The organism is Agrococcus jejuensis (assembly GCF_007679035.1).
Classification (GTDB): domain Bacteria; phylum Actinomycetota; class Actinomycetes; order Actinomycetales; family Microbacteriaceae; genus Agrococcus; species Agrococcus jejuensis_A.
Window position 1 is genome coordinate 341694 of the sequence record NZ_VEFR01000001.1, and the last position, 57671, is coordinate 399364.

A 57671-nucleotide genomic window follows, 5' to 3' on the forward strand; every position below is an offset into this window, starting at 1 on the left:
GTCGCACGCACGCGGTTCTTCTCGAGCGGCCACCCCATGTCGGGTCTCGACCCGAAGGCGCTCGGAGCCGTGTACCGCGGCCGCGCGCAGTTCCGCGACCCCGTCGCAGCAGGCAAGGGCGCGACGAGCTCGCGCGAGGCGCAGCGCCGCCAGTCGATCGCCGAGCGCAAGGCATCCGCCTCGGCAGAGCAGGAGCGGTGATGGCATCCCTCACCCAGTTCGGCAACCGCCTCTACACGGGCGAGACGTCCTTCCCGTTCGTCGCGCGTCGCAAGACGTGGTTCCTCGTCGCACTCGCGGTGCTCGCGCTGTGCATCCTCGGACCCATCCTGCGCGGCGGCTTCGAGTTCGGCATCGAGTTCCGCGGCGGCAGCGAGTTCCGCGTCACGGGCATCGAGCAGGTCGACGAGCAGGCGGCGCAGGACGCCGTGACGGGCGTGCTCGGCGCGTCCCAGGTGCCGAACGTGGCGCAGATCGGCCAGGACGGCCTGCGCGTGCAGACCGAGCAGCTCTCCGACGGCGACACCGTCGAGATCCGCGACGCCCTCGCCGCCGCGCTCGACGTCGACACGAGCGAGATCACCTCGTCGTTCGTCGGCCCGTCATGGGGCCAGGACATCACCCGCCAGGCGATCGTCGGACTCGTCGCGTTCGTGCTGCTCGCGGCCATCATCATGGCGTTCTACTTCCGCACCTGGAAGATGTCGGTCGCGGCGCTCGCCGCGCTGTTCTTCACGCTCGTCGTGACGCTCGGCGTGTACGGCACGGTCGGCTTCGAGATCACGCCGGCCGCCGTCATCGGCTTCCTCACGATCCTGTCGTACTCGCTGTACGACGTCGTCGTGGTGTTCGACAAGATCCGCGAGCAGACCGCGCCAGGCACGTCGGGCTCGTTCCTCGACAACATCAACCTCGCGGTCAACCAGACGCTCGTGCGCTCGATCAACACGTCGGTCATCGCCGCGCTGCCGACCGCGGCGATCCTCTTCATCGGAGCGTTCCTGCTCGGTGCCGGCACGCTGCGGGACATCTCGCTCGCGCTGCTCATCGGCACGCTCGTGGGCGCATGGGCGACGCTCTTCGTCGCAGCGCCGCTCTACGCGCAGATGCGCCAGGGCGACGCGATCGGCGAGGCGAAGGCCAAGCGGCCCTCGGAGCGCGGCGCAGTCGTCTGACGGCACGACCGCGGGAGGAGGATGGACGCATGAGCGAGACGCAGACCACCGGCGCGTTTCGCACCCTGCTGCCCTTCCTGTTCTCGCGGTCGAACCGTGCGGGTGCGATCGATGACCTCATCCGCACGGTCAAGGGCCACCACCCGAAGGCCGACACCGGGCTGATCCAGCGGGCGTACATCGTCGCCGAGCGCGCCCACCAGGGGCAGTTCCGCAAGTCGGGCGAGCCGTACATCACGCATCCCGTCGCCGTCGCGCAGATCCTCGCCGACCTCGGCATCGGCCCGGTCACGATCGCGGCAGCGCTGCTGCACGACACCGTCGAGGACACCGAGTACACGCTCGACCAGTGCCGCGCCGACTTCGGCGACGAGGTCGCGATGCTCGTCGACGGCGTCACGAAGCTCGACAAGCTGCAGTACGGCGACGCCGCGCAGGCCGAGACCATGCGCAAGATGGTCGTGGCGATGGCGAAGGACATCCGCGTCCTCGTCATCAAGCTCGCCGACCGCCTGCACAACGCGCGCACATGGGGCTTCGTCTCGAGCGAGTCGGCGCAGCGCAAGGCGCGCGAGACCATCGAGATCTACGCGCCGCTCGCGCACCGCCTCGGCATCCAGGCGATGAAGACCGAGCTCGAGGACCTCTCGTTCGCCGTGCTCAACCCCAAGGTCTACGTCGAGATCAAGAACCTCGTCGAGGGCCAGGCGCCGGAGCGCGACCGGTACATGGAGGAGGTCGTGCAGGCGCTCGTCGACGACATGCGCGGCGCCCGCATCAAGGGCCGCGTGACCGGTCGACCGAAGCAGTACTACTCGATCTACACGAAGATGCAGGTGCGGGGCCACGAGTTCTCCGACATCTACGACCTCGTCGGCGTGCGCGTCATCGTGCCGAGCGTGCGCGACTGCTACGCGGTGCTCGGTCAGATCCACGCGCGATGGAAGCCCATGCCGGGGCGCATGAAGGACTACATCGCGACCCCGAAGTTCAACCTGTACCAGTCCCTGCACACGACGGTCATCGGCCCCGAGGGTCGCCACGTCGAGATCCAGATCCGCACCGAGGAGATGCATCGCCGCGCCGAGTACGGCGTCGCGGCGCACTGGAAGTACAAGCAGGGCGGCGGCCAGGCCGTCACCGGCGAGGACATGGCGTGGCTCGCCCATCTCAACGACTGGCAGGCCGACACGCAGGACCCGGGCGAGTTCCTCGACTCGCTGCGCTTCGAGATCGGCGCGAAGGAGGTCTACGTCTTCACGCCGAAGGGAAAGGTCGTGGGCCTGCCGAAGGGTGCGACGCCCGTCGACTTCGCCTACGCCGTGCACACCGAGGTCGGCCATCGCACGATGGGCTCGAAGATCAACGGCCGTCTCGTGCCGCTCGACACGGGCCTGCAGACGGGCGACGTCGTCGAGGTCTTCACGTCGAAGAACCCGGACGCGGGGCCGAGCCAGGACTGGCTGTCGTTCGTGCAGAGCGCGCGCGCCCGCAACAAGATCCGCCAGTGGTTCACGCGCGAGCGCCGTGACGAGGCGATCGAGCAGGGCCGCGACGCCATCGCGAAGGCGATGCGCAGGCACAACCTGCCGCTGCAGCAGCTCATGAGCAGGGAGTCGTTCGTCGAGGTCGCCTCGTCGATGGGGTACGACGACGTCAACGGCCTGTACGCCGGCGTCGGCGAGGGCCACGTCTCGACGCAGTCGGTGCTCGAGAAGGTCGTCGCCGGCCTGCAGGGCACGGTCGACGAGGACGAGTTCATCCCCGTGAGCCCGTCGCGCGGCGTGCAGTCGCGCACCTCGTCGTCCGGCGTGCTCGTGCGCGGCGCCGACGACATCCTCGTGAAGCTCTCGAAGTGCTGCACGCCCGTGCCCGGCGACGACATCGTCGGCTTCGTGACGCGCGGCCAGGGCGTGAGCGTGCACCAGCGCACGTGCCCCAACGTGCAGGGGCTGCTCGCCGAGCCCGAGCGCATGATCGAGGTCTCCTGGGCCGACAACGTGAAGAGCGTGTTCCTCGTGCACATCCAGGTCGAGGCGCTCGACCGCTCGGGCCTGCTCTCGGACGTCACGCGGGTGCTGAGCGAGCACCACGTCAACATCCTCTCGGCGTCGGTGCAGACGGGCACGGACCGTCTGGCCATCAGTCGATTCGTCTTCGAGATGGGCGACACCACGCACCTCGACCGCGTGCTGAACGCCGTGCGGCGCATCGACGCCGTCTACGACGTCTACCGCGTCACGGGCGGCTGACGAGGCCGAGCGACTCGAGTCGCGCGAGCGACCGCTCGATGCGGCTGCGTCCCGATCCCGGGATCGCCCAGCGCAGCTCGCGCGGATCGTCGGCGAGCAGCCGGATCGCCGTGCGGGTCACGTCGTCGTCGCGGTCGTCGGCGAGCAGGTCGACGGCGGTGCGCAGCCGCGACGTGACGCGCACGCCGTCGACGTCGAGGCACGTGTGCAGCGCGACGCGCCGGATGAGCGCGCGGCAGCCGGCAGGCACCTCGGCGCGGCGATGGCGCAGGGTGGCGACGTCGATCGTGTCGGGCAGGGGAGCGGCGCCATGCACCCACGCGGCGGCGAGGCCCGAGACGATGTGGGCGGACGTCAGCGGCAGCCTGAGGGACCGGAGGCGGTCGGCGGGGGAGTCGACGCGGTCGACGTGCCGAGCGGAGTGCGCGAGGTCGACGAGATCGCCGTCGAGGCGCATGGCGGAGCGTTCTGCGATGGAGAGCATGCCGGCGAGGGTGCAGCATCGCGACATGCGACGAGGCGCCGACCTCCACGACTGTGGAGAGCGGCGCCTCGGCGTCGGGTTGTGGAGAGCGTCAGCGGGCGGCGGCGACGACCGCGAGCCACTCGCGCTTCGTCTGCAGCTCGGCCTCGAGGCCGGCGACCTTGCGCGCGTCCTTCGACGCCTTCGCGGCCTCGATCGCTGCCTCGAGCTGCTCGATCGACTCCTCGAGCTGGCCCGCGAGACCCTCCGAGCGCGCCTTGCGCTCGGGGTTCGTGCGGTCCCAGTGGTCGTCGTCGAGCTTGCGCACGTGCGCCTCGATGCGGCGCATGCCGTCCTCGACCTCGCGGAGCGCCTCGCGCGGCACGCGGCCGATCTCGTCCCAGCGGCGCTGGAGCGCCGTGAGCGTGTCGCGAGCCTTCGCACGGTCGGTGACCTGCAGCAGCGGCGTCGCCTCCTCGAGGATGGCGCGCTTCGCGGCGAGGTTCTCGCCCTGCTCGCCGTCGACGATCGCGTTGGCCTCGGACTTCGCCTGGAACAGCACGTCGCCCGCAGCCTTGAAGTCGGCCCACAGCGCGTCGTCGACCTTGCGGCCGGCGCGGCCTGCGGCCTTCCACTCGTCGAGCAGCGAACGGTACGCCGGGATGCCGTCGGCGCCCTTGGGCGCGAGCGCCTGCGCGCGCTCGACGAGCGCCTGCTTGCGGCTGCGCGCATCCTTGTGCTGCGAGTCGAGCTCGGAGAAGAAGGCGCGGCGGCCGTGCTCGACGGTCTGACGCGCGTCGCGGAATCGCTTCCACAGGGCGTCGCCCGCCGACTTCGGGATGCGCGGGCCGTCCTTCTGCGCCGTCTGCCAGCGCTGGAAGAGCGCATCGAGCTCTGCGCTCGCCTGCTTCCACTGCACCTGCTTCGGGTCGCGGGCCGCGAGCGCCTCCGCGGCGGCCACGATGGCCTCGCGGTCGGCGACGGCAGCCTGCGACTGCTGCTCGGCCTCCGCCTTCTGCTCCGCGCTCAGCTCCTCGAGCTTGCCCGCGAGGGCGTCGATGCGAGTCAGCAGGGCCTCGAGGTCGCCGACGGCGTTCGCTCCGGTGATCGACTCGCGCAGATGCCTCGCGGCCTTCTGCACGTCGGTCGCCGAGGCACCGGCACGCGACCGCTGCTCGAGCAGGCGCACCTGCCCCTCGAGATCTGCGTACTTGCGCTGGAAGTAGGCGAGCGCCTCATCGGGGCTCGCGTCGGGGTACTGGCCGACCTCACGCCACTGCTCGCCCTCACGGACGGAGACGGTGCCATGCTCGTCGACGCGGCCCCACGGGTTCGCGTCCATGGCCCCAGGCTACTTCACGCGGGCCGCGTCATTCGACGGTCGCGGCATCGATCGTCACCGGGTTCAGCGGAGCGCCGTCCTCGGGAGCGACGCCGGTCGCCGGAACCGGCGTGGTGCCCGCCGAGATGACGTCGCTCACGAGCTGGTCGAGACCGCTCGTGACCGTGCCGATCACCGTGTAGCCGCCTGCGGCATCCGCGGGGATGTCGGTGTCGCCGTAGACGATGAAGAACTGGTGGCCGTTCGAGTTCGGGTCCCCGCCGGCGCGCGCCATGGCGATGGTGCCGGCCGGGTACACGTCGTCGGCCGGAGCGTTCTCGATCGGACCGTACTGGTAGTCGGGGTCGCCGGCGCCCGTGCCGTCGAGCGAGCCGCACTGCAGCACCTCGAAGCGGTCGGCCGTCGTGAGGCGGTGGCACGTCTTGCCGGCGTAGTAGCCGGTCTGGATGTCCTCGATCACGGCCGAGACGGCCTGCGGCGCCGCAGCGCCGTCGAGCTGGATGCCGAGCTCGATGCCGTTGATGGTGAGGGAGCCGGTCCAGTCGCGACCCTCGGCGAGCGACGGGTCGGGCACGGCCTCCGAGGCCGTGGCCTCGTCGGTGGGAGCGGGCGACTCGGAGGCGCTGGCAGCGTCGTCGGTGGGCTGCGAGTCCGCGTACCACCACTGGCCGAGGCCCGCGAGGGTGCCCACGACCACGACCGCGGCGATGGCGATGACGTTGTCGCGCTTGAGCCTGCGCTGCTTGCGCTCGTGCACCGTGCGGCGTGCGCGGTAGTCGCGGACGCGCCGCTGCTGCTCCTTGGTGCTCGTCACCGATCCGTCTCCCGTCTGGATGCTCGCACGAGCGTAACGCCTGCGCCTGTGCCGCACGGACGGGCCCGCGAAGGGCGCGTCGGAGGTCGGCCCTACGATCGAGGCATGGCGAATGCGGGGCTCGGATCGTCGACCGCGCCGCTCGCGGTCCGCATGCGGCCGCGCTCCCTCGACGAGGTCGTGGGGCAGCGGCATCTGCTGCGCGACGGCTCGCCGCTGCGCAGGCTCGCGACCCCCGGAGCCCGCAGCGGGCAGTCGGTCATCCTGTGGGGTCCGCCCGGCACGGGCAAGACCACGATCGCGCAGGCGATCGCCGCCTCGAGCGATCGCCGCTTCGTCGAGCTCAGCGCCGTGACTGCCGGCGTGAAGGACGTGCGGCAGGTGATGGAGGAGGCGCTGTCGACGCGCGACCTCTACGACTCGCAGACCGTGCTGTTCCTCGACGAGATCCACCGCTTCACGAAGGCGCAGCAGGATGCGCTGCTCCCGGGCGTCGAGAACGGCTGGGTGACGCTCATCGCGGCGACGACCGAGAACCCGTCGTTCAGCGTCATCAGCCCGCTGCTGTCCCGGTCGCTGCTGCTGACCCTCGAGCAGCTGCCCGACGACGAGCTCGCCGGCCTGCTCGATCGCGCCGTCGCCGATCCTCGCGGCTTCGGCGGTCGCGTCGTGCTCGACGACGCCGCCCGCGCGTCGATCGTGCGGCTCGCCTCCGGCGACGCGCGTCGTGCGCTGACGATCCTCGAGGCCTCGGGCTCGCACGTGCTCGCGGTGCCGAGCGGTGCGTCGCCGGACGAGGAGGAGGACGACGAGGACGACGACGCCGGTGGCGACGCCGACGCGACCGAGCCCGTCGACGCGACGCCCGTCGACGCGGCGCCCGCCGACGCGACGCCCGTCGTCACCGACGCGATCGTCGCCGAGAGCGTCGACGCCGCGCTGCTGCGCTACGACCGGCAGGGCGACGAGCACTACGACGTCATCAGTGCCTTCATCAAGTCGGTGCGCGGCTCCGACCCCGACGGCGCCCTGCACTGGCTCGCGCGCATGATCGAGGCGGGGGAGGACGCCCGCTTCATCGGGCGCCGCCTCATCATCCTCGCGTCGGAGGACGTCGGCATGGCCGACCCGCAGGGCCTCGTGATCGCGACCGCCGCGGCGCAGGCAGTGCAGCTCATCGGCATGCCCGAGGGGCGCATCCCGCTCGCCGAGGCGACCGTGTACCTCGCGACGGCGCCGAAGTCGAACCGCTCGTACAAGGGAGTCGATGCCGCGATCGCCGACGTGCGCCGCGGCGCCTTCGGCCGCGTCCCGACGCATCTGCGCGACGCGCACTACCCCGGCGCGAAGCGCCTCGGCCACGGCAAGGGCTACCGCTACGCCCACGACGCGCCCCACGGCGTCGCGACGCAGCAGTACCTGCCCGACGAGCTCGCGGGCACCGTCTACTACGACCCCGGCGCGCACGGCTACGAGCGCGAGGTCGCCGCGCGGCTCGAGCGCATCCGGGCCATCCTGCGCGGGGACTGACGCCGCGAGCGACTCGGGGCGACCATCTGGTAGCCTGGACCACGGTCCGCTCGGACCACCCACCCATCCTTTTGCCGGGAGACCGGCTGGCTGCTCGCGCAGCCGCGATGCGAAGGAAGCAACGCATGACCACCAAGACCAGCATCACGCGCAAGTCGCGTGCGCTCGGCGTGGCCCTCACCCCGAAGGCCGCCAAGTACCTCGAGAAGCGTCCGTACGGCCCCGGCCAGCACGGCCGCACCAAGCGCAAGGCCGACAGCGACTACGCCGTCCGCCTCCGCGAGAAGCAGCGTCTGCGCGCCCAGTACGGCATCCGCGAGAAGCAGCTGCGCCTCACGTTCAACGAGGCTCGCCGCCAGGCGGGCCTGACGGGTGAGAACCTCGTCGAGCTGCTCGAGATGCGTCTCGACGCGCTCGTGCTGCGTGCCGGCTTCGCGCGCTCGATGGCGCAGGCGCGCCAGCTCGTCGTGCACCGCCACATCGTCGTCGACGGCCAGCGCGTCGACCGCCCTTCGTTCCGCGTCAAGGAGGGCCAGACCATCGGCGTGCACGAGCGCTCCGAGGGCATGGAGCCGTTCCAGGTCGCAGCCGCCGGCGGTCACGCCCAGGTGCTGCCCCCGGTCCCCGGCTACCTCGAGGTCACGCTCGACCGCCTGCAGGCGGTCCTCGTGCGCCGCCCGAAGCGCGCCGAGGTGCCCATCGTCTGCGACGTGCAGCTCGTCGTCGAGTACTACGCCGCGCGCTGATCGCACGGTGCACGAAGGCCGTCCGGGTTCCCCGGGCGGCCTTCGTGCGTCTGCCGCCAGGTCGAAAAGATAGACTGGCCGTCCACTTCCACGAGGAGACACCTGCCATGAGGACCATCGCCCTGCTCGCCGTCGGCGCCATCGCCGGCGCCGTCGTCGTCACGCGCATGCAGCAGACGCCCAAGGGCAAGGAGATCCTCGACGCGGCGGACGCGCGGGTGCGCGAGTTCACCGACGCCGTCAAGGACGGCTACTCGAGCCGCGACCGCGAGCTGCGCGGCGAGTAGGCGCCACACCTCCCCAGCACGACCCGGCCTCGTGACGAGGCCGCAGCGCCCGCATGGGCATCGAGAGACGTGATCCAGATGCAGACCGCCGAGATCCATGACCGCTTCCTGCGCTTCTTCGAGCGCAAGGACCACACCATCGTGCCGTCGGCGTCGCTCGTCAGCGACGACCCGACGATCATGTTCACGATCGCCGGCATGGTGCCGTTCATCCCGTACCTCACCGGTCAGGAGCCCGCGCCGTACGCGCGCGCGGCCGACGTGCAGAAGTGCATCCGCACGAACGACATCGAGGAGGTCGGGCGCACGCCGCGCCACGGCACCTTCTTCCAGATGACGGGCAACTGGTCGTTCGGCGACTACTTCAAGCGCGGCGCGATCGAGTACGCGTGGGAGTTCCTCACCGGGTCGGAGGACGACGGCAACCTCGGCTTCTCGCCCGACGACCTCTGGGTCACGGTCTTCGAGACCGACGACGAGGCCGTCGCGCTGTGGAAGGAGATCGCGGGCCTGCCCGACGAGCGCATCCAGCGCCTCGGCCGCGACACGAACTACTGGTCGACGGGCCAGCCCGGCCCCGCCGGCCCCTGCTCGGAGATCTTCTTCGACCGCGGTCCCGCGTACGGCATCGACGGCGGCCCCGCCACCGACGACGACCGCTACGTCGAGATCTGGAACCTCGTCTTCATGCAGGACCAGATCGCCGACGTGCGGTCGAAGACCGACTTCCGCATCGTCGGCGACCTGCCCGCGAAGAACATCGACACCGGCATGGGCCTCGAGCGCATCGCGTTCCTCAAGCAGGGCGTCGAGAACATGTACGAGATCGACCAGGTGCGTCCCGTGCTCGACCTCGCGGCGCAGCTCTCGGGCCGCGAGTACGGCGCCGACCACGAGGACGACGTGCGGATGCGCGTCGTCGCCGACCACGTGCGCTCGTCGCTCATGCTGCTCTCCGACGGCGTCACGCCCGGCAACGAGGGCCGCGGCTACATCCTGCGCCGCCTCATGCGTCGCGCGATCCGCGCCATGCGCCTGCTCGGCGTGCACGAGCCCACGTTCCCGACGCTCTTCGCCGCGTCGCGCGACGCCATGCAGGCGTCGTACCCCGAGCTCGGCACCGAGTGGTCGCGACTGTCGCGCTTCGCGTTCGCCGAGGAGGAGACCTTCCTCAAGACGCTCGAGGCCGGCTCGACCGTGCTCGACGGCGCGCTCGAGACGACGAAGGGCGACGGTCGCGTGCAGCTCGCGGGCGATACGGCCTTCCTGCTGCACGACACCTACGGCTTCCCGATCGACCTCACGCTCGAGATCGCCGAGGAGCAGGGCCTCACGGTCGATCGCGCTGCGTTCGACCGCCTCATGGGCGAGCAGCGCTCGCGTGCCAAGGCCGACGCGAAGGCCAAGCGCGGCGCGCTCGCCGACCGCTCGGTGTACGGCGAGTTCCGTGCGGCGGGCGAGACGGCCTTCCTCGGATACGAGGAGCTCGAGGCCGACGGCGCCGTCGTGGGCATCCTCAAGGACGGCGTGAGCGTGCAGCGCGCCGCCGCCGGCGAGACCGTCGAGCTCATGCTCACCGCCACGGCCCTGTACGCCGAGTCGGGCGGCCAGGACTCCGACCAGGGTCGTCTCGTGGGCGACGCGTTCGAGGCGGACGTCGTCGACGTGCAGCGCCCCGTGCCCGGCCTCACGAGCCACACGGTCACGATCGTCTCCGGCGAGGTCGGCATCGGCGATCGTGCCCGCTCGATCGTCGACGTCGCCTACCGTCGCGGTGCGACGCAGGCGCACTCCGCGACCCACGTCATCCACGCCGCGCTGCGCCAGGTGCTCGGCCAGGACGCGCACCAGTCGGGCTCGTACAACAAGGCCGGCTACATGCGCCTCGACTTCTCGTGGTCGAACCCGCTGAGCGCCGACACGCGCTCGGAGCTCGAGGAGATCGCCTCGTCGGCGATCGCCGACGACCTCGCGGTGGAGACGCGCATCATGGGCCTCGACGAGGCGCGCGAGGCGGGCGCGATGGCGCTGTTCGGCGAGAAGTACGGCGACACCGTGCGCATGGTCGACATCGGCGGGCCGTGGTCCCGCGAGCTCTGCGCAGGCACGCACGTCGCGTCGTCGGGACAGATCGGCCTCGTCGCCATCACCGGCGAGTCGAGCGTGGGAGCCACGAACCGCCGCGTCGAGGCGATCGTGGGGCAGGACGCGTTCCGCGAGCTCGCCGCCGAGCGCGCGCTCGTGCAGTCGATCTCGCAGAGCCTCAAGACGCCGAAGGACCAGCTGCCTGCCCGCATCGACGACCTCGTGGCGTCGCTGAAGGTCGCCGAGCGCAAGGTCGCCGAGTTCGAGTCCCAGCGCCTCGCGCTGCGCGTGCCCGAGCTCGCCCAGTCGGCATCGCGCGAGGGTCGCTCGCGACTCGTCGCCGCCGACCTCGGCGCGCTCGGCTCGGCCGACGACGTGCGCTCGCTCGCGCTGCAGGTGCGCGAGCGCCTCGGTGCCGACGCCGCGACGGTCGCGCTCGGCGCGACGGTGGGCGACAAGCCCGTGGTCGTCGTGGCGACGAACCAGGCCGCGCGCGACGCAGGCGTGCAGGCCGGACCCCTCGCCAAGGCCGCCTCGGCCGTGCTCGGCGGCGGCGGTGGCGGCAAGCCCGACATGGCGCAGGGCGGCGGCACCGATGCCGCACGCATGCCCGAAGCGCTGCGTGCGATCGCGGAGGGCCTCGCCTGATGCGGCAGGGCGTCCGCCTGGGCGTCGACGTGGGCAGGGTCCGCGTCGGCGTCGCACGGTCGGACCGCGATGGGCTGCTCGCGACGCCGGTCGAGACGATCCAGCGGGTCGACGTCGACGGCGTCGTGCGCCGCATCGGCGAGCTCGTCGGCGAGCTCGACGTCGTCGAGCTCGTCGTCGGGCTGCCGCTGTCGCTCTCGGGCGGCGACACCGCCAGCACGCAGGACGCGCGCGACGTCGCCGCCGCCCTCGCCTCCGTCGCGCCCGTGCGGCTCGTCGACGAGCGGCTGTCGACCGTGACGGCGCAGTCGGCCATGCGCCAGGCGGGTCGCTCGACGCGTCGTCAGAAGGCCGTCATCGACCAGGCGGCCGCCGTCGTCATCCTGCAGCACGCGCTCGACGCCGAGCGCGCGGGACGCGTTCCCGGCATGATGGTGGACCACGAGGAGGACTGATGGGACGTCGCGGGAGACCGCCGGGCATGCCTGAGCCGGGCAGCGAGCAGCCGTTCGACGACGGCGCGCTGCCGACGGACACGCCTGCCGTGCCACCGACGCCGCCACCGGCGTCGACGCCCGCACCCTCCGCGCCGGAGCCCTCCGAGTCGGCGCCCGAGCCCGCGGAGCAGTCGCCCGTGCGCGATGATCCGCCCACGGTGCAGCAGCCCGTCGCGCCGCCGACGCCCGCTGCCGAGCCCACGTTCGAGGACATCTTCGGCACCCCGACGCCCGACGCGCCCGAGCCGACCCTGCCCAGGCACGAGCCGCCGACGTCGCGCCCGGCAGAGCCCGTCGCCTCGGTGCAGCCCGACGAGGCGCTCGGCATCGAGGCCATCGCCGACGCCGTCGGCGCGTCCACGTCGCAGACGCCGTGGGCGACCGCGACGAGCGCCGCGGCGCCCGAGTCGCCGCGCGCGAGCCGAGCGCCCGCGGCCAAGGCTCCCAAGGCCGCGAAGACGCGGCCTGCGAAGCCGACGAGCGCCAAGTCCAAGCGCCAGCGCAGCGGCCGGCGCGGCGGCATCGTCATCATCGTCGCGCTCGTCGCGATCCTCGCCGCCGTCCTCGGCGGCGGCTGGCTCGCCTTCGGCCCCGCGATCATGGACCGCTTCGCCGAGCCCGAGGACTTCTCGGGCGCGGGCACCGGCGAGGTCGTGGTGCGCATCGAGTCGGGCTGGACCGGCGCGCAGGTCGCGACGATGCTCGAGGAGGAGGGCGTCATCGCCGACCAGGAGACGTTCTACGACCTCCTCGTCGCCGACCCGAGCATCGGCTTCCAGCCGGGCTCCTACCGGCTCGCCCTCGAGATGTCCGCGCAGTCGGCACTCGACGCGCTGCAGGACGAGGCGAGCCGCATCGTGCTGCAGGTCACGATCCCCGAGGGCTTCGTCATCCAGCAGGTGTACGCGCGCCTCGCCGAGCAGACCGGCATCCCCGAGGCCGACATCGTGCAGGCCGCGAGCGACCCGAGCGTCTACGGCGTCACGGGCTCGACGCTCGAGGGCTGGCTGTTCCCCGCGACCTACACGTTCGACGGCAGCGAGACGCCCCAGCAGATCCTGCAGACGATGGTCGACCGCATGCGGCAGGCCATGACCGAGCGCGGCGTGCCCGAGGACCAGTGGCAGACGATCGTCACGTTCGCGTCGCTCGTCGAGCGCGAGGGCGGCCCCGTGGAGAACTTCCCGCAGGTGGCGCGCGTCTTCCAGAACCGCCTCGACATCGGCATGCTCATGCAGTCGGACGCGACGGTGCACTACGGCATCGGCGACTTCGGCGTCATCACGACGACCGACGAGGAGCGCGCCGACGCCGGCAACCCCTACAACACGTACGTGCACGCGGGGCTGCCGATCGGGCCGATCGGGGCACCGGGCGACGCTGCGATCGACGCGGTGCTCGCCCCCGCCGAGGGCGACTGGCTCTACTTCGTGACGATCGACCCCTCGACGGGCGAGACGGTGTTCTCGAACACGCTCGCGGAGCACAACCAGGCGGTGCTGCTGTTCCAGGCGTGGCTGCGCGACAACCCCGAGTACGGCAGCTGATGGGGAGCCGCGCGTGACGCGGCTCGCGGTGCTCGGCGATCCCATCGAGCACTCGCGGTCGCCGCGCATCCACGCGGCCGCGTACGCCGTGCTCGGGCTCGACTGGGCGTACGGACGTCACCGTCTGACGCCCGATGCCCTGCCCGGCTTCGTCGACGCGCTCGGCACCGACTGGCGCGGCCTGTCGGTGACGGCGCCGCTCAAGGAGGCCGCGGCCGCCTGGGCGCGCGACGTCGACCCGCTCGTGACGCGGACGGGCGCGGCCAACACGCTGCGGGTCGACCTGCGCGCAGCGTGGAACACCGACGTCGCGGGCATCGTCGACGCGTTCGCCGAGGCGGGCGTCGACGGCGTCGATCGTGGCGCGATCGTCGGCGGGGGAGCGACGGCCGTCTCGGCCGTGTGCGCGCTCGCCGTCATGGGCGCCGACCGCGTCGACGCCTGGATGCGCACGCCGGCGAAGGGCGAGCGGCTCGTGACGCTGGGCGCCGAGCTCGGCGTCGACGTGCGGCTCGTCGGCCCCGACGCGCCGCCGCTCGTCGGCGACGTCGTCGTGAGCACGCTGCCCGCCGAGGCGGACGCCGTGCCCGCCCTCGCGGGGCCGCGCGCCATCCTCGACGCCGACTACGCCTCCGGTGCCAGCCGCTACGAGGGCGTCGGGCCGCTCGTGCCCGGCCTCGCGATGCTGCTGCACCAGGCGCTGCGCCAGGTGCGCATCTTCGTGCACGGCGATCCCGAGGCCCCCGTCGAGCGCGAGCCCGAGGTGTGGGCGGCGATGGTCGCCGCCGCCTGAGCCGCCGCGGACGCGTGCGTGCGCGGCGACGCCCGCGGGGGATGGAAGGATGGACCTCATGCTTCGATGGCTGACCGCAGGCGAGAGCCATGGCCCCGAGCTCCTCGCGATCCTCGAGGGACTCCCCGCCGACGTGCCCGTGACCGCCGAGGCCATCCAGGCCGATCTGCAGCGGCGCAAGCTCGGCGCAGGACGCGGCGCGCGCATGAAGTTCGAGCAGGACGCGCTGTCGATCTCGGGCGGCGTGCGCCACGGTCGCTCGATGGGCTCGCCCGTCGCCCTGCGCATCGGCAACACCGAGTGGCCGAAGTGGACCGACGTCATGAGCCCCGCGCCGCTCGACGAGGCGCCGTCGGGCGCTCGCGCGGCCGCGCTCACGCGTCCGCGGCCCGGCCACGCCGACCTCGTGGGCATGCAGAAGTACGGCTTCGACGAGGCTCGTCCCGTGCTCGAGCGCGCCTCAGCCCGCGAGACCGCGGCGCGCGTCGCCCTCGGCGCCGTCGCGAAGGCGTTCCTCGGCGAGCTCGGCGTGCGCCTCGTGAGCCACACGCTCGCGATCGGCCCCGTGCGCGTGCCCGAGGGCGCGCCCATCCCGTCGCCCGACGACGTGGATGCGCTCGACGCCGATCCGCTGCGCTGCCACGACCCGGAGACGAGCGCGCGCATGCTCGCCGAGGTCGACGACGCGAAGTCGGCCGGCGACACGCTCGGCGGCGTCGTCGAGGTGTGCGCCTACGGCCTGCCGCCGGGGCTCGGCTCGTACGTGCACTGGGACCGTCGCCTCGACGCGCGCCTCGCCGGTGCGCTCATGGGCATCCAGGCCATCAAGGGCGTCGAGGTCGGCGACGGCTTCGAGACGACGCGTCGGCGCGGCTCGGTCGCGCACGACGAGCTCGTGCCCGGCGCCGACGGCATCGAGCGCCTCACCGACCGCGCAGGCGGCACCGAGGGCGGCATGTCGACGGGCACCGTGCTGCGCGTGCGTGCGGGCATGAAGCCGATCGCGACCGTGCCGCGCGCGCTGCGCACGATCGACACGACCACGGGCGAGGCCGCGCAGGCGCACCACCAGCGCAGCGACGTGTGCGCCGTGCCCGCGTCGGGCGTCGTGGCGGAGGCCATGGTCGCGCTCGTGCTCGCCGACGCGATGATCGAGAAGCTCGGCGGCGACTCGGTGGCCGAGGTGCGCCGCAACCTCGAGGCCTACCTCGCCGCGATCCCCGAGACGCTGGTCACGACCGCGTGAGACCCGTCGCGCTCATCGGGCCGATGGCGGCGGGCAAGTCGAGCGTCGGCCGCAAGCTCGCGAGCCGGCTCGGCGCGACGTTCGTCGACACCGACCGCGAGATCGTGCGCGTGCACGGGCCCATCGGCGACCTCTTCGCGTCGCGGGGCGAGCCCGTGTTCCGCGCCATCGAGGCCGAGGCGGTCGCGGCCGCGCTCGTCGACGACGCCGTCGTGTCGCTCGGCGGGGGAGCACCGCTCGCCGCCGCGACGCAGGCGCGCCTCGCCGACGCGCACGTCGTGCTGCTCATGATCGACGACCGGCAGGCCGAGCGGCGCATCGCCGGCTCCGCCCGCCCCCTGCTCGCCGACGGCGGCATCGACGCCTGGCGTCGCATCCTCGCCGAGCGCGAGCCCACGTACCGCGCGCTCGCCGACCTCGAGGTCGACGCGTCGCGCCGCAAGATGAGCGACATCGTCGCCGAGATCGCCACCTGGCTGGAGGCCAAGCAGTGACCACCGTCATCCCCGTCCGCACCGAGCGCCCCTACGACGTCGTCGTCGGACGGGACATCCTGCTGCCGCAGATCGCCGAGGCCGTCGCGGGCGCCGCGCAGGTGCTCGTCGTGCACCAGCCGGCGATGTCCAGGCAGGCGGATGCGCTGAAGGCCGAGCTCGGAGACCACGTGCTGCTCGCCGAGGTGCCCGATGCCGAGGCGGCGAAGCGCATCGAGGTCGCGCAGTTCCTGTGGCAGATCATGGGCCAGGCCGACTTCACCCGCACCGACATGGTCGTGGGGCTCGGCGGCGGCGCCGTCACTGACCTCGCGGGCTTCGTGGCGGCGACCTGGCTGCGCGGCGTGGGCGTCGTGCTGGCCCCGTCGAGCGTGCTCGGCATGGTCGACGCCGCCGTCGGCGGCAAGACGGGCATCAACACCGAGCAGGGCAAGAACCTCGTCGGCGCCTTCCACCACCCCGCCCGCGTCGTGTGCGACCTGGCGCTGCTCGACACCCTGCCGCGCAACGAGCTGCTCACGGGCTTCGCGGAGATCGTGAAGGCGGGCTTCATCGCCGACCCCGCCATCCTCACCCTGCTCGAGGAGCAGCTCGACGCCGCGACCGACCCGACGACGCCCGAGTTCGCCGACGTCATCGCGCGCTCGATCCGCGTGAAGGCCGACGTCGTCGCCGAGGACTTCACGGAGCAGGGCCTGCGCGAGATCCTCAACTACGGCCACACGCTCGGCCACGCGATCGAGCACACCGAGCGCTACCGGTGGCGCCACGGCGCCGCCGTCGCGATCGGCCTCATGTTCGCCGCCGAGCTCGGCCGCCTCGCCGGACGACTGCCGGAGTCGGTCGTCGACCGCCACCGCGCGATCCTCGAGTCGCTCGAGCTGCCCACGACGTACCCGATCGGTCGCTGGCAGACGCTGCTCGCGACCATGCGCCGCGACAAGAAGGCGCGCGGCGCCATGCTGCGCTTCATCGTGCTCGACGACGTCGCGCGCCCGCGCGTGCTCGAGGGCCCCGACGACTCGATCCTCTTCACGGCGTACCAGTCGCTCGCCGACTGACGCATAGGCTCGTGACCATGCGCATCCTCGTGCTCAACGGTCCCAACCTCGGCAGGCTCGGCTCGCGCGAGCCCGACGTGTACGGCTCCGCGGGGCTCGACGAGGTCGAGCGCGCCGTCGCGTCGATCGGCCCCGAGATCGAGGTCGATCTGCGCCAGACGGACTCCGAGGCCGAGCTCGTGCACTGGATCCACGAGGCGGTCGACGCGCAGACGCCCGTGGTGCTCAACCCGGCGGCGTTCACGCACTACTCGTACGCGTTGCGCGATGCATGCGCCATGGTGACGAAGGCGGGCATCCCGCTCGTCGAGGTGCACATCACGAACCCGCACGCGCGCGAGACGTTCCGCCACACGTCGACGATCTCGGGCGTCGCGACGGGCGTCGTCGCGGGCTTCGGCATCGACGGATACCGGCTCGCGGCCCTCGCGATCCTCGCCCGCGCCGCCTGAGGCTCCCGACCGCACGGCATCCCGTCGGCTAGGATGCTCTGTCGGCCCCCAAAGGGCCGCGACTTTCCACTCTCGAGGGACACATGGCGACGACGAACGACATCAAGAACGGCGCGGTGCTCAGCATCGACGGGCAGCTGTGGAGCGTGATCGAGTTCCAGCACGTGAAGCCCGGCAAGGGCGGTGCGTTCGTGCGCACCAAGCTCCGCAACGTGCGCAGCCTCAAGGTCGTCGACAAGACGTTCAACGCCGGCACGAAGATGGACTTCGCGACGGTCGACCGCCGCGACTACCAGTTCCTCTACAACGACGGCACCGACTACGTGTTCATGGACAACGACACGTACGAGCAGTTCCAGGTGAGCCCCGAGATCGTCGGCGACGCCGCCAAGTTCCTGCTCGACGGCGCCACGGCGCAGATCACGATGCACGAGTCCGAGGCGCTCCAGGTCGAGCTGCCCGGTTCGGTCGTGCTCGAGATCACGTACACGGAGCCCGGCCTGCAGGGCGACCGCTCGAGCGCGGGCACGAAGCCCGCGACGGTCGAGACCGGCGCCGAGATCCAGGTGCCGCTCTTCGTCGAGCAGGGCACGCGCGTGAAGATCAACACCGCCGACGGCTCGTACCTCGGTCGCGTCACCGACTGACGTGGCGCAGCAGGTCTACCCCTCCCGTCGCAAGGCTCGCAAGCACGCGGTCGAGGTCGGCTACAGCGCGATCGTGCGCGACGCCGACGCCCTCGAGCTGCTGCGCGTCACGGCCCTCGACCAGGGCTGGGCGAAGCACCCGTGGTTCGCGTACTGCGAGGAGCTCGTGACGGGCGTCCAGCACCACGCCGACGAGCTCGACGAGCTCGTCGAGCAGTCGAGCGAGCACTGGTCGCTCGACCGCATGGCACGCATCGACCTCGCGATCCTGCGCGTCGGCGCGTGGGAGCTCGCCCACAACCCGGCGGTGCCGCAGGAGGTCGCGATCTCCGAGGCGGTGCAGCTCGCCGGCGAGCTCTCGACCGATCGCTCGGGACCGTTCGTCAACGGCGTGCTCGCGAAGGTCGCCGGCCAGGTCGGCTGACCGCACCACGAGCATCGACGCACGCGGCGTCGCGACGGATCCTCGTCGCGGCGCCGCGTTCGCGTCTGCGCGCCGAGTCGAGCCTGACCCGCGCCGTTCGATAGGGTGGGACCACCGACATCCTTCATCAGCCGTCCTGCGAGGCGGCGAGTGACGCCCAGAGAGGCAGGAAGGGGGTCTGCATGCCTGCGCGCACCGTGCTGCAGGAGGCGGACATCGCCCGCGCGCTCACGCGCATCGCCCACGAGATCCTCGAGGCCAATCGCGGCCCGGAGTCCCTCGTCATCCTCGGGATCCCGACCCGCGGCGCGCTCCTCGCCGAGCGCATCGCCGCCCGGCTCGGCGAGATCACCGGCACCGACTTCGCGGGCCGCACCGGCACGCTCGACGTGACGATGCACCGCGACGACCTCGCCCGCACCGGCACGCGGCCGACGCATCCCACGCGCATCCCCGCCTCCGGCATCGACGGCCAGACGGTCGTGCTCGTCGACGACGTGCTCTACTCGGGTCGCACGATCCGGGCAGCGCTCGACGCGCTCACCGACCTCGGTCGCCCCGCGGCCGTGCGCCTCGCGGTGCTCGTCGACCGCGGCCACCGCCAGCTGCCCATCCGCGCCGACTACGTGGGCAAGAACCTGCCGAGCGCCGCGAGCGAGCACGTGTCGATCCTGCTCGCCGAGGTCGACGGGCAGGACGCCGTGACGATCCAGGAGGGCAGCGCACGATGAGGCATCTGCTGACCGCCGCGCTGACGCGCGACGAGGCGATCGAGCTGCTCGACATCGCCGAGGACATGGACCAGATCCACGAGCGCGACCAGAAGAAGCTGCCCGCGCTGCGCGGCCGCACGGTCGTGAACCTGTTCTTCGAGGACTCGACGCGCACGCGATCGTCGTTCGAGATCGCGGGCAAGTGGCTCTCCGCAGACGTCATCAACGTCTCGGGCAAGGGCTCGAGCGTCTCGAAGGGCGAGGACCTGCGCGACACGGTCACGACCATCTCGGCCATGGGCGTCGACGGCATCGTCATGCGCCACGGCGCGTCGGGCGCGCCGAACGTCGTCGCGTCGTGGATCCCGCAGATCGTCGTCAACGCCGGCGACGGCACCCACGAGCACCCGACGCAGGCGCTGCTGGACGCGTTCGCCCTGCGCCGCCGCATCCACGGCGACGCGTCGCGCGGCAAGGGCCTCGACGGCGTTCGCGTCGCGATCGCCGGCGACGTGCTGCACAGCCGCGTCGCACGCTCGAACGCGCTGCTGCTGCCCGCGCTCGGCGCCGAGGTCACGATCGTCGGCCCGCCGTCGATGCTGCCGCCCGGCATCGGCACGTGGCAGGCCGCCCACACGACGGACTTCGACGAGGTCGTGGACAGCCGACCGGACGCGCTCATGATGCTGCGCGTGCAGCTCGAGCGGCAGACGGGCACGTTCGTGCCGAGCGCCGGCGAGTACATCGGCGGCTGGTCGCTCACGCCCGAGCGCTTCGCGCGCCTCGGCGGCGAGACGCTCGTCATGCACCCCGGCCCGATGAACCGCGGCCTCGAGATCTCGTCGGTCGCCGCCGACGCCGCCGCCTCGCTCGTGCTCGAGCAGGTGCGCGCAGGCGTCTCGGTGCGCATGGCCGTGCTCTACCGACTCCTGGCAGGAAGGACCGACTCGTGACGACCCTCGTCGTGCGCGGCGCGCGCATCCTCGGCGGCGACGCCGCAGACCTCACGATCGTCGACGGCATCATCGTGGGCGTCGGCTCGGCATCTCCGGCCGCCGACGCCACGGTGATCGACGCCGACGGCCTGCTCGCCCTGCCCGGCCTCGTCGACCTGCACACGCATCTGCGCGAGCCGGGCTTCGAGCAGTCCGAGACGGTCGCGACCGGCGTGCGCGCCGCAGCGGCCGGCGGCTACGCCGCCGTCTTCGCCATGGCGAACACGCGCCCCGTCGCCGACACGGTCGCCGTCGTCGAGCAGGTCGCCGAGCTCGGACGCCGCGCCGGCCTCGCGCACGTGCAGCCCATCGGTGCCGTCACCGTCGGCCTCGCGGGGGAGCGGCTCGCCGACCTCGGCATGATGGCCCGCTCGGCTGCCAACGTCCGCGTCTTCTCGGACGACGGCCACTGCGTGCACGACGCGCAGCTCATGCGTCGCGCGCTCGAGTACGTCGCACCGTTCGACGGCGTCATCGCGCAGCACGCGCAGGAGCCGACGCTCACGGTCGGCGCGCAGATGCACGAGTCGCCGCTCGCGGGCGAGCTCGGCCTCGGCGGCTGGCCGTCGGTGGCGGAGTCGTCGATCGTCGCCCGCGACGTGCTGCTCGCCGAGGCGACCGGCGCGCGCCTCCACGTGTGCCACGTCTCGACCGCCGAGACCGTCGACGTGCTGCGCTGGGCGAAGGCCCGCGGCATCCGCGTCACGGCCGAGGTCACGCCCCATCACCTGATCCTCACCGAGGAGGAGGTGCGCGGCTACGACGCGCGCTTCAAGGTCAACCCGCCGCTGCGTGCCGCCGGCGACGTCGATGCGCTGCGCGCCGCCCTCGCCGACGGCACGATCGACGTCGTCGCCACCGACCACGCCCCGCACCCCGTCGAGGCGAAGCAGGCCGCGTGGGCGGATGCGGCCATGGGCATGGTCGGGCTCGAGACGGCCCTCGCGGTCGTGCAGGAGTCGATGGTCGAGACGGGTCTGCTCGACTGGGCGGGCGTCGCTCGCGTCATGGCCTCCACGCCCGCGCGGATCGGACGCCTCGACGGCTTCGGCGGCGCCCTGGAGGTCGGCGCAGCCGCGCACGTCGCGCTCGTCGACCCCGCCGGCCGCACCCCGATCGGCACAGAGCACCTGCACGGCCGCTCGACGAACTCGCCGTTCCTCGGCCGCTCGCTGCCCGGTCGCGTCGTGCACACGATCTACCAGGGCCGCCAGACGGTGTCGGATGGAGTGGTCGCATGAGCTACGAGATGCGCTCGTCGGGCCGCCAGACGGTGTTGGATGGAGTAGTCGCATGAGCTACGAGACCTTCATCCTGCTGAGCGCGGTGCTCGTCGCCGTGCTCCTCGCCGCAGGCGTCCTCGGCTGGCTGTCGCGTCGCCGTCGGCACCGCGACCTCGTCGCCCCGCAGGCGCCCGACGGCTTCCAGGCCGTGCTCGACGCGCCCATCCTCTACGTCGCCACGACGACGGCGGGCGACCCGTACGACCGCGTCGCCGTGCACGGCCTCGGCTTCCGCGCCCGCGGGCGCATCGCCGTCGGCCCCTCGGGCGTCGTCCTCGACCTGCCGGGCATCGCCGTGCTCGTGCCCGTCGCCGACCTCGTGGGCGTCGAGCGCGCCACGTGGACGATCGACCGCGTGGTCGAGCCCGGCGGCCTCATCCGCATCGCGTGGCGCCTCGGCGCGCGCGAGCTCGACACCTACCTTCGCGTCACGGAGCGCGACGAGCCCGTGCTCGCCGCCATCCGCGACATCCAGCCGCATCCGACCGCAGGAGCTGCAGCATGACCATCGCCCACCTCGTGCTGGAGGACGGCACCATCTACCGCGGCCGCGCCTACGGCGCCACCGGCCGCACCCTCGGCGAGGCCGTCTTCGCCACCGGCATGACCGGCTACCAGGAGACCATCACCGACCCGTCGTACGCGGGCCAGATCGTGGTGCAGACCGCACCGCAGATCGGCAACACCGGCGTCAACGACGAGGACCCCGAGTCGCGTCGCATCTGGGTCGCCGGCTACGCCGTGCGCCAGGCGAGCCGCATCGTGTCGAGCTGGCGCGCGACCGAGTCGCTCGAGACGCGCCTCGAGCGCGACGGCATCGTCGGCATCCAGGAGATCGACACGCGTGCGCTCACGCGCCGTCTGCGGGATGCGGGCAGCATGCGCGCCGGCATCTTCTCGGGCGACGCCGTGGGCACCGAGGCCGACATGCTCGAGCAGGTGCTGCAGAGCCCGCAGATGGCCGGTCAGCGCCTCGCCGACGTCGTCTCGACGCCCGAGGCCTACCAGCTGCCGGCCACCGCCGTGCGCATCGGCCACCTCGCCGTGCTCGACCTCGGCGTCAAGGCATCCACGCTGCGCTACCTGCAGGGTCAGGGCTTCGACCTCACGGTGCTGCCGCACTCGGTGACGGCCCAGGAGGTCTTCGCCCTCGGCGTCGACGCCGCCTTCTACTCGAACGGCCCCGGCGACCCCGCCGCGTCCGACCAGTACGTCGAGCTGCTGCGCGAGCTGCTGCATGCGCGCCTGCCGTTCTTCGGCATCTGCTTCGGCAACCAGCTGCTGGGCCGGGCGCTCGGCTTCGGCACGTACAAGCTGCCGTTCGGCCACCGCGGCATCAACCAGCCCGTGCTCGACGTCGCCACCGGCACGGTCGAGATCACGAGCCAGAACCACGGCTTCGCCGTCGACGCGCCCATCGGCGAGATCGTCGAGAGCCCCGCCGGGTTCGGCCGCGTGCAGGTGAGCCACTACTCGCTCAACGACCAGGTCGTCGAGGGCCTTCGCGCGCTCGACCTGCCCGCGTTCAGCGTGCAGTACCACCCCGAGGCCGCCGCAGGCCCCCACGACTCCATGTACCTCTTCGATCGCTTCGCGCAGCTCGTGCGCGAGCGGAAGGACGCCTGATGCCCAAGCGCGACGACATCTCGTCGGTCCTCGTGATCGGCTCCGGCCCCATCGTCATCGGCCAGGCGGCGGAGTTCGACTACTCCGGCACGCAGGCCTGCCGCGTGCTGCGCGAGGACGGCATCCGCGTCATCCTCGTCAACTCGAACCCGGCGACGATCATGACCGACCCGGACTTCGCCGACGCGACCTACATCGAGCCCATCACGCCCGAGGTGCTCGAGACGATCATCGTCAAGGAGCGTCCCGACGCCATCCTGCCGACGCTCGGCGGCCAGACGGCGCTCAACGCCGCCATCGCGCTGCACGAGCAGGGCATCCTCGAGCGCCACGGCGTCGAGCTCATCGGCGCCAAGGTCGACGCGATCCACCGCGCGGAGGACCGCCAGCTGTTCAAGCAGCTCGTGCTCGACGCCGGCGCCGACGTCGCCTCGTCGGTCATCGCGAAGACCGTCGACGAGGCGCTCGCGTTCGCCGACGAGTACGGCTACCCCGTCGTCGTGCGCCCCTCGTTCACGATGGGCGGCCTCGGCTCGGGCTTCGCGCACGACGAGGTCGAGCTGCGCCGCTTCGTCGCCGACGGCCTGCACTCGTCGACGATCGGCGAGGTGCTGCTCGAGGAGTCGATCCTCGGGTGGAAGGAGTACGAGCTCGAGCTCATGCGCGACACGGCCGACAACACGGTCGTGATCTGCTCGATCGAGAACGTCGACCCCGTCGGCGTGCACACGGGCGACTCGATCACGGTCGCGCCGGCGCTCACGCTCACCGACCGCGAGTACCAGGTGCTGCGCGACATCGGCATCCGCATCATCCGCGACGTGGGCGTCGACACCGGCGGCTGCAACGTGCAGTTCGCCGTCGACCCCGCGACGGGTCGCGTCATCGTCATCGAGATGAACCCGCGCGTCTCGCGCTCGAGCGCCCTCGCGTCGAAGGCGACGGGCTTCCCGATCGCGAAGATCGCCGCGAAGCTCGCCATCGGCTACCGCCTCGACGAGATCCCCAACGACATCACGAAGGTGACGCCCGCCTCGTTCGAGCCGACGCTCGACTACGTCGTCGTGAAGGTGCCGCGGTTCACGTTCGAGAAGTTCCCCGCCGCCGACCCCACGCTCACGACCACCATGAAGTCGGTCGGCGAGGCGATGGCGATGGGTCGCACCTACACGCAGGCGCTGCAGAAGGCGCTGCGCTCGCAGGAGCGCCGCGGAGCGACGTTCCACTGGGCCGGCGAGCCCGGCGACAAGCATGCGCTGCTCGAGCAGTCGCGCACGCCGACCGACGGTCGCATCGTGACGCTGCAGCAGGCGATCCGCGCAGGCGCCACGGTCGAGGAGGCCTTCGAGGCCACCGCGATCGACCCGTGGTTCCTCGACCAGATCGTGCTGCTGGAGGAGGTCGCGCAGGAGATCCGCGCCGCCGCCGACCTCGACGAGGACATCCTGCGCCGAGCGAAGGAGCACGGCTTCTCCGACGTGCAGATCGCCGAGCTGCGCGGCCTCGAGGAGCAGGAGGTGCGCGAGGCGCGCTGGGCGCTGGGCCTGCGCCCCGTGTTCAAGACGGTCGACACGTGCGCCGGCGAGTTCCCGGCCGAGACGCCGTACCACTACTCGTCGTACGACCAGGAGACCGAGGTGGCCCCCTCGGACCGCCGCAAGGTCGTCATCCTCGGCTCGGGTCCGAACCGCATCGGCCAGGGCATCGAGTTCGACTACTCGTGCGTGCACGCATCGTTCGCGCTGCGCGACGCCGGGTACGAGACGATCATGGTCAACTGCAACCCCGAGACGGTCTCGACCGACTACGACACGAGCGACCGGCTCTACTTCGAGCCGCTGACGCTCGAGGACGTGCTCGAGGTCATCCACGCCGAGTCGCAGTCGGGCGAGCTCGTGGGCGTCATCGTGCAGCTCGGCGGGCAGACGCCGCTCGGCCTCGCGCGCGGCCTCGAGGCGGCGGGCATCCCGATCCTCGGCACGCAGCCCGACGCGATCGACCGCGCCGAGGAGCGCGGGCTCTTCCAGGAGATCCTCGACGCCGCCGGCCTCGTCGCCCCGCGCAACGCGACGGCGACGACCGAGGAGGCTGCCCTCGAGGCGGCCGAGCGCATCGGCTACCCCGTGCTCGTGCGCCCGTCGTTCGTGCTCGGCGGCCGCGGCATGGAGATCGTCTACGACCGCGAGAGCCTGCACGGCTACTTCGAGCGCATGGCGGACACCGCCATCATCGGCCCCGGCAAGCCGCTGCTCGTCGACCACTTCCTCGACGACGCCGTGGAGATCGACGTCGACGCCGTCTTCGACGGCACCGACCTCTACGTCGGCGGCATCCTCGAGCACATCGAGGAGGCGGGCATCCACTCGGGCGACTCGTCGTGCACGCTGCCGCCGATCGGGCTCGGCCGCTCGCAGATCGACGAGGTGCGGGATGCGACGCTCGCGATCGCACGCGGCCTCGACGTGCGCGGTCCGATCAACGTGCAGTTCGCGATCTCTGCGGGCCGCCTCCACGTCATCGAGGCGAACCCGCGCGCGAGCCGTACGGTGCCGTTCGTCGCGAAGGCCCTCGGCACCCCCATCGCGAAGGCCAACGCCCTCGTGATGGCGGGCCGCACGATCGCCGAGCTGCGCGCCGAGGGCTTCCTGCCCGAGCAGGACGGCTCGCGCCTGCCGCTCGACGCACCCGTGGCGGTGAAGGAGGCCGTGCTGCCCTTCCGCCGCTTCCGCACGCGCGAGGGCGAGCTCGTCGACAGCCTGCTCGGTCCCGAGATGCGCTCGACCGGCGAGGTCATGGGCATCGACCGCGACTTCCCCCGCGCGTTCGCGAAGAGCCAGGTCGCCGCCTACGGCGGGCTGCCGACGTCGGGCACGGTCTTCGTGTCGGTCTCCGACCGCGACAAGCGCCAGGCGGTGCTGCCCATCCACCGCCTGCGGCAGCTCGGCTTCCGCATCCTCGCGACCGAGGGCACGGCGGAGATCCTCGTGCGCAACGGCATCGAGGTCGAGACGATCGCGAAGCACAACGAGGTCGGCGTCGAGGCGTCGATCGTCGGCGCCATCCACCGCGGCGAGGTCGACATCGTCATCAACACGCCCACGGGTCCCGCCGCACGTCTCGACGGCTACGAGATCCGCGCCGCGACCGTCGGTGCCGACAAGGCGCTCTTCACGACGGTGTCGCAGCTCGGCGCGGCCGTCGCGGCGATCGAGGCGGCGCGTGCGCCCTTCGAGGTCACGAGCCTGCAGGAGTACCACGCCAGGAGGACGGCATGACGTTCGGCACCCGCCTCGCCGCGGCGGTCGCCGACCGCGGCCCCGTGTGCGTCGGCATCGACCCGCACGCGCACCTGCTGGATGCGTGGGGCCTGCCCGACACCGCGGCGGGTGCCGAGGCGTTCGGCCTCGAGGTCGTCGAGGCGGCCGTCGGTCGCGTCGCGGTCGTGAAGCCGCAGGTGGCGTTCTACGAGCGACACGGCTCCGCCGGCATCGCGGCGCTCGAGCACGTCATCCGCGTCGCGCGCGAGGAGGGCCTGCTCGTCGTCGCCGACGCGAAGCGCGGCGACCTCGGCACGACGATGGACGCCTACGCGCAGGCGTGGCTCACGCCCGGCGCACCGCTCGAGGTCGACGCAATCACGGCCTCGCCGTACCTCGGCCTCGGCTCGCTCGAGCCCGCGCTGTCGCTCGCCGAGGCGCACGCGAAGGGCGTCTTCGTGCTGTGCGCGACGTCGAACCCCGAGGGCGCCGGCCTGCAGTCGCGGGCCGACGCGGCGGGGGAGTCGGTCGCGGCATCCATCGCACGCGGCGTCGACGCCTGGAACGTCGACCACGCGCCCGACGGCGCGGGCTCCATCGGCCTCGTCGTCGGCGCGACCGTCGCCGCCGCCGACTTCGGCGTCACCCTCACGTCGGCCACGCCGATCCTCGCGCCCGGCTTCGGCCACCAGGGCGCGCGGCTCGCCGACCTGTCCTCGCTGTACCCGGCAGGCACGCTCGTGCTCGCCAACGTCTCGCGCAGCGTGACGGGCTCGCGCGACGGCGTCGCCGCCGCGATCGACGCGGCGACGGCGGAGGCACGATGACGCTCGATCCCGCGCTCGGCGCCGAGGCCGCGCTGCGGGCGCGGCGCGCCCGCGCCGAGGTCAAGCGCGCCGTGCACGCGCGCGAGCGCTCGGCGCTGCAGGTCGCCGAGCACGCGTGGGACCACCCCGACTCCGTCGAGGCGGGCCTGCGCGTCACGGAGCTCGTCGACGCCATCCCCGGCATCGGCAAGCACCGCATGGAGCGCGTGCTCGAGCGGCTCGAGATCTCGCCCCGCAAGCGCGTCGGCGGCCTCGGCTCGCGCCAGCGCACGCGCCTGCGCGAGTGGCTCGACGTCGATCCGGCCCCCGCACGCCTCATCGTGCTCGCCGGCCCGACCGCCGTCGGCAAGGGCACCGTCGCGCAGCACGTGCGCGACCACTACCCGTGGATCCGCCACTCGGTGTCGTGGACGACGAGGGCGCCGCGCCCGGGCGAGATCGACGGCGTGCACTACACGTTCGTCTCCGACGCCGAGTTCGACGAGGGCCTGTCGGAGGACGCGTTCCTCGAGTGGGCCAAGGTGCACAACTCGCACCGCTACGGCACGCCGCGCGCGCAGGTGCAGTCGGTGCTCGACACCGGCGACTCCGTGCTGCTCGAGATCGACCTGCAGGGCGCGCGCCAGATCCGCGATCGCATGCCGGAGGCGCTGCTCGTGTTCCTCGCGCCGCCGTCGTGGGACGAGCTCGTGCGCAGGCTCGTCGGCCGCGGCACGGAGGACGAGGCGGAGCGCTCCCGTCGTCTCGCGACCGCCGAGGTCGAGCTCGCGAGCCAGGACGAGTTCGACGCCGTCGTCATCAATCGCGACGTGGCCGAGGCCGCTGCCGAGGTCGTGGCCCTCATCGGGCGCTAGACTGTTCCACTGCGCCGGTCTCACGCTGGCCGCCTCTCGCGAGGCTCGAGCGCAACCGCTTCGTCCTGAGGAGGACCCATGGCCGACAAGGGCATCATCAACCCGCCGATCGACGACCTGCTCGCGAAGGTGGACTCGAAGTACCAGCTCGTGATCTTCGCGTCGAAGCGCGCGCGTCAGATCAACGACTACTACACGGATCTGCACGAGGGCAGCATGTTCGACAACGTCGGACCCCTCGTCGACGCGACGCTCGAGGACAAGCCGATCTCGGTGGCGCTCCGCGAGATCCAGGAGGACAAGCTCCTCCTCAAGCCCGCGCAGCCCTCCGCGTAGTGCGCGTCGTCGTCGGCGTCGCCGGCGGGATCGCGGCCTACAAGGCCGCGCACGCGATCCGGCGACTCGTCAAGGATGGGCACGACGTGCACGTCGTGCCCACCGCGTCGGCCGTGCGCTTCGTCGGCATCCCGACGTTCGAGGCGCTCAGCCGCAACCCGGTGACGACCGACCTCTTCGACGACGTCGCCGAGGTGCGCCACGTGGCGCTCGGCCAGTCGGCCGACCTGATCGTCGTGCTGCCCGCGACGGCGTCGACGCTCGCGCGCATCGCGCATGGCATCTCCGACGACCTGCTCGGCACGACGATCCTCGCCTCCGAGGCACCGCTCGTCGTCGCCCCCGCGATGCACACCGAGATGTGGCGCAACGCGGCCACGCAGGCGAACGTCGCCCTGCTGCGCGAGCGCGGCGTGACGATCGTCGGCCCCGCCGACGGGCAGCTCACCGGCACCGACTCCGGGCCCGGCCGCATGGTCGAGCCCGACGACGTCGTCGAGGCGGCGTACGCCGTGCTGGCGCCGACCCGCGACCTCGACGGCATGCGCATCGCGATCAGCGCCGGCGGCACGCGCGAGCCCATCGACCCCGTGCGCTTCCTCGGCAACCGCTCGTCGGGTGCGCACGGCGTCGCCCTCGCGACGCGCGCGGCGGCACGCGGCGCCGACGTCACGCTCGTCGGCGCGAACCTGCAGGTCGCGGCTCCTGCAGGCGTGCGGCTCGTCGAGGTGTCGACGACCGCCGAGCTGCGCGACGCCATGCTGCTCGCGAGCCGCGACGCGCACGCGACGATCATGGCCGCCGCCGTCGCCGACTACCGCGTCGCCGACGTGAGCGACGCGAAGCGCAAGAAGGATGCGTGGGGCGCCAATCCGACGCTCCAGCTCGTCGAGAACCCCGACATCCTCGCGGAGCTGTCGATGCGCGCGCCCCGCGGCGTCGTCGTCGGCTTCGCGGCCGAGACCGAGCCCGACGCCGACGCCCGCCGCGCCATCGCCCAGGCGAAGCTCGCGCGCAAGGGCTGCGACCTGCTGGTGCTGAACCAGGTGGGCATGCAGCTCGGCTTCGGCGACGTCGACACCGCCGTCGAGATCCTCGCGCCCTCCGGCGTCGTCGCGACCGCCGCCGGCGCCAAGATGTCGGTGGCCGACGCCATCCTCGACTCCGTCCGATCCACCCTGCAGGAGCATGCATGACCTCCCGGCTGTTCACGTCCGAGTCCGTCACCGAGGGCCACCCCGACAAGATCTGCGACCAGATCTCGGACCGCATCCTCGACGCGATGCTCGCGCAGGACGTGCAGTCGCGCGTCGCGGTCGAGACGCTCGTCACGACGGGCCTCGTGCACGTCGCCGGCGAGGTGCGCACCGAGGGCTACGTCGAGATCCCGAAGCTCGTGCGCGACACGATCGTCGCGATCGGCTACGACTCGTCGCAGGTCTCGTTCGACGGCAACTCGTGCGGCGTGACGGTGTCGATCGGCGAGCAGTCGCTCGAGATCGCGACCGGCGTCGACACGGGCCTCGAGGCGCGCGGCGGCGAGACGGATGCGCTGTCGCAGCTCGGCGCCGGCGACCAGGGCATCATGTTCGGCTACGCGACCGACGAGACGCCCACGCTCATGCCCGCGACGGCGTGGGCGGCGCACCGCCTCGCGGAGCGCCTCACGGCCGTGCGCCGCGACGGCACGATCCCGTACCTCCGACCCGACGGCAAGACGCAGGTGACGATCGAGTACGTCGACCACGAGCCCGTGCGCGTCGACGCCGTCGTCGTGTCGACGCAGCATGCCGAGGACGTCGACCAGGCGCAGCTGCGCGCCGACGTCGAGCAGCACGTCATCGCACCCGTGCTCGCGCAGCTCGGCCTGCCGCACGACGACATGACGACGTTCGTGAACCCCTCGGGATCGTTCGTCGTCGGTGGCCCCAAGGGCGACGCGGGCCTCACGGGCCGCAAGATCATCGTCGACACGTACGGCGGCGCCGCACGGCACGGCGGCGGCGCGTTCAGCGGCAAGGACCCCTCGAAGGTCGACCGCTCGGCGGCGTACGCGCTGCGCTGGGTCGCGAAGCACGTCGTCGCAGCCGGCCTCGCGCGTCGGTGCGAGGTGCAGGTCGCGTACGCGATCGGCCGCGCGACGCCCGTGGGCCTCTACGTCGACACGTTCGACACCGGCACCGTCGACGACGGCACGCTCACCGCGGCCATCCGCGCCACGTTCGACCTGCGGCCCGAGGCGATCATCCGCGACCTCGACCTGCGGCGTCCGATCTACGCGCAGACCGCCGCCTACGGGCACTTCGGTCGCGAGCTGCCCGACTTCACCTGGGAGCAGACGCCCCGCGTCGACGCGCTGCGCAAGGCCGCCGGCGTGGCATGAGCGTCGCCCGCGTCGTCGTGGAGTCGCGGCTGCCGCAGCTGGATCGCCTCTTCGACTTCCGCGCCGACGACGACGTGATGCCCGGCGTGCGCGTGCGCGTGCCGTTCGGCGGTCGCATGCTGCCCGGCTTCGTCGTGGAGGTCGCCGAGGAGAGCGAGTTCGGCGGCGAGCTGCACCGCGTCGAGCGGATGCTGTCGCCCGTGCCGGTGCTGCAGCCCGAGGTGTGGGCGCTCGCCCGCGCCGTCGCCGACCGCGCGGCCGGATCGGCGGTCGACGTGCTGCGCGTCGCGATCCCCGGCAGGCAGGCGCGGCCGGAGACGGCCTGGCTCAAGGCCGAGCGGGCGCCTGCCACGCCGCCGGAGCCCGGGGAGAGCGTGGCTCCGGACCTCGTCGAGCGGCGCGGCCGCGTCGCGCTGCGATCGGAGCCCGGCGTGGTCGCGGTGGGCGAGGGCGACGACGTGCGCTGGGTCGGCCGCTGGGCCGTGGAGCTCGCGGGCCTCGCCCGCGATGCGCTCGCGCGCGGCGAGCAGGCCATCCTCGTCGTGCCCGACCACCGTGAGCAGCGGCAGCTCGTCGCGGCGCTCGAGGCCGTCGTCGGGGACCGCGTCGTCGAGCTCGACGCCCGACAGTCGAACCCCGACCGGTACCGCGGATTCCTGCGCGCGCTCGACGGCGGGCCCGTCGCGATCGTCGGACCGCGCAGCGCCGTCTACGCACCCGCCGCGAACCTCGGCCTGCTCGCGGTGTGGGACGACGGCGACCCGCTGCACGTCGAGCCCCTGTCGCCGTACGCGACCACACGGGACGTCGCGCTCGTACGCCAGCAGCAGTCCGGATGCGCGCTCGTGCTCGCCGGTCACGCGCGATCGACGGAGGCGCAGCGGCTCGTGGAGCTCGGCTTCCTCGAGGCCGTCGTGCGCGGACGCCCGCCGCGCACGCTGCCGGCAGCCCTCCAGCAGGGCCAGCACGGGCGCATCCCCGCCATGGCGTTCCAGGTGGCGAAGGAGGCGATCGCGCACGGCCCCGTGCTCGTGCAGGTCGCCCGTCCCGGCCACGCGCCCGCGCTCGCATGCTCGACCTGCGGGGAGCGCGCTCGCTGCCGACGCTGCCAGGGGCCGCTGCGCCGCGCGCGCGCCGACGCGTCGCCGTCGTGCGCGTGGTGCGGTGCCGTGCACGCCGCCTGGGCGTGCGCCTCGTGCGGCGGTCGCACGCTGACGGAGCTCGGCCGCGGCTCGGTGCGCACCGCCGACGAGCTCGGCCGCGCGTTCCCGAACATCCCGGTCGTCGTCGCCGACGGCCAGCACGAGCGCCTCGAGGTCGACGACCAGCCGCGCCTCGTCGTGGCGACGCGGGGTGCCGAGCCCGTCGCGGCCGGCGGCTACCGTGCCGTGCTGCTGCTCGACGGCGAGCGCCTGCTCGCGCGCGAGAGCCTGCGCGTCGCCGAGGACGCCGTCCGCGCCTGGTCGAGCGCCCGCGCGCTCGCCCGCGACGACGCCACGATCGTGCTCACGGGTGCCGTCGGCCGGGTCGCCGCCGCGATGACGACCCGCGACGCCGCGGGCTTCGCCGCCGCCGAGCTCGCCGATCGTCGCTCGCTGCGGTTCCCGCCGGCCGTTCGCGTCGCCTCCGTCGTCGGCGGCCCCGACGAGGTCGAGCGCGTCGTGCGCGCCGTCGGCGAGATCGGCGCGACGGATGCGCTGGGTCCCGTCGACGTGGGCGACGGCGCGGTACGGTCGATCGTCCGCTTCGACTACGGAGCGGGCGTCGACGTGGCGCACGCCCTGCGCGCCGAGATCGTGCGGGCGGCCACGCAGTCGCGCTCGCGCGTCGCGAAGGGCGCACCGGTGCGCGTGCACGTCGACGATCACGAGCCGTTCGAGGGGATCTGATGCGCATCGTCTTCGCCGGGAGCCCGGCAGCCGCCGTGCCGAGCCTCGAGGCGCTGAGCCGCAGCCACGAGGTCGCCCTCGTCGTCACGCGCGCCGCCTCGCCGCAGGGACGCAAGCGGGTGCTGACGCCGACGCCCGTCGCCGCCGCGGCCGAGCGGTTCGGCCTGCCGGTGCTGGAGGCGAATCGGCTCGATGCCGCCGCCACCGAGGCGATCGCGGCGGTCGGGGCGTCGCTCGGCGTCGTCGTCGCCTACGGCGGCCTCGTGCGCGAGCCGCTGCTGTCGACGCCCGAGCACGGCTGGGTCAACCTGCACTTCTCGCTGCTGCCCGCCTACCGCGGCGCCGCGCCGGTGCAGCGTGCGCTCGTCGCGGGCGAGCACGACACCGGCGTCAGCGTGTTCCGCCTCGTGCCCGAGCTCGACGCGGGACCGATCGTGCGGATGGTGGCCTCGTCGGTGCCGCCGCTCGCGACCGCAGGCGACCTGCTGACCGAGCTCGCGGCCTCCGGCGCCGACGCGCTCGTGGAGGCGGTCGACGCGATCGCGGACGGGTCCGCGACGTTCGTGGAGCAGACGGGCGAGCCGTCGTTCGCGCCGAAGCTCGAGCTCGCCGACGGACGACTGCGTCTCGACGAGCCCGCTGCCGTCGTGCTCGATCGCTTCCGCGGCGTGACGCCCGAGCCGGGCGCGCACGTGCTGCTCGCCGGGGAGCGCGTGAAGGTGCTGGCGCTCGCGCGCAGCGCTGCCGACCCGCTGCCGGCCGGCACGGCACGGCTCGTGGGCAAGGACGCCGTGCTCGGCACCGCCACGGGCGCGCTCGCGCTCGGCGAGGTGCAGCCGGCGGGCAAGCAGGCGATGCGCGCCGCCGACTGGCTGCGCGGTCGCGGGGGAGAGGTCGTGCTCGATGCCTGATCGTCAGCCGTCACGAGGACGCGGCGCGCGGCCGCCGCAGCGCGGTCGCGCGACCGAGCGCCCCACGCCGCGCCGCGTCGCGCAGGAGGTCGTGCGCGACGTCGACGTCGACGACGCGTACGCGAACCTGCTGCTGCCGACCCGCATCCGCGAGGCCGGCCTCGACGCGCAGGACGCCGCATTCGCCACCGAGCTGACCTACGGCACGCTGCGCTGGCAGGGGCAGCTCGATGCCGTCATCGAGGCCGCGGCCGGTCGCCCCATGGACGAGATCGACGCCACGACGCGCTCGGTGCTGCGCGTGGCCGTGCATCAGCTCGCGCGCATGCGGGTGCCGGCGCACGCCGCGGTGCACGAGTCGATCGAGCTGCTCGGCGACCATCGCGGCCGCCGCGGGTTCGCCAACGCCGTGCTGCGCAAGGTCGCGGCGACGCCGGTCGACGACCAGGTCGACGCCATCGCTCGCGTCATGTCCGACGACGATGCGCTCGCGCTGCGCGCCGGGCATCCGACATGGGTCGTGCGCGCGCTGCGCCGCGCGCTCGAGGCCGAGGGCGCCGGCGACGAGCTCGACGACCTCCTCGCGGCCGACAACGACGCGCCGCGCGTGCAGCTCGTGGCCCTGCCGGGGCTCGCGGAGCCCGACGAGCTGAGCGACGAGCCCACCGCGTCGCCGCTCGGGCGTCTCGCGCCGTCCGGCGACCCCTGGCGCGTCCCCGCCGTGCGCGACGGTCGCGCGCGCGTGCAGGACGCGGGCAGCCAGCTCGCGGCGCTCGCCCTCACCCGCGCGACGCCCGTCGAGGCGGGCGAGCGGTGGCTCGACCTGTGCGCGGGGCCCGGCGGCAAGGCCGCGCTGCTCGCGGCGGAGGCGCGCGTCGCGGGCGCGCGCCTCGAGGCCAACGAGCTCGTGCCGGCCCGCGCCGGCCTCGTGCGCCAGGCGCTCGCCGCCGTCGATCCCGACGTCGAGGTGTCGGTCGGCGACGGTCGTCGCATCGGCGAGCGCGACGGCGCCTTCGACCGCATCCTGCTCGACGCGCCCTGCACGGGCCTCGGCGCCCTGCGCCGTCGTCCCGAGGCGCGCTGGCGCAAGCAGCCGAGCGACGTGCCGGAGCTCGCGCGCCTGCAGGGCGAGCTGCTGCGCGCCGCCATGCTCGCCGTGCGGCCGGGCGGCATCGTCGCGTACGTCACGTGCTCGCCGCATCTCGCCGAGACGCGCGCGATCGTGCAAGGCGCCATCGCCGACGGCGCCGAGGCGCTCGACACGCGCGCCGTGCTCGAGCGCGTCGCACCCGGCACGCCGCTGGGCGGCTCCGGCTCGGCCGTGCAGCTGTGGCCGCACCGCAACGGCACCGACGCGATGTTCGTGCAGCTGCTGCGGCGGCCCGAGTCGGGCATGGACGGCCCCGAGCGGGGCAGCGCGGCATCCGCGCCTCGATAGCCTCGAGCACGTGCGCATCCACCCGAGCATCCTGTCCGCCGACTTCGCGAACCTCGAGCGCGAGCTGCAGGCGATCGCGACGGCCGACGCCGTGCACGTCGACGTCATGGACGGCCACTTCGTGCCGAACCTCACGCTCGGCCTGCCGATCGTCGAGCGCATCGGCCAGGTGTCGCCCGTGCCGCTCGACGTGCACCTCATGATCGACGACGCCGACCGGTGGGCGCCGCAGTACGTGCTGCCCGGCGTCACGAGCGTCACGTTCCATGCCGAGGCGAGCCGCGACCCGTTCGCGCTCGCCCGCACGCTGCGCGATGCGGGCGTCGCCGCATCGGTCGCGCTCAAGCCCGGCACCGACGCCGCGCCGTTCGCCGATCGCATCGACGCGTTCGACATGGTGCTCGTCATGACGGTCGAGCCCGGCTTCGGCGGGCAGTCGTTCATGCCGGAGGTGCTGCCGAAGCTCGGCGTGCTGCGCCGCGCCGCCGCCGATGCCGGCGTCCAGGTGCTGCTGCAGGTCGACGGCGGCATCTCGACCGCGACGATCGCCGAGGCCGCGGCCGCCGGCGCCGACACGTTCGTGGCCGGCAGCGCCGTCTACGGGAACGGCGACCCGGCCCCGCGCATCCAGGCGCTGCGCGACGTGCTCGCCGCGGCCGATACCCTGGGTTCGTGAAGACCTTCGACACCCTCTTCGCCGACCTCGAGCAGGCGGTGGCCGAACGCCGCGAGGGCAACACGCTCTCGCGCGTCGAGGGCGGCGTGCACTCGATCGGCAAGAAGATCGTCGAGGAGGCCGCCGAGGTCTGGATGGCGGCCGAGCACGAGGGCGACGAGCAGACCGCGCTCGAGATCTCGCAGCTGCTGTACCACCTGCAGACGCTCATGCTCGCGAAGGGCCTGAGCCTGCAGGACGTGTACCGACATCTCTGAGCCTGCCGCTCGATCCATTCGCTCGCAGACCACTGGTCGCAGCAGACACTGAGAGAACCAAGATGCTGAAGATCGCCGTGCCCAACAAGGGCGCGCTGTCCGAGACCGCCGCCGGCATGCTCGAGGAGGCCGGCTACCACGGCCGCCGCGACGGCAAGGAGCTCATCGTCTCCGACCCGTCGAACGACGTCGAGTTCTTCTACCTCCGCCCCCGCGACATCGCGACGTACGTGGGCTCCGGCGTCATCGACGTCGGCATCACGGGCCGCGACCTGCTGCTCGACTCGGGCTCGCCCGCCGTCGAGGTGCAGGGTCTCGGCTTCGGGCGGTCGACGTTCCGCTTCGCGGGCCCCGTCGGCGCGTTCGCGTCGCAGGAGCAGCTCGCCGGCGTGCGCATCGCCTCGAGCTACACGGGCCTCGTGCGCTCGTGGCTCGACGCGCGCGGCCTCGACGCGACGCTCGTGCACCTCGACGGCGCCGTGGAGTCGGCCGTGCGCCTCGGCGTCGCCGACGCGATCGCCGATGTCGTCGAGACCGGCGCGACGCTGCGCAAGCAGGGCCTCGAGACGTTCGGCGACCCGATCCTGTCGTCGGAGGCCGTGCTCATCTCGTCGGGTGCCGAGCACGAGGGCGCGCGCACGCTGCGCCGCCGCCTCGAGGGCGTGCTCGTGGCCCGCCGCTACGTCATGGTCGACTACGACGTGCGCCGCGAGGACCTCGACGCCGCCGTGCGCGTGTGCCCGGGCAAGGAGTCGGCGACGATCTCGCCGCTGCGCGACGACGACTGGGTCGCCGTGCGCGTCATGACCGAGTCGCACGACGTCAACCGCGTCATGGATGCGCTCGAGGCGACGGGCGCCAAGGCGATCATCGTCACGCGCATCCACGCAGCGAGGGTCTGATGCTCACGACGCGCGTCATCCCCTGCCTCGACGTGGCCGGCGGCCGCGTCGTGAAGGGAGTGAACTTCCAGGACCTCGCCGACCAGGGCGACCCGGTCGAGCTCGCGGCACGCTACGCGAGCCAGGGCGCCGACGAGCTGACCTTCCTCGACGTCACGGCGACGGTCGAGGGCGCCGACACGATCCTCGAGGTCGTCGAGCGCTGCGCCGAGCAGGTCTTCATCCCGCTCACCGTCGGCGGCGGCGTGCGCACGGTCGCCGACGTCTCGCGCCTGCTGGCCCACGGCGCCGACAAGGTCGGCGTGAACTCCGCCGCCATCGCGCGTCCCGAGATCGTCGACGAGATCTCCGCCGCGTTCGGCGCGCAGGTGCTCGTCGTGTCGCTCGACGTGCTGCGCTCGACGGAGACGCCGAGCGGGTTCGAGGTCACGACGCACGGCGGCCGCCGCCGCACGGGCATCGACGCCATCGGCTGGGCCGCAGAGGTCGATCGTCGCGGCGCGGGCGAGCTGCTCGTCAACTCGATCGACGCCGACGGCACGAAGGCCGGCTTCGACCTCGAGCTCATCCGTGCCGTGCGCGACGCGACGGGCGTGCCCGTCGTCGCGAGCGGGGGAGCGGGCGGTCCTGAGCACTTCGCGCCCGCGGTCGACGCCGGTGCGGACGCCGTTCTCGCCGCGAGCATCTTCCACTCGCGGCAGTGCACGATCGACGACGTGAAGGCCGCCATGCGCGCGGCGGGGAAGACGGTGCGATGACGACGCTGCCCGAGCTCACGACCGACGAGCACGGCCTCGTGCCCGCCGTCATCCAGGACGACGCGACGGGCGACGTGCTCATGGTCGGCTACATGGACGCCGAGGCGCTGCGCCGCACGGCGACCGAGGGGCGCGTGACCTTCTGGTCGCGGTCGCGCCAGGAGTACTGGCGCAAGGGCGACACGTCGGGCAACGTGCAGGTGCCCGTGTCGATCGCGATCGACTGCGACGCCGACACGCTCCTCGTGCGCGTGGAGCAGACGGGGCCGGCGTGCCACACGGGCAACCGCACGTGCTTCTTCACGCCCATCGAGGTGACGTCGTGACCATGACGACGACGCGCGAGGCGTTCGACGCGCTGCTGCCGACGCATCGGGTGATCCCGGTCGTGCGCGAGCTCCTCGCCGACACCGAGACGCCCGTCGGCGTCTACCGCAAGCTCGCGGTCGACCGCCCCGGCTCGTTCCTGCTCGAGTCCGCCGAGCAGGGCGTGTGGAACCGCTTCTCGTTCGTCGGCGTCTCCTCGTTCGGCCAGCTCACGGCCGACGAGGGAGACGTGACGTGGCGCAGCCACGGCCTCAGCCTCAAGCGCCTCCTGGGAGACGACGTCGAGCGCACCCCGCTCGAGACCGTGGCGCATGTGCTCGACCGCTGGCGCACGCCCCGCGTCCCCGGCCTGCCGCGGCTCACGGGCGGGCTCGTCGGCCACATCGGCTGGGAGGCGGTGCGCGAGCTCGAGCACCTGCCGAACCCGCCCGAGCGCCAGGTCGACGTGCCCGCGATCGGGCTGTCGTTCGTCGCGGAGCTCGTCGTGCTCGACCACCGCACCGGCACGGCGCTGCTCATCGCGACGGCGCTCGCCGACGGCGCGGAGGACGCGGATCGTCTGTGGGCGGGCGCGCAGCGCCAGCTCGACGACATGCAGGCGCGCCTCGCCGAGGACGCGCCGACGTGGCTCGCCGAGCCGCTCGCCGACGTCGAGCCCGAGCCGACCGCATCCGTGTCGCCCGACGGCTTCGCCGCCATGGTGGAGCGCGCGAAGGAGCACATCGTCGACGGCGACGTGTTCCAGGTCGTGCTGTCGAGCCGCTTCGACGTGCCGCTCGACGCGCATCCGCTCGACGTCTACCGGGTGCTGCGACTGCTCAACCCGTCGCCCTACCTGTACCTGCTCACGCTCGAGGACGCGTCGGGCAAGCCATACCAGGTCGTCGGCTCGAGCCCCGAGGCGCTCGTGACGGTGCACGAGGGTGCCGCGACGATGCATCCCATCGCCGGCTCGCGCCCGCGCGGCGTCGACGCCGCCGCCGACAACGCCCTCGCCGACGACCTGCTCGCCGATCCGAAGGAGCGGTCGGAGCACGTCATGCTCGTCGACCTCGCCCGCAACGACCTCGCGAAGGTCTGCGAGGCGGGCTCGGTCGCCGTGACCGAGTTCATGGTCATCGAGCGCTTCAGCCACATCATGCACATCGTCTCGACGGTCGAGGGCCGGATGCGCGCCGACGCGTCGGCGGTCGACGCCTTCCGCGCGACCTTCCCCGCCGGCACGCTCTCGGGCGCGCCGAAGCCGCGGGCGCTCGAGATCATCGACGCGCTCGAGCCCGCGCAGCGGGGCGTCTACGGCGGCGTCGTGGGCTACTTCGACTTCGCGGGCGACGCCGACCTCGCGATCGCGATCCGCACCGTCACGATCGTCGACGGCATGGCGCACGTGCAGGCCGGCGCCGGGCTCGTGGCCGACAGCGTGCCCGCGACCGAGCACGCGGAGGTGCGCAGCAAGGCCGCGGCGCCGCTGCGCGCGACGGCGCGGGCGGATGCGATGCGCAGGGTCGTGCGATGAGGGCCAGGGGACGGATCGTCGCCGTGCTCGCGCACCTCGTCGGCGGCGCGCTCATCCTCGCGGGCTCCGTGCTCGTGTGGGCGACCGTCGTGCCGGCCGACGCGCCGTCGGTCGAGCTCGACGGCACGACGGTCGCGCCCGCGCTCGCGCCCGTCGCGCTGACGCTCGGCGCCCTGGGGCTCGCGCTCACGCTCGCGTCGCCGATCGTCGCCCGGGTGCTCGCCGTCCTCGGCGTCGCCGTCGTCGGCATCGGCGCGACGCATCTCGCGCAGCGCGTCACGACGCTCGACGTCACGATCGCCGACGCCGCGAGCGCAGCGACGGGCGTCACGACGCTCGACGCCGCATCGACCACCACCGCGGCGCCCGCCCTCGCGGTGGTGGGCCTCGTGCTCGCGCTCGTCTCCGCGGTCTGGGCGTTCGCGACGGCGCCCCACTGGCAGCGCAGGCAGGCCCAGCAGCGCTTCGAGCGCGCCGAGTCCGGGCTCGCGTGGGATGCGCTCGACGACGGCGACGACCCGACGGCGGGCGGACGGTCGGACGAGCCGGGCACGCGCGACAGGTAGACTGATCGAACCCATGGATTCGAGGAGCACCGTGAGCGACCAGACCGCCATCGAAGCGCACGCCGAGCCTGGCGAGGGCCACTCGCCTGCCGCCTGGGCGGCCGTGATCATCATGCTCGTGGCCATCGCCGCCGGCACGCTGTTCTTCTGGCTCGACATGCCGCTCTTCGTGTGGATCTCCGCGGCGTTCGTGCCCGTCGGCGCACTCGTGGGCTGGGGCCTCGCGAAGGCCGGCTACGGCGTGAACGGACCGCGGTACACCCCCAAGGAGCACTGATGCTCGACGCCCTCACCGCTGGGGCGCTCGAGGATGCCGAGGCTCGGCGCGGCGACCTGCCGTACGACGAGCTCGACGCCGTCTCGCGTGCTTCCCGCACCCCGATCGACGTCGTCGCGCTGCTGTCGCAGCCCGTCGACGGCGTGCACGTCATCGCCGAGGTGAAGCGCGCGAGCCCGTCGAAGGGCCGCATCGCCGACATCCCCGAGCCCGCGACCCTCGCGGCCGCGTACGCCGAGGGCGGCGCGAGCGTCATCTCGGTGCTCACCGAGGGTCGCCGGTTCCTCGGCACGCTCGACGACCTCCGCGCCGTGCGCGCCGCCGTCGACGTCGCCGTCCTGCGCAAGGACTTCCTCTCGACGCGGTACCAGCTGCTCGAGGCGCGTGCCGCAGGCGCGGACCTCGTGCTGCTCATCGTCGCGGCGCTCGACGACGCGACGCTCGCGGACCTCCACGGCTTCGCCGGCGAGCTCGGCCTGTCGGTGCTCGTCGAGGTGCACGACGCCGACGAGGTGGCCCGCGCCGTCGCGGTCGGCGCACGCATCGTCGGCGTGAACACGCGCGACCTCAAGACGTTCGAGATGCATCCCGAGCGGTTCGCCGAGCTGCGTCCGCTCATCCCGGCCGGCGTCGTGGCCGTCGCGGAGTCGGGCGTGCAGACGGTCGAGGACGTGCAGACGTACAAGGCGGCGGGCGCCCACGCGGTGCTCGTCGGCGAGACGCTCGTGCGCGACGGCGAGCCCGCCGCCCGCGTCGCGGCATTCAGGAGTGCAGCATGAACCTTCGCGACGTCCGTGGACCCGAGTTCGGCGAGTACGGCGGCATCCACATGCCCGAGCCCCTCATGGCCGCGATCGACGAGCTCGCCGTCGCGTACGAGGAGGCCAGGCAGGATCCCGCGTTCGGCGAGGAGCTCGCGCGCCTCGGTCGGGAGTACACCGGCCGTCCGTCGCTGCTCACGGAGGCGAAGCGCCTGTCGGCTTCGGTCGGCGGCGCGCGCATCCTGCTGAAGCGCGAGGACCTCAACCACACGGGCAGCCACAAGATCAACAACGTGCTCGGCCAGGCGCTGCTCGCGCAGCGGCTCGGCAAGACGCGCCTCGTCGCCGAGACGGGCGCCGGCCAGCACGGCGTCGCCACCGCGACGGCCGCAGCGCTCTTCGGCATGGAGTGCACGATCTACATGGGCGAGGTCGACACCGAGCGGCAGGCGCTCAACGTCGCCCGCATGCGCCTGCTCGGCGCCGAGGTCGTGCCCGTCACGACCGGCGCCCGCACGCTCAAGGACGCCATCAACGAGGGCATGCGCGACTGGGTGCGCACGGTCGACACGAGCCACTACCTCATGGGCACCGTCGCCGGCCCGCACCCGTACCCGGTCATGGTGCGCGACTTCCACGCGCAGATCGGCGAGGAGGCGCGCGCCCAGATGCTCGAGCAGGTCGGCAGGCTGCCGGATGCCGTGCTCGCATGCGTCGGTGGCGGCTCGAACGCCATGGGCATCTTCCACGCCTTCCTCGACGACGCCGACGTGCGGCTCATCGGGCTCGAGGCCGCCGGCGACGGCGCCGACACCGAGCGTCACGCCGTGACCATCGGGCGCGGCACCCCCGGCGTGCTGCACGGCTCCCGGTCGTACATGCTGCAGGACGCCGACGGCCAGACGCGCGACTCGCACTCGATCTCCGCGGGCCTCGACTACCCGGGCGTCGGCCCCGAGCACGCGTGGCTGCACGACATCGGTCGCGCCGAGTACGAGCCCGTCTCCGACGCCGAGGCCATGGACGCCTTCCGCGAGCTCACGAGGCTCGAGGGCATCATGCCGGCGATCGAGTCGGCGCACGCCGTCGCCGGCGCCATGCGCCTCGCCCGCGAGCTCGGCCCCGATGCCGTGCTGCTCGTGTCGCTGTCGGGTCGCGGCGACAAGGACGTCGCGACCGCCGGGCAGTGGTTCGACGTGATCGACGAGGGGGCCACGCAGTCATGAGCCGCACGCAGCAGGCCATCGCCGCCTCGAACGGCCGCGCCCTCATCGGCTACCTCCCCGCCGGCTATCCCGACCAGCAGGGCTGCGTCGACGCGTGCATCGCGCTCGCCGAGGGCGGCTTCACCGCCATCGAGCTCGGGCTGCCGTACTCGGACCCGAGCCTCGACGGCCCCGTGATCCAGGCGGCGACGCAGGGCACCCTCGACCGCGGCTTCCGCATCGAGGAGGCCTTCGAGACCATCGCGGAGGTCACGCGCCGCACGAGCATCCCCGTGCTCGTGATGACGTACTGGAACCCCGTGCTGCGCTGGGGCGTCGATCGCTTCGCCGCGCGCCTCGCCGAGGTCGGGGGAGCAGGGCTCATCACGCCCGACCTCGTGCCCGAGAACGGCACCGACTGGATCGCCGCGGCCGACCACCACGACCTCGACCGCATCTTCCTCGCTGCCCCGTCGTCGTCCGACGCGCGACTCGACGTCGTGCTGCAGGCGTCGCGCGGCTTCGTCTACACCGTCTCGACCATGGGCACCACGGGTGCGCGCGGCGAGATGGACTCCGCGGCGCGCACGCTCGCCGACCGGCTCGAGACGCGCCGCACGGCGCTCGGCATCGACCTGCCGCGCTGCGTCGGCCTCGGCATCTCGACCGGCGCCCAGGTCGCCGACGTCCTCGGCTACGCCGAGGGCGCCATCACGGGCTCCGCGCTCGTCGCCGCCCTGCGCGACGGAGGTCAGGAGCGCCTGCGCGAGCGGGTCGCAGACCTCGCCGCGGGTACACTCGTCCAGTCCCACTGACCATCCGGTCGGGACCCACCGATCCCGGAGGATCCGTGCTCCAGAGCATCCCCAGCCCCGCGCCCGAATGGCAGGGCGTCCCCATCGGCGAGTGGCTGCATGGCCTCATGCCGTTCCTGCCGGACGCGGTCGAGTCGTTCTCGATCCGCACGTACGCGCTGTGCATCCTGCTGGGCATCCTCCTCGCCGCCTGGCTCACCGCCCGTCGCCTGCGCCAGCGCGGCGTCGACGGCGGCCTCGTGATCGACGTCGCCGTGTTCGCCGTCATCCTCGGCATCGTCGGCGCCCGCATCTTCCACGTGCTCACCTATCCCGACGAGTACCTGGGCGAGAACTTCGACCTCTACAACGTGATCGCCGTCTGGAACGGCGGCGTCGCGATCTTCGGCGCGCTGATCGCCGGCGCCGCGGGCATCTGGCTGGGCTGCCGCTACACGGGGCTGCGCTTCACGACGTTCGTCGACGCGCTCGCACCCGGCATGCTCATCGCGCAGGCAGCCGGTCGTCTCGGCAACTACGTCAACCACGAGCTCTTCGGCCAGCCCACCGGCCTGCCGTGGGGCCTCGAGGTCGAGGCGACGAACCCGGCGTTCCCCGTCGGCCTGCCCGAGGGCACGCTCTTCCACCCCACGTTCCTCTACGAGATCATCTGGAACCTCGTCGGCGCCGCGGTCATCCTGTGGCTCGACCGCCGTCGCGACATCCAGTGGGGCAAGGCCGCCGGGCTCTACCTCATCTGGTACGGCGTCGGCCGCATCGTGTGGGAGTCGATCCGCATCAACCCCTCCGAGGTCTTCTTCGGCATCCGCGTCAACGTGTGGGCCGCGATCGGCGCCGTCGTGCTCGGCGTCATCATCTGGATCGTCCAGAGCCGCAGGCACCCGGGCCTCGAGCCCGCGCCGTGGCAGCCTGGTCGGGAGCCCGAGGACGACGCGGTAGACTCCGACACGTACTCCGAGCTCGACGAGGCCGACACAACGGCCGAGCCGGCGGTGGGCGCGGGAACCGCGACGACCACCACCTGATCCGCCACACGGGCCGACGACGCTCCGTGCCGCACTCTCGCATTCGGAGGTCCGTCATGGCATCCATGCTCCGCCACCTCGGTGGCCACCCCGAGGCGGGGATGTACGACCCGCGACTGGATCGCGACTCGTGCGGCCTCGCCATGGTGGCGACGCTGCGCCGCAGCGCCGGTCACGACATCGTCGTCAACGCCCTCGACGCGCTGCGCAACCTCGAGCACCGCGGTGCCGTCGGCTCCGACGCCGGCACCGGCGACGGTGCGGGCATCCTCACGCAGATGCCCGACGAGTTCCTGCGCGCCGTCGCGGGCTTCGCGCTGCCGCCGGCCGGCGCCTACGCCGCCGGCCTCGCCTTCCTGCCCATCGACGACGCCGCGCGCGCCGCGGCGAAGCGCGACATCGAGCGCCTCGCCGGCGAGGAGCGCCTCACGGTGCTCGGCTGGCGCGAGGTGCCCGTGCGCCCCGAGACCCTCGGCGACCTCGCCCGCGCGGCGATGCCCGCCATCGAGCAGCTCTTCGTGGCGTCGGCGGGCACGCAGGCGTCGGGCATCGACCTCGACCGCCTCACCTTCCGTCTGCGCAAGCGCATCGAGCGCGAGGTCGGCGACTACCTGCCCTCGCTGTCGGCACGGACCATCACCTACAAGGGCATGGTCACGACGCTGCAGCTCGAGCCGTTCTACCCCGACCTCTCCGACGAGCGCTTCGCGACGAGGCTCGCGATCGTGCACTCGCGCTACTCGACGAACACGTTCCCGTCGTGGCCCCTCGCGCAGCCGCTGCGCATGATCGCCCACAACGGCGAGATCAACACCGTCGAGGGCAACCGCAACTGGATGCGCGCGCGGCAGTCGCAGCTGCGCAGCGAGCTGCTCGGCGACCTCAAGCCGCTCTACCCCATCGTCACGCCCGGCATCTCGGACTCCGGCTCGTTCGACGAGGTGCTCGAGCTGCTCACGCTCTCGGGCCGCAGCCTGCCGCACGCGATGATGATGATGGTGCCGGAGGCGTGGGAGAACGCCACCGACCTGCCCGACGAGCTGCGCGAGTTCTACGAGTACCACTCGCTGCTCATGGAGGCGTGGGACGGCCCCGCCGCCATCTCTTTCACCGACGGCACGCTCGTCGGCGCGACCCTCGACCGCAACGGCCTGCGCCCGGGCCGCTGGCTCGTGACCGACGACGGCCTCGTCGTCGTGGCCTCCGAGACCGGCGTGCTGCCGATCGATCCCGCGCGCGTCGTGCAGCGCGGTCGCCTGCAGCCCGGCCGCCTGTTCCTCGTGGACACCGAGCACGGCCGCCTGCTCGACAACTTCCAGACGAAGATGGAGCTCGCGCGGTCGCAGCCGTGGGGCGAGTGGCTCGAGTCGAGCCGCATCCACCTGAGCGAGCTGCCCGATCGCGAGCACGTCATCCACACGCCCGCGTCGGTGACGCGCCGTCAGCGCACCTTCGGCTACACCGAGGAGGAGGTGCGGATCCTGCTCACGCCCATGGCGGCGACGGGCGCCGAGCCCCTCGGTGCCATGGGATCCGACACCCCCATCGCGGTGCTCTCCGACCGCCCTCGCCTGCTGTTCGACTACTTCGCGCAGGCGTTCGCGCAGGTGACGAACCCGCCGCTCGACTCCATCCGCGAGTCGGTCGTCACGTCGATGCGCCTCGGCCTCGGCCCCGTGCGCAACCTGCTCACCGCCTCGGCGGCGCACGCGAGCCAGGTCATCCTCGACTTCCCCGTCATCGACAACGACGAGCTCGCGAAGATCCGCCACATCGACCGCACGCCCGGCTCCCGCCGCACCGTGACGATCTCGGCGCTCTACCCGGTCGACGGGGGAGCGGATGCGATGGTCGCGCGCCTCGACGCCATGTGCGCGGAGGTCGACGAGGCGATCGCCGAGGGCGCGCAGTACGTCGTGATCTCCGACCGCGACTCGAACGAGCAGCTCGCACCCATCCCGAGCCTCCTCGCGGTGTCCGCCGTGCACCACCACCTCATCGACGCCGAGACGCGCATGCGCGTCGGCCTCGTCGCCGAGACGGGCGACGTGCGCGAGGTGCACCACGTCGCGCTGCTCATCGGCTACGGCGCCTCCGCCATCAACCCGTACCTCGCGATGGAGACCGCCGAGCAGCTGGCGATCACCGGCCGCATCCCGGGCATCAGTCCCGAGGATGCCGTGCACAACGTCATCAAGGCGCTCGGCAAGGGCGTGACGAAGATCATGTCGAAGATGGGCATCTCGACGGTCGGGTCGTACGCGGGCGCGCAGGCGTTCGAGGCGGTCGGCCTGTCGGAGGAGCTCGTCGAGCGCTACTTCGAGGGCACGCCCACGCGCCTCGGCGGCGTCGGCGTCGCGGTGCTCGCGTCGGAGTCCGCGCAGCGCCACGCGATCGCCTACCCGGCCGAGAAGGCGCCGTTCGCGCACGAGGGCCTGCCCACGGGCGGCGAGTACCAGTGGCGTCGCGACTCGACGCCGCACCTCTTCAACCCCGAGACGGTCTTCCGCCTGCAGCACTCGACGCGCACGCGGCAGTACGACGTCTTCCGCGAGTACTCGGCAGCCGTCGACGAGCAGTCGCGCGAGCTGAAGACGCTGCGCGGCCTCTTCCGCCTCAAGACGGAGGGCGTCACGCCCATCCCGATCGACGAGGTCGAGCCGGTCTCCGAGATCGTCAAGCGCTTCTCGACCGGCGCCATGTCGTACGGCTCCATCTCCAAGGAGGCGCACGAGACGCTCGCGATCGCGATGAACCGCCTCGGCGCGAAGTCGAACACGGGCGAGGGCGGCGAGGACGTCGACCGGCTGCTCGACCCCGAGCGCCGCTCGTCGATCAAGCAGGTCGCGTCCGGTCGCTTCGGCGTCACGTCGATGTACCTCACGCACGCCGACGACATCCAGATCAAGATGGCGCAGGGCGCCAAGCCCGGCGAGGGCGGCCAGCTGCCGCCCGCGAAGGTGTACCCGTGGGTCGCGCGCACCCGGCATGCGACGACGGGCGTCGGCCTCATCTCGCCGCCGCCGCACCACGACATCTACTCGATCGAGGACCTCAAGCAGCTCATCTTCGACCTCAAGCGGGCGAACCGCGAGGCGCGCATCCACGTGAAGCTCGTCTCGCAGTCGGGCATCGGCGCGGTCGCTGCGGGCGTCGCGAAGGCCAAGGCCGACGTCGTGCTCGTCTCCGGCCACGACGGCGGCACGGGCGCGAGCCCGCTGAACTCGCTGAAGCACGCGGGCACGCCGTGGGAGATCGGCCTCGCCGAGGCGCAGCACACGCTCATGGTCAACGGCCTGCGCGAGCGGGTCGTCGTGCAGGTCGACGGCCAGCTGAAGACCGGTCGCGACGTGCTCGTCGGCGCGCTGCTCGGCGCCGAGGAGTACGGCTTCGCCACGGCACCGCTCGTCGTGTCGGGCTGCATCATGATGCGCGTCTGCCACCTCGACACGTGCCCCGTGGGCGTCGCGACGCAGAACCCGACCCTGCGCGAGCGCTTCACGGGCAAGCCCGAGTTCGTCGTCACGTTCTTCGAGTACGTCGCCGAGGAGGTGCGCGAGCTGCTCGCGTCGCTCGGCCTGCGCTCGATCGACGAGGCCATCGGCCGCTCGGAGCTGCTCGACGTCGACGAGGCCATCCATCACTGGAAGGCGGACGGCCTCGACCTGCAGAAGGTGCTCGACGTGCCCCAGACGGCAGGCGAGCGCCGCAACATGACCGTGCAGGATCACGAGCTCGACGACCAGCTGGACATGCGCCTGCTCGACGACGTGCTGCGTGCGCACCACGCAGGCTCGACCGTGCGTCTCGACATCCCCGTCGCGAACACCGACCGCGCCGTCGGCACGATGCTCGGCAACGAGGTCACGAAGCGCCACGGCGAGGCCGGCATGCCCCCGGACTCGATCGACATCACGCTGCGCGGCTCCGCCGGGCAGTCGCTCGGCGCGTTCATCCCGCGCGGCATCACGCTGCGCCTCGTGGGCGACTCCAACGACTACGTCGGCAAGGGCCTCTCGGGCGGTCTCATCACCGTGCGGCCCGACCCCTCGGCACCGTTCGTCGCGGAGCGCAACGTCATCGCGGGCAACGTCATCGGCTACGGCGCGACCTCCGGGTCGCTGCACATCCGCGGCATCGTCGGCGAGCGCTTCCTCGTGCGCAACTCCGGCGCGACCGCCGTGTGCGAGGGCACCGGCGACCACGCGCTCGAGTACATGACGGGCGGCATCGCCGTGATCCTCGGCCACACGGGCCGCAACCTCGGCGCCGGCATGTCGGGCGGCATCGCGTACGTGCTCGACCTCGACGCCGCACGCATCAACCGCGAGTCGCTGCATGCGGGCGAGCTGCTGCTCGAGCGCCTGAGCGAGGAGGACGAGATCGAGCTGCGCGCGATCCTCGAGCGCCACGTCGAGCTCACCGAGTCGACCGTCGCCGCACGCCTCCTCGACGGCCGCGGCGGGCTCGCGGGCTTCACGAAGATCGTGCCCCGCGACTGGGCTGCCGTGCGGGACATCCGCAAGCAGGCCGAGGACGCGGGCATCGATCCCGACTCCGACCAGATCTGGACGCGCATCCTGGAGGTGACCGGTGGCTGACCCCCGCGGATTCCTGAAGACGACCCAGCGCGAGCTGGCCCCGAAGCGACCCGTCGCGGTGCGCATCATGGACTGGAAGGAGATCGGCGAGCTCGGCGACAAGGCCGTGCTGCGCCGACAGGCCGGCCGCTGCATGGACTGCGGCGTGCCGTTCTGCCATCAGGGCTGCCCGCTGGGCAACCTGATCCCCGAGTTCAACGACCTCACGTGGCGCGGCGAGGGCCGTGCGGCGAGCGATCGCCTGCATGCGACGAACAACTTCCCCGAGCTCACCGGCAAGCTGTGCCCGGCGCCGTGCGAGTCGTCGTGCGTGCTCGGCATCAACCAGCCCGCCGTCACCATCAAGCAGGTCGAGCAGTCGATCGCCGCCGACGCCTTCCAGCACGGCTGGATCGAGCCGCACCCGCCGGCACGCCTCACCGGCAAGACCGTCGCGGTCGTCGGCTCGGGCCCCGCGGGCCTCGCGGCGGCGCAGCAGCTCACGCGCGCCGGCCACACCGTCGCCGTGTACGAGCGCGACGACCGCATCGGCGGCCTGCTGCGCTACGGCATCCCCGACTTCAAGCTCGAGAAGCGCACGATCGACCAGCGCCTCGCGCAGATGACGGCCGAGGGCACCCGCTTCCGCGCCGGCGTCGACATCGGCAGGGACATCACCTGGGATGCGCTGCGCGAGCGATTCGACGCCATCGTCGTCGCGACCGGCGCCATGGTGCCGCGCGAGCTCGCGATCCCCGGCCGCGACCTCGCGGGCGTGCACTACGCGATGGAGTACCTGACGCAGCAGAACCGCGCCGTCGCCGGCACGGCCGTCTCGAGCCAGATCACGGCCGAGGGCAAGCACGTCGTCGTCCTCGGCGGTGGCGACACCGGTGCCGACTGCATCGGCACGGCGCACCGCCAGGGCGCGCTGTCGGTCACGAACCTCGCGATCGGCGTGCAGCCGCCCTCCGAGCGTCCCGACCACCAGCCGTGGCCGACGCATCCCGCGATCTTCGAGGTGCAGTCGAGCCACGAGGAGGGCGGCGAGCGCACGTTCCTCGCCTCGACCGTCGAGTTCATGGCGAACGAGGTCGGCGAGGTGCGCGCCCTCAAGGTCGCCGAGACCGAGATCGTCGACGGCGTGCGCCGACCCAAGGCGGGCACGGAGCGCGAGATCCCCGCGGATCTCGTGCTGCTCGCCCTCGGATTCACCGGCGCGGAGCAGGAGACCCTCAGCGGTCAGCTCGGCACCCAGTTCACCCGCGGCGCCGTGACGCGCGACGCGGACTACGCGACCTCGACGGAAGGCGTCTTCGTGGCTGGCGACGCCGGTCGAGGTGCATCGCTCATCGTGTGGGCGATCGCAGAGGGACGCGCGGTGGCAGCGGCCGTGGACCGGTACCTGGAGGGGTCGACGACCCTGCCGGCACCGGTGCGCGCGACCGACCTCCCCATCCGCGCGTAGACAGTGGAAGACTCGACACGGCATCCGTGCCGCAGTCGAGTCACGTGCGAGAGAGAGCAATGAGACGAGCCAAGATCGTCGCCACCTTCGGGCCGGCGCTGTCGGGATACGAGCAGACGAAGGCCGCGATCGCGGCCGGCGTCAACGTCGCCCGCATGAACCTGAGCCACGGCGCCTACCCGGTGCACGAGGCCGTGTACGAGGACATCCGCAAGGCGTCCGACGAGCTGGGCATGCCCGTGGGCATCCTCGTCGACCTCCAGGGTCCCAAGATCCGCCTCGGCAAGATCGCGGCTGGCCCGCAGATCCTCGCCGACGGCGACATCTTCACCATCACGACCGAGGACGTGCCCGGCGACAAGGACGTCGTCTCGACGACGTTCAAGGGCCTGCCCGCCGACGTCAAGGCGGGAGACCCGCTGCTGATCGACGACGGTCGCATCGCGCTGGAGGTCGTCTCGACCGATGGCGTGCGCGTCGTCACGCGCGTCGTCGTGGGCGGCAAGGTCAGCGACAACAAGGGCATCAACCTGCCCGGCGTCGCCGTGAACGTGCCCGCGCTGTCCGACAAGGACGAGGCGGACCTGCGCTGGGCGCTCCAGCTGGGCGCCGACATCATCGCGCTGTCGTTCGTGCGCGACGCCTCCGACATCCAGCGCGTGCACGAGATCATGGACGAGGAGGGCCGTCGCCTGCCCGTCGTCGCGAAGATCGAGAAGCCGCAGGCCGTCGACAACCTCGCCGAGATCATCGACGCGTTCGACGCGATCATGGTCGCGCGCGGCGACCTCGGCGTCGAGCTGCCGCTGGAGCAGGTGCCGCTGGTGCAGAAGCGCGCCGTCGAGCTCTCGAGGCGCTGGGCGAAGCCCGTCATCGTCGCGACGCAGGTGCTCGAGTCGATGATCGACGCACCGCGCCCGACGCGTGCCGAGGCATCCGACTGCGCCAACGCCATCCTCGATGGCGCCGACGCGGTCATGCTCTCGGGCGAGACGAGCGTCGGTGCGTACCCGATCGTCACGATCCAGACGATGGCGCGCATCATCGAGTCGACCGAGGCGCACGGCCTCACGCGCATCCCGCCGCTCGGCACGAAGCCGCGCACGCAGGGTGGCGCCATCACGCTCGCCGCCCGCGAGGTCGCCGAGTTCGTCGAGGCGAAGGCGATCGTCGTCTTCACCGAGTCGGGCGACTCCGCACGCCGCATGTCGCGGCTGCGCACGTCGATCCCCACGATCGCGCTCACGCCCGATCCCGAGATCGAGTCGCGCATGCAGCTCATCTGGGGCATGCAGACGTACCTCGTCGACCGCGTGACGCACACCGACGAGATGATCGCGCTCGCCGACGACATCCTCATCGGCCGCGGCCTCGTCGCGATGGGCGAGAAGGTCGTCGTGATCTCGGGATCGCCTCCCGGCATCTCGGGCTCGACGAACGACCTGCGCGTGCACGTCGTCGGCGACGCCCACAACGAGGCGGCGCAGGCCTACCACGGCATGCGTCGCATCGAGGTGCCGACGGTCGCGCAGGAGCGCGCCCGCGCCGCATCGACGCCTGCGGCCTGACGGCCGGCGCCGTCCGTTCGTGACGAACGCCCCCACCCGATCGGGTGGGGGCGTTCGCGCGTGCGGCCCTCGTGCGTGAGGAGTGCCGGCACAGGGACTCGAACCCTGACTCCGTGAGGAAGCGCAGTTTGAGTGCGCCGCGTCTGCCAATTCCGCCATGCCGGCGCGGGCCGAGGCCGCGCGCGCATCCCATAGGCTAGTCGCATGACCGATGCCACGTTCCTGGAGCCCGAGCTCCCCGAGCCGGAGGCCGCCACGAGCAGCACCCGGCGCCGCGTCGTCGTCGCGGAGGACGAGTCGCTCATCCGCCTGGACATCGTCGAGACGCTGCAGGACAACGGCTTCGAGATCGTCGGCGAGGCCGGCGACGGGGAGAAGGCCGTCGAGCTCGCGACCGCGCTGCGGCCCGACCTCGTCGTCATGGACGTGAAGATGCCGAAGATGGATGGCATCTCGGCGGCTGAGAAGCTGTCGGAGGGCAAGATCGCCCCGGTCGTGCTGCTCACCGCCTTCTCGCAGAAGGAGCTCGTCGAGCGCGCGTCGGAGGCCGGTGCGCTCGCGTACGTCGTGAAGCCGTTCACGCCCAACGACCTGCTGCCCGCGATCGAGATCGCGCTGGCCCGCTACGACCAGATCCAGGCGCTCGAGACCGAGGTCGCCGACCTCGCCGAGCGCTTCGAGACCCGCAAGCTCGTCGACCGTGCGAAGGGCCTGCTCGGCCAGCGCATGGGCCTGTCGGAGCCCGAGGCGTTCCGCTGGATCCAGAAGGCGTCGATGGATCGTCGCCTGACGATGGGCGAGGTCGCCCGCGCCGTGATCGAGCAGCTGGGCGACGGCAAGAAGGGCTGACGCCCTTCCGGCTGCACGCCGGACCCACTGTCGAGGCTGCCTGCGTCGATTGGCCAACTCTGGCGATCCATTGGCCATCTCTTGCGTTCCGACCCCATCGATTGGCGCCGATGTGCGCCAATCGTGCGTTGCTCAGCGCAGAAGTCGACCACTCGCCGCCTGGCGTGCGTCACGCATCCCGCACAGCCGCGCAGCAATCGGGCCTCTCCACAGACCTAGCCGGGGAACGTCCCGTGGCTGGCATGGTGCCGGCATGCCACGCCCTGCAGAGCCGAAACAGCGTCGAGTCATCACCGTGCAGGATGCGCTCGCGCTCGGCTTCACGCGCTACGAGCTGCGAACGAGGGCGCTGATGGCGCCGGCGTGGGGCGCGCGGGTCCTCGCGGCTCCGTCGGACGCCGACCGCGATCTGCTCGCCGCCATCGACGCAGTCCGCCGCCCCGACCAGTTCCTCTCGCACACGACCGCGGCGCGCATCCACGGGCTGCCGTTGCCGGCTCGGATCCTGCCGCTCCCGATCCATCTCGCATCACCGTCGTACACGTCGCGGATGCGTCGTCCAGACGTCGTCGGTCATCGGATCAAGGCACGCGTCGTCACGATGCGCGGCATGCCGGTCGAATCGCTCGAGGACTGCTTCGTGCACGTCGCCTCGCTCCTCGACCACGACGAGCTCGTCGCGGTCGGTGACGCGATCGTCGCGTCGACTCGGCGCGACCGTCTCGAGATCGCCGACCTCGTTCGCAATGCCGAGCACTTCCGCGGAGCACGGGGCATGAGCCGCGTGGCTCGGGCTCTCGGTGCCATCCGGGTCGGGGCCGAGTCTCCGCAGGAGTCGAAGGTCAGGCTGCTGATCGTGCGCGCCGGCATCCGCGAGCCCGAGCTGCAGGTCACGGTCGCGAGCGATGACGGGTCGCTGATCGGACGTCTCGACATGGGCTGGCGCGACCTCCGCCTCGGCGTCGAGTACGACGGCCAGCATCATCGTGTCGACGCGCGCCAGTACGCGCGGGACATCGACCGACATCGTCGGCTGCAGGAAGCCGGCTGGGAGGTCATCCGTGTGACCGCGCCCGATCTCGGCGACGGCGCACGCCGGATGATCGCGATCATCCGAGCCGCCATGGCCCGCCGGTCGGCGTGACGCCCGTCGATTGGCCAGGATCTGCGTTGCGCCTCCGTCGATTGGCGCCAATGAGCGCCAATCGACCGGCGCCCGTCGCAAGAGTTGGCCAATCGATCGCAGGAAGTGGCCAATCGATGGCGCGCAGCGCGCGTCAGCGGCGGTCGCGCAGCAGGTTCGTGATGCGAGCCGTCGAGATGCGGGCGCCCGACTCGTCGGTGATGACGATCTCGTGCACCGTCATCGTCGAGCCGAGGTGCACCGCCGTGCACGTGCCGGTGACCGTGCCCGAGCGCACCGAGCGCGTGTGCGTCGCGTTGATGTCGATGCCCACGGCGTAGCGGCCGAGCGCGATCGCGTGCGCGTTCGCCGACATCGAGCCGAGCGACTCCGCGAGCACGCAGTAGGCGCCGCCGTGGATGAGGCCGATCGGCTGCCGATTGCCCTCCGCGGGCATCGTCGCGACCGATCGCTCGGCCGAGAGCTCCGTGAACTCGATGCCCATGCGCTCCGCGAGCTCGCCGCGGCCGCGCTCGCCGAGCAGCGACGACGCGCCCGGGTCGGCGGCGACCGCCGAGGGGATCGGATGCGGGGGAGTCGCGGGTGCCGGCGCGTCGGACAAGGGGCCTCCTCGAAGGCGGTGTCGCTGGTGCTGGCTAGGCTTGCTGCCGTGCCGGACACGAAGCCTACCCTCATGGTCATCGACGGCCACTCGCTGGCGTTCCGGGCGTTCTTCGCCCTGCCGCTCGACAACTTCGTCAACAGCGAGGGGCAGCACACGAACGCCATCCACGGGTTCATCTCGATGCTGCTGCTCATCCTCAAGAACGAGCGGCCGACGCATCTCGCCGTCGCGTTCGACATCTCGCGGTTCTCGTTCCGCACCCGCGAGTACGCGGAGTACAAGGGCACGCGCGCCGAGACGCCGCCGGAGTTCAAGGGGCAGATCCCGCTGCTCGAGGAGGCCCTCCACGCGATGGGCATCCGCACGATCTCGAAGGAGGACTTCGAGGCCGACGACATCCTCGCCACGATGGCGAGGCGGGGCGTCGAGGAGGGCATGGACGTGCTGGTCGTCTCGGGCGACCGCGACACGATCCAGCTCGTGAACCAGGACGTCACGCTGCTGTACCCGTCGGCGCGCGGCGTCTCCGAGCTCAAGCGCTACACGCCCGAGACCGTGCGCGAGCGCTACGGCATCGAGCCGCACCAGTACCCCGAGATCGCGGCGCTCGTCGGCGAGACGAGCGACAACCTGCAGGGCATCGACAAGGTCGGCGAGAAGACGGCCGTCAAGTGGGTGCAGCAGTGGGGCACCGTCGACGAGATCCTCGCGCACGCCGACGAGATCAAGGGCGTCGTCGGCAACAACCTCCGCGAGCAGCAGGACCGCGCGGTGCGCAACCGCAGGCTCAACCGGCTCGTCGACGACGTCGAGCTGCCGATCGGCCCGACCGACGTCGCACGCCAGCCGATCGACGAGGCGAAGGTGCGCGAGATGTTCTCGCAGCGCCTGCAGTTCCGCACGCTGCTCGACCGCGTGCTCACGCAGGAGGGCGGCAGCGCCGACGGCGAGTCCGCGCCCGCCGCGAACGGCCCGGCGGCGCCCGCGGTGCACACGATGGTCGACGAGGAGCTCGCGACGTGGCTCGAGCGGCAGACGGCGCAGGTCGCCGTGCACCTCGAGCGCACCGGCGACGAGCTCACGGGCGTCGGGCTCGCGACCGACACGACGAGCGTCTACGTGCCCTACCAGGCGGGCACCGGCGACTACGTCGCGCTCGCCGAGTGGCTCGCGGGCGACCACCCGAAGGCGCTGCACGACGCGAAGCTGCAGCGTCGCTGGCTGTGGGCCGCGGGGCTCGACCTCGGCGGCGTCGCGGTCGACACGCGCATCGCCGCATGGCTCGCGGCGCCGACGGCGCTGGCGAAGACGTACGAGCTCGACCACCAGGTCTTCACGATCCTGGGCGAGACGATGCCGAAGCCCGACCCGACGCAGCTCGTGCCCGACGTCGAGCCGAGCGCGATCGGCACGATCGCCTGGTACGTCGCCCGCATCGCCGGCCCGCTCACCGCCAACCTCGACGAGGGCACGCAGGGCGTCGAGGCCGACATCGAGCTGCCGCTGCAGCCCGTGCTCACGCGCATGGAGAACGCGGGCGTCACGATCGACGCGTCGGTGCTCGAGCGCATCCACGCGACGATGCGCGAGAAGGCCGACGGCCACGCGCAGGACGCGTTCGCCGAGATCGGCCACGAGGTCAACCTCGGCAGCCCCAAGCAGCTGCAGACCGTGCTGTTCGACGAGCTCGGCATGCCCAAGACGCGCGCGACGAAGACGGGCTACTCGACCGACGCGCAGGCGCTCGCCGACCTGCAGGAGTCGAGCCCGCATCCGTTCCTCGGGCTGCTGCTGCAGCACCGCGAGGCGACGAAGCTCATGCAGATCATCGAGACGCTGCAGAAGGGCATCCAGCCGGATGCGCGCATCCGCACGACGTACGACCAGACGGGCTCCAACACGGGGCGCCTCTCGTCGAACGACCCGAACCTGCAGAACATCCCGATCCGCACCGAGGTGAGTCGCGAGATCCGCACGGCGTTCGTGCACGGCGAGGGCTTCGAGACCCTGCTCACCGCCGACTACTCGCAGATCGAGATGCGCATCATGGCGCACCTGTCGGAGGACGCCGGCCTCATCGAGGCGTTCCACTCGGGCGAGGACCTGCACCGGTTCGTCGGCTCGCGCGTCTTCGGCGTCGACCCCGCCGACGTGACGCCGCTCATGCGCACGAAGGTCAAGGCGATGTCGTACGGCCTCGCCTACGGCCTCAGCGCCTTCGGCCTGTCGAAGCAGCTGCGCATCCCGCAGTCCGAGGCGAAGGCCCTCATGCTCGAGTACTTCTCGCGCTTCGGCGGCGTGCGCGACTACCTGCGCGGCGTCGTCATGCAGGCGAAGGACGACGGCTACACGACGACGATCTTCGGCCGTCGCCGGCCGTTCCCCGACCTGCACTCCGCCAACCGGGTGCTGCGCGAGAACGCCGAGCGCCAGGCGCTCAACTCGCCCATCCAGGGCTCGGCGGCCGACATCATCAAGCGCGCCATGCTCGCGATCGATGCGCAGATCCTCGACGAGGGCCTGCAGTCGCGCATGCTGCTGCAGGTGCATGACGAGCTCGTCTTCGAGGTCGCGGCCGGCGAGCTCGAGCGCATGACCGAGATCGTGCGCGACGGCATGGGTGGCGCCGCCGACCTGTCGGTGCCGCTCGACGTCGCCGTCGGCGTCGGGCCGAACTGGGACGCCGCCGGCCACTGAGCGCAGTCGCCGACGAGACCGACGACGGCCAGCCCGGCCCGACCCCCGACGCCGCGTAGGCTGCGATCCATGACGACGCTGCGTACCGGACTGTTCGTGCCGCAGGGCTGGCGGCTCGACCTCGTCGACGTGGAGCCCGCCGACCAGTGGCGCACGATGCTCGACGTCGCGCGACGCGCCGAGGCCGGCGGGTGGGAGTCGGTCTGGGTCTACGACCACTTCCACACGACGCCGCATCCCACGCACGAGGCGACCCACGAGGCATGGACGCTCATGGCGGCGCTCGCCGCCGCGACCGACCGCATCCGCCTCGGCCAGATGTGCACGTGCATGGGCTATCGGCACCCGGCGCACCTCGCGAAGATCGCCGCGACGGTCGACGCGATCTCGGGCGGCCGCGTCGAGATGGGCATCGGCGCCGGATGGTACGAGCACGAGTTCCGCGCCTACGGCTACGGCTTCCCGGGCACGGGCGAGCGCATCGGGCGGCTGCGCGACGGCGTGCAGGTCATGCAGCGCCTGTGGCACGACGGCGAGGCGACGCTCGAGGGGGAGTGGTACTCGGTCGACGGTGCGATCTGCCAGCCGCAGCCGCTGCAGCGCAGGGCGGACGGCACGCCGCACATCCCCACCTGGATCGCCGGCGGCGGCGAGCAGCGCA

The 57671-nt window shown here is 72.3% G+C and carries 53 protein-coding genes and 1 tRNA gene (2 of these 54 cut by a window edge); 49 read left to right on the forward strand and 5 right to left on the reverse strand.

The features are described 5' to 3' along the window. The 3 genes in view from secD to FS793_RS01570 are tightly spaced (at most 29 nt apart) and all read left to right on the forward strand, a layout consistent with a single transcriptional unit that may run on beyond the window. Window positions 1-201: the 3' end of a protein translocase subunit SecD gene (gene secD / locus FS793_RS01560; RefSeq protein WP_144717874.1), read on the forward strand. 1476 nt of this gene lie to the left of the window's left edge; the window shows 201 of its 1677 coding nt (coding positions 1477-1677); its start codon lies beyond the left edge, outside the window; the stop codon is at window positions 199-201. Continuing rightward, entirely contained in the window at window positions 201-1175 is a 975-nt protein-coding gene (gene secF / locus FS793_RS01565) for a protein translocase subunit SecF (RefSeq protein WP_144717876.1), read from the forward strand. The genes secD and secF overlap by 1 nt, the downstream gene beginning before the upstream one ends. 29 nt (window positions 1176-1204) lie before the next feature. Further along, entirely contained in the window at window positions 1205-3427 is a 2223-nt protein-coding gene (locus tag FS793_RS01570) for a RelA/SpoT family protein (protein WP_144717878.1), read from the forward strand. Here FS793_RS01570 and FS793_RS01575 read toward each other — a convergent pair. The 3 genes from FS793_RS01575 to FS793_RS01585 all read right to left on the reverse strand — a co-directional run bounded on the left by FS793_RS01575 (window position 3414) and on the right by FS793_RS01585 (window position 6046). Further along, on the reverse strand, window positions 3414-3911 hold the full coding sequence (locus FS793_RS01575) for a hypothetical protein (protein ID WP_144717880.1): 498 nt from the start codon (window positions 3909-3911) through the stop codon (window positions 3414-3416). The genes FS793_RS01570 and FS793_RS01575 overlap by 14 nt on opposite strands. 91 nt (window positions 3912-4002) lie before the next feature. Continuing rightward, window positions 4003-5232: a DUF349 domain-containing protein gene (locus tag FS793_RS01580; RefSeq protein WP_144717881.1), complete on the reverse strand. Its 1230-nt coding sequence runs from the start codon at window positions 5230-5232 to the stop codon at window positions 4003-4005. Between the two features lie 28 nt (window positions 5233-5260). Then, window positions 5261-6046: a peptidylprolyl isomerase gene (locus FS793_RS01585; protein WP_260979971.1), complete on the reverse strand. Its 786-nt coding sequence runs from the start codon at window positions 6044-6046 to the stop codon at window positions 5261-5263. 105 nt (window positions 6047-6151) lie between these two features. Here FS793_RS01585 and FS793_RS01590 point away from each other — a divergent pair, with 105 nt between their 5' ends. The 42 genes from FS793_RS01590 (at window position 6152) to pyk (ending at window position 51716) form a co-directional block, all read left to right on the forward strand. Next, window positions 6152-7576: a replication-associated recombination protein A gene (locus FS793_RS01590; protein WP_144717885.1), complete on the forward strand. Its 1425-nt coding sequence runs from the start codon at window positions 6152-6154 to the stop codon at window positions 7574-7576. A gap of 125 nt (window positions 7577-7701) precedes the next feature. After that, window positions 7702-8322: a 30S ribosomal protein S4 gene (gene rpsD, locus FS793_RS01595; protein ID WP_144717887.1), complete on the forward strand. Its 621-nt coding sequence runs from the start codon at window positions 7702-7704 to the stop codon at window positions 8320-8322. Between the two features lie 107 nt (window positions 8323-8429). Then, on the forward strand, window positions 8430-8609 hold the full coding sequence (locus tag FS793_RS01600) for a hypothetical protein (RefSeq protein ID WP_092501483.1): 180 nt from the start codon (window positions 8430-8432) through the stop codon (window positions 8607-8609). Window positions 8610-8687: 78 nt separating this feature from the next. Beyond that, window positions 8688-11342 carry an alanine--tRNA ligase gene (alaS, locus tag FS793_RS01605; protein ID WP_144719711.1) on the forward strand — a complete coding sequence of 885 codons (2655 nt, stop codon included), beginning with the start codon at window positions 8688-8690 and terminating at the stop codon, window positions 11340-11342. Then, a complete protein-coding gene (gene ruvX, locus FS793_RS01610; RefSeq protein WP_144717889.1) occupies window positions 11342-11797 on the forward strand; it encodes a Holliday junction resolvase RuvX in 456 nt (151 codons plus the stop codon). The genes alaS and ruvX overlap by 1 nt, the downstream gene beginning before the upstream one ends. A gap of 26 nt (window positions 11798-11823) precedes the next feature. After that, window positions 11824-13386: an endolytic transglycosylase MltG gene (gene mltG / locus FS793_RS01615; RefSeq protein WP_186329273.1), complete on the forward strand. Its 1563-nt coding sequence runs from the start codon at window positions 11824-11826 to the stop codon at window positions 13384-13386. A 13-nt stretch (window positions 13387-13399) separates the two neighbouring features. Continuing rightward, window positions 13400-14179, forward strand: a complete 780-nt coding sequence (locus tag FS793_RS01620) for a shikimate dehydrogenase family protein (protein ID WP_144717893.1) — start codon at window positions 13400-13402, stop codon at window positions 14177-14179. A 58-nt stretch (window positions 14180-14237) separates the two neighbouring features. Continuing rightward, a complete protein-coding gene (gene aroC / locus FS793_RS01625) occupies window positions 14238-15425 on the forward strand; it encodes a chorismate synthase (RefSeq protein WP_144717895.1) in 1188 nt (395 codons plus the stop codon). Continuing rightward, complete coding sequence (locus FS793_RS01630; RefSeq protein WP_260979972.1) at window positions 15422-15919, forward strand: shikimate kinase; 498 nt, start codon at window positions 15422-15424, stop codon at window positions 15917-15919. The genes aroC and FS793_RS01630 overlap by 4 nt, the downstream gene beginning before the upstream one ends. After that, the gene (aroB, locus tag FS793_RS01635; protein WP_144717897.1) at window positions 15916-16980 is read left to right on the forward strand and encodes a 3-dehydroquinate synthase; all 1065 of its coding nucleotides are present in this window, start codon (window positions 15916-15918) and stop codon (window positions 16978-16980) included. Before FS793_RS01630 ends, aroB begins: the two co-directional genes overlap by 4 nt. A 17-nt stretch (window positions 16981-16997) precedes the next feature. After that, window positions 16998-17432: a type II 3-dehydroquinate dehydratase gene (gene aroQ, locus FS793_RS01640; protein ID WP_144717899.1), complete on the forward strand. Its 435-nt coding sequence runs from the start codon at window positions 16998-17000 to the stop codon at window positions 17430-17432. A gap of 83 nt (window positions 17433-17515) precedes the next feature. Continuing rightward, window positions 17516-18079, forward strand: coding sequence for an elongation factor P (gene efp, locus FS793_RS01645; protein WP_144717901.1), 564 nt, complete (start codon window positions 17516-17518; stop codon window positions 18077-18079). Window position 18080: 1 nt separating this feature from the next. After that, window positions 18081-18503: a transcription antitermination factor NusB gene (nusB, locus tag FS793_RS01650; RefSeq protein ID WP_144717903.1), complete on the forward strand. Its 423-nt coding sequence runs from the start codon at window positions 18081-18083 to the stop codon at window positions 18501-18503. Window positions 18504-18685: 182 nt separating this feature from the next. Then, a complete protein-coding gene (gene pyrR, locus FS793_RS01655; RefSeq protein ID WP_144717905.1) occupies window positions 18686-19234 on the forward strand; it encodes a bifunctional pyr operon transcriptional regulator/uracil phosphoribosyltransferase PyrR in 549 nt (182 codons plus the stop codon). After that, on the forward strand, window positions 19231-20169 hold the full coding sequence (locus FS793_RS01660) for an aspartate carbamoyltransferase catalytic subunit (RefSeq protein WP_144717907.1): 939 nt from the start codon (window positions 19231-19233) through the stop codon (window positions 20167-20169). The genes pyrR and FS793_RS01660 overlap by 4 nt, the downstream gene beginning before the upstream one ends. Further along, window positions 20166-21452: a dihydroorotase gene (locus FS793_RS01665; protein ID WP_144717909.1), complete on the forward strand. Its 1287-nt coding sequence runs from the start codon at window positions 20166-20168 to the stop codon at window positions 21450-21452. Before FS793_RS01660 ends, FS793_RS01665 begins: the two co-directional genes overlap by 4 nt. A 52-nt stretch (window positions 21453-21504) precedes the next feature. Beyond that, entirely contained in the window at window positions 21505-21999 is a 495-nt protein-coding gene (locus tag FS793_RS01670) for a PH-like domain-containing protein (RefSeq protein WP_144717911.1), read from the forward strand. Beyond that, on the forward strand, window positions 21996-23120 hold the full coding sequence (carA, locus tag FS793_RS01675) for a glutamine-hydrolyzing carbamoyl-phosphate synthase small subunit (protein ID WP_144717913.1): 1125 nt from the start codon (window positions 21996-21998) through the stop codon (window positions 23118-23120). The genes FS793_RS01670 and carA overlap by 4 nt, the downstream gene beginning before the upstream one ends. Next, window positions 23120-26395: a carbamoyl-phosphate synthase large subunit gene (gene carB, locus FS793_RS01680; protein WP_144717915.1), complete on the forward strand. Its 3276-nt coding sequence runs from the start codon at window positions 23120-23122 to the stop codon at window positions 26393-26395. The genes carA and carB overlap by 1 nt, the downstream gene beginning before the upstream one ends. Further along, window positions 26392-27204, forward strand: a complete 813-nt coding sequence (gene pyrF, locus FS793_RS01685) for an orotidine-5'-phosphate decarboxylase (protein WP_144717917.1) — start codon at window positions 26392-26394, stop codon at window positions 27202-27204. Before carB ends, pyrF begins: the two co-directional genes overlap by 4 nt. Next, the gene (gene gmk / locus FS793_RS01690; protein ID WP_144717918.1) at window positions 27201-28058 is read left to right on the forward strand and encodes a guanylate kinase; all 858 of its coding nucleotides are present in this window, start codon (window positions 27201-27203) and stop codon (window positions 28056-28058) included. Before pyrF ends, gmk begins: the two co-directional genes overlap by 4 nt. A gap of 78 nt (window positions 28059-28136) precedes the next feature. Further along, the gene (rpoZ, locus tag FS793_RS01695; RefSeq protein ID WP_092501466.1) at window positions 28137-28394 is read left to right on the forward strand and encodes a DNA-directed RNA polymerase subunit omega; all 258 of its coding nucleotides are present in this window, start codon (window positions 28137-28139) and stop codon (window positions 28392-28394) included. Beyond that, window positions 28394-29590, forward strand: a complete 1197-nt coding sequence (gene coaBC, locus FS793_RS01700) for a bifunctional phosphopantothenoylcysteine decarboxylase/phosphopantothenate--cysteine ligase CoaBC (protein ID WP_144717920.1) — start codon at window positions 28394-28396, stop codon at window positions 29588-29590. The genes rpoZ and coaBC overlap by 1 nt, the downstream gene beginning before the upstream one ends. Next, on the forward strand, window positions 29587-30777 hold the full coding sequence (gene metK / locus FS793_RS01705) for a methionine adenosyltransferase (RefSeq protein WP_144717922.1): 1191 nt from the start codon (window positions 29587-29589) through the stop codon (window positions 30775-30777). The genes coaBC and metK overlap by 4 nt, the downstream gene beginning before the upstream one ends. Continuing rightward, window positions 30774-32666, forward strand: coding sequence for a primosomal protein N' (locus FS793_RS16055; RefSeq protein WP_186329274.1), 1893 nt, complete (start codon window positions 30774-30776; stop codon window positions 32664-32666). Before metK ends, FS793_RS16055 begins: the two co-directional genes overlap by 4 nt. Then, window positions 32666-33577, forward strand: a complete 912-nt coding sequence (locus FS793_RS01715) for a methionyl-tRNA formyltransferase (protein WP_144717924.1) — start codon at window positions 32666-32668, stop codon at window positions 33575-33577. Before FS793_RS16055 ends, FS793_RS01715 begins: the two co-directional genes overlap by 1 nt. Further along, the gene (locus tag FS793_RS01720; protein WP_144717926.1) at window positions 33570-35015 is read left to right on the forward strand and encodes an RsmB/NOP family class I SAM-dependent RNA methyltransferase; all 1446 of its coding nucleotides are present in this window, start codon (window positions 33570-33572) and stop codon (window positions 35013-35015) included. Before FS793_RS01715 ends, FS793_RS01720 begins: the two co-directional genes overlap by 8 nt. Before the next feature lie 10 nt (window positions 35016-35025). After that, window positions 35026-35691 (forward strand): ribulose-phosphate 3-epimerase, encoded by a 666-nt coding sequence (gene rpe / locus FS793_RS01725; RefSeq protein WP_144717928.1) that lies wholly within the window; start codon window positions 35026-35028, stop codon window positions 35689-35691. Beyond that, window positions 35688-35948 carry a phosphoribosyl-ATP diphosphatase gene (locus tag FS793_RS01730; protein WP_144717930.1) on the forward strand — a complete coding sequence of 87 codons (261 nt, stop codon included), beginning with the start codon at window positions 35688-35690 and terminating at the stop codon, window positions 35946-35948. The genes rpe and FS793_RS01730 overlap by 4 nt, the downstream gene beginning before the upstream one ends. A 62-nt stretch (window positions 35949-36010) precedes the next feature. After that, window positions 36011-36850, forward strand: coding sequence for an ATP phosphoribosyltransferase (gene hisG / locus FS793_RS01735; protein WP_144717932.1), 840 nt, complete (start codon window positions 36011-36013; stop codon window positions 36848-36850). Further along, window positions 36847-37608, forward strand: coding sequence for an imidazole glycerol phosphate synthase subunit HisF (gene hisF, locus FS793_RS01740; RefSeq protein ID WP_313959366.1), 762 nt, complete (start codon window positions 36847-36849; stop codon window positions 37606-37608). The genes hisG and hisF overlap by 4 nt, the downstream gene beginning before the upstream one ends. Further along, window positions 37605-37934 carry a phosphoribosyl-AMP cyclohydrolase gene (hisI, locus tag FS793_RS01745; RefSeq protein WP_144717936.1) on the forward strand — a complete coding sequence of 110 codons (330 nt, stop codon included), beginning with the start codon at window positions 37605-37607 and terminating at the stop codon, window positions 37932-37934. Before hisF ends, hisI begins: the two co-directional genes overlap by 4 nt. A 2-nt stretch (window positions 37935-37936) precedes the next feature. Then, on the forward strand, window positions 37937-39451 hold the full coding sequence (locus tag FS793_RS01750; RefSeq protein WP_144719713.1) for an anthranilate synthase component I: 1515 nt from the start codon (window positions 37937-37939) through the stop codon (window positions 39449-39451). Continuing rightward, entirely contained in the window at window positions 39448-40017 is a 570-nt protein-coding gene (locus FS793_RS01755) for a Trp biosynthesis-associated membrane protein (RefSeq protein WP_144717938.1), read from the forward strand. Before FS793_RS01750 ends, FS793_RS01755 begins: the two co-directional genes overlap by 4 nt. A gap of 31 nt (window positions 40018-40048) precedes the next feature. Then, the gene (locus FS793_RS01760) at window positions 40049-40294 is read left to right on the forward strand and encodes a DUF6704 family protein (RefSeq protein WP_260979973.1); all 246 of its coding nucleotides are present in this window, start codon (window positions 40049-40051) and stop codon (window positions 40292-40294) included. Beyond that, the gene (locus FS793_RS01765; protein WP_144717942.1) at window positions 40294-41073 is read left to right on the forward strand and encodes an indole-3-glycerol phosphate synthase TrpC; all 780 of its coding nucleotides are present in this window, start codon (window positions 40294-40296) and stop codon (window positions 41071-41073) included. Before FS793_RS01760 ends, FS793_RS01765 begins: the two co-directional genes overlap by 1 nt. Beyond that, window positions 41070-42281 (forward strand): tryptophan synthase subunit beta, encoded by a 1212-nt coding sequence (trpB, locus tag FS793_RS01770; RefSeq protein ID WP_144717944.1) that lies wholly within the window; start codon window positions 41070-41072, stop codon window positions 42279-42281. The genes FS793_RS01765 and trpB overlap by 4 nt, the downstream gene beginning before the upstream one ends. Further along, window positions 42278-43075, forward strand: a complete 798-nt coding sequence (gene trpA, locus FS793_RS01775) for a tryptophan synthase subunit alpha (protein WP_144717945.1) — start codon at window positions 42278-42280, stop codon at window positions 43073-43075. The genes trpB and trpA overlap by 4 nt, the downstream gene beginning before the upstream one ends. A gap of 35 nt (window positions 43076-43110) precedes the next feature. Further along, window positions 43111-44100 (forward strand): prolipoprotein diacylglyceryl transferase, encoded by a 990-nt coding sequence (gene lgt / locus FS793_RS01780; protein ID WP_440130436.1) that lies wholly within the window; start codon window positions 43111-43113, stop codon window positions 44098-44100. Window positions 44101-44156: 56 nt separating this feature from the next. Beyond that, window positions 44157-48701 carry a glutamate synthase large subunit gene (gene gltB, locus FS793_RS01785; protein WP_260979974.1) on the forward strand — a complete coding sequence of 1515 codons (4545 nt, stop codon included), beginning with the start codon at window positions 44157-44159 and terminating at the stop codon, window positions 48699-48701. After that, the gene (locus tag FS793_RS01790; protein WP_144717947.1) at window positions 48694-50148 is read left to right on the forward strand and encodes a glutamate synthase subunit beta; all 1455 of its coding nucleotides are present in this window, start codon (window positions 48694-48696) and stop codon (window positions 50146-50148) included. Before gltB ends, FS793_RS01790 begins: the two co-directional genes overlap by 8 nt. Before the next feature lie 59 nt (window positions 50149-50207). After that, window positions 50208-51716, forward strand: a complete 1509-nt coding sequence (gene pyk / locus FS793_RS01795; RefSeq protein WP_144717950.1) for a pyruvate kinase — start codon at window positions 50208-50210, stop codon at window positions 51714-51716. Between the two features lie 83 nt (window positions 51717-51799). On the opposite strand, the gene FS793_RS01800 is transcribed toward pyk, so the two are convergent. Continuing rightward, window positions 51800-51881 (reverse strand) — tRNA-Leu (locus FS793_RS01800). Between the two features lie 39 nt (window positions 51882-51920). Here FS793_RS01800 and FS793_RS01805 point away from each other — a divergent pair. Together FS793_RS01805 and FS793_RS01810 are read left to right on the forward strand one after the other, a co-directional pair. Then, the gene (locus tag FS793_RS01805; RefSeq protein WP_144717952.1) at window positions 51921-52565 is read left to right on the forward strand and encodes an ANTAR domain-containing response regulator; all 645 of its coding nucleotides are present in this window, start codon (window positions 51921-51923) and stop codon (window positions 52563-52565) included. Window positions 52566-52614: 49 nt separating this feature from the next. Further along, complete coding sequence (locus FS793_RS01810) at window positions 52615-53709, forward strand: hypothetical protein (protein WP_144717954.1); 1095 nt, start codon at window positions 52615-52617, stop codon at window positions 53707-53709. Window positions 53710-53842: 133 nt separating this feature from the next. Here the strand turns inward: FS793_RS01810 and FS793_RS01815 are convergent, their stop codons facing one another. Then, the gene (locus FS793_RS01815) at window positions 53843-54271 is read right to left on the reverse strand and encodes a PaaI family thioesterase (protein WP_440130452.1); all 429 of its coding nucleotides are present in this window, start codon (window positions 54269-54271) and stop codon (window positions 53843-53845) included. A 111-nt stretch (window positions 54272-54382) separates the two neighbouring features. On the opposite strand from FS793_RS01815, the gene polA reads away from it, so the two are divergent. After that, complete coding sequence (gene polA / locus FS793_RS01820; protein WP_186329371.1) at window positions 54383-57010, forward strand: DNA polymerase I; 2628 nt, start codon at window positions 54383-54385, stop codon at window positions 57008-57010. Between the two features lie 69 nt (window positions 57011-57079). Continuing rightward, on the forward strand, window positions 57080-57671 hold the 5' portion of the coding sequence (locus FS793_RS01825; RefSeq protein WP_260979975.1) for a TIGR03560 family F420-dependent LLM class oxidoreductase. Its footprint extends 413 nt past the window's final position; only the first 592 of its 1005 coding nucleotides appear in the window; it begins with the start codon at window positions 57080-57082; the stop codon falls past the right edge of the window.

What these genes read in the sequence shown, in the direction of transcription:
- secF (WP_144717876.1), top strand. Translation starts at nt 201, where the DNA reads ATGGCATCCCTCACCCAGTTCGGCAACCGCCTCTACACGGGCGAGACG.
- FS793_RS01570 (WP_144717878.1), top strand. Translation starts at nt 1,205, where the DNA reads ATGAGCGAGACGCAGACCACCGGCGCGTTTCGCACCCTGCTGCCCTTC.
- FS793_RS01575 (WP_144717880.1), bottom strand. Translation starts at nt 3,911, where the DNA reads ATGCTCTCCATCGCAGAACGCTCCGCCATGCGCCTCGACGGCGATCTC.
- FS793_RS01580 (WP_144717881.1), bottom strand. Translation starts at nt 5,232, where the DNA reads ATGGACGCGAACCCGTGGGGCCGCGTCGACGAGCATGGCACCGTCTCC.
- FS793_RS01590 (WP_144717885.1), top strand. Translation starts at nt 6,152, where the DNA reads ATGGCGAATGCGGGGCTCGGATCGTCGACCGCGCCGCTCGCGGTCCGC.
- rpsD (WP_144717887.1), top strand. Translation starts at nt 7,702, where the DNA reads ATGACCACCAAGACCAGCATCACGCGCAAGTCGCGTGCGCTCGGCGTG.
- FS793_RS01600 (WP_092501483.1), top strand. Translation starts at nt 8,430, where the DNA reads ATGAGGACCATCGCCCTGCTCGCCGTCGGCGCCATCGCCGGCGCCGTC.
- alaS (WP_144719711.1), top strand. Translation starts at nt 8,688, where the DNA reads ATGCAGACCGCCGAGATCCATGACCGCTTCCTGCGCTTCTTCGAGCGC.
- ruvX (WP_144717889.1), top strand. Translation starts at nt 11,342, where the DNA reads ATGCGGCAGGGCGTCCGCCTGGGCGTCGACGTGGGCAGGGTCCGCGTC.
- mltG (WP_186329273.1), top strand. Translation starts at nt 11,824, where the DNA reads ATGCCTGAGCCGGGCAGCGAGCAGCCGTTCGACGACGGCGCGCTGCCG.
- aroC (WP_144717895.1), top strand. Translation starts at nt 14,238, where the DNA reads ATGCTTCGATGGCTGACCGCAGGCGAGAGCCATGGCCCCGAGCTCCTC.
- aroQ (WP_144717899.1), top strand. Translation starts at nt 16,998, where the DNA reads ATGCGCATCCTCGTGCTCAACGGTCCCAACCTCGGCAGGCTCGGCTCG.
- efp (WP_144717901.1), top strand. Translation starts at nt 17,516, where the DNA reads ATGGCGACGACGAACGACATCAAGAACGGCGCGGTGCTCAGCATCGAC.
- pyrR (WP_144717905.1), top strand. Translation starts at nt 18,686, where the DNA reads ATGCCTGCGCGCACCGTGCTGCAGGAGGCGGACATCGCCCGCGCGCTC.
- FS793_RS01660 (WP_144717907.1), top strand. Translation starts at nt 19,231, where the DNA reads ATGAGGCATCTGCTGACCGCCGCGCTGACGCGCGACGAGGCGATCGAG.
- FS793_RS01670 (WP_144717911.1), top strand. Translation starts at nt 21,505, where the DNA reads ATGAGCTACGAGACCTTCATCCTGCTGAGCGCGGTGCTCGTCGCCGTG.
- carA (WP_144717913.1), top strand. Translation starts at nt 21,996, where the DNA reads ATGACCATCGCCCACCTCGTGCTGGAGGACGGCACCATCTACCGCGGC.
- carB (WP_144717915.1), top strand. Translation starts at nt 23,120, where the DNA reads ATGCCCAAGCGCGACGACATCTCGTCGGTCCTCGTGATCGGCTCCGGC.
- pyrF (WP_144717917.1), top strand. Translation starts at nt 26,392, where the DNA reads ATGACGTTCGGCACCCGCCTCGCCGCGGCGGTCGCCGACCGCGGCCCC.
- gmk (WP_144717918.1), top strand. Translation starts at nt 27,201, where the DNA reads ATGACGCTCGATCCCGCGCTCGGCGCCGAGGCCGCGCTGCGGGCGCGG.
- rpoZ (WP_092501466.1), top strand. Translation starts at nt 28,137, where the DNA reads ATGGCCGACAAGGGCATCATCAACCCGCCGATCGACGACCTGCTCGCG.
- metK (WP_144717922.1), top strand. Translation starts at nt 29,587, where the DNA reads ATGACCTCCCGGCTGTTCACGTCCGAGTCCGTCACCGAGGGCCACCCC.
- FS793_RS16055 (WP_186329274.1), top strand. Translation starts at nt 30,774, where the DNA reads ATGAGCGTCGCCCGCGTCGTCGTGGAGTCGCGGCTGCCGCAGCTGGAT.
- FS793_RS01715 (WP_144717924.1), top strand. Translation starts at nt 32,666, where the DNA reads ATGCGCATCGTCTTCGCCGGGAGCCCGGCAGCCGCCGTGCCGAGCCTC.
- FS793_RS01720 (WP_144717926.1), top strand. Translation starts at nt 33,570, where the DNA reads ATGCCTGATCGTCAGCCGTCACGAGGACGCGGCGCGCGGCCGCCGCAG.
- hisG (WP_144717932.1), top strand. Translation starts at nt 36,011, where the DNA reads ATGCTGAAGATCGCCGTGCCCAACAAGGGCGCGCTGTCCGAGACCGCC.
- hisI (WP_144717936.1), top strand. Translation starts at nt 37,605, where the DNA reads ATGACGACGCTGCCCGAGCTCACGACCGACGAGCACGGCCTCGTGCCC.
- FS793_RS01750 (WP_144719713.1), top strand. Translation starts at nt 37,937, where the DNA reads ATGACGACGACGCGCGAGGCGTTCGACGCGCTGCTGCCGACGCATCGG.
- FS793_RS01755 (WP_144717938.1), top strand. Translation starts at nt 39,448, where the DNA reads ATGAGGGCCAGGGGACGGATCGTCGCCGTGCTCGCGCACCTCGTCGGC.
- FS793_RS01765 (WP_144717942.1), top strand. Translation starts at nt 40,294, where the DNA reads ATGCTCGACGCCCTCACCGCTGGGGCGCTCGAGGATGCCGAGGCTCGG.
- trpB (WP_144717944.1), top strand. Translation starts at nt 41,070, where the DNA reads ATGAACCTTCGCGACGTCCGTGGACCCGAGTTCGGCGAGTACGGCGGC.
- trpA (WP_144717945.1), top strand. Translation starts at nt 42,278, where the DNA reads ATGAGCCGCACGCAGCAGGCCATCGCCGCCTCGAACGGCCGCGCCCTC.
- gltB (WP_260979974.1), top strand. Translation starts at nt 44,157, where the DNA reads ATGGCATCCATGCTCCGCCACCTCGGTGGCCACCCCGAGGCGGGGATG.
- pyk (WP_144717950.1), top strand. Translation starts at nt 50,208, where the DNA reads ATGAGACGAGCCAAGATCGTCGCCACCTTCGGGCCGGCGCTGTCGGGA.
- FS793_RS01805 (WP_144717952.1), top strand. Translation starts at nt 51,921, where the DNA reads ATGACCGATGCCACGTTCCTGGAGCCCGAGCTCCCCGAGCCGGAGGCC.
- polA (WP_186329371.1), top strand. Translation starts at nt 54,383, where the DNA reads ATGGTCATCGACGGCCACTCGCTGGCGTTCCGGGCGTTCTTCGCCCTG.